Genomic DNA, 57671 nt, shown 5'->3' with positions numbered 1-57671 from the left:
GCTGGCGTGGTGGGCGCCCTCACCAAGTTTGTGCAGGTCTCTTTGCAGTCGCTGGTGCTGGGCTTTGGCGCGCTGTTGGTTCTGGATGGCAAAATCACTTCCGGCATGATGATTGCCGCCTCGATTCTGCTGGGCCGCGCGCTGGCGCCGGTGCAGCAAGTGATCGGCGTGTGGAAATCCTTCAGCAGCACGCGCAGCGCCTACGAACGCTTGCAGGCCCTGTTGGAAAAAAATCCGCCGCGTGGCTCCGGCATGCCGCTGCCCAAGCCTTCGGGCCACCTGGCAGTCGAGAACGTGATTGCCTCGCCGCCAGGCGTGAAGGCTGCGCTGCTGAAGAATGTCAACTTCGCCATCATGCCTGGCGACGTGCTGGGCGTGATAGGCCCCAGTGGTTCGGGCAAGTCGACCCTGGCGCGTTTGCTGGTCGGCGTGTGGCCGGCCGCCGGTGGCAAGGTGCGCCTGGATGGCGCCGATATCTATAGCTGGAACAAGGCTGAGCTGGGACCGAGCATTGGCTACCTGCCGCAGGACATCGAACTGTTCGGCGGCACGATCGTCGACAACATCGCCCGTTTCGGCGAAGTCGATGCGGAAAAAGTGGTGCTGGCCGCCAAGCGCGCAGGCGTGCATGACATGATTTTGCATCTGCCCGACGGGTACGACACGATGCTCGGCGACGGCGGCGCCGGTTTGTCCGGCGGCCAGCGCCAGCGCCTCGGCCTGGCGCGCGCAATGTACGGCGACCCGTCGCTGATCGTGCTCGATGAGCCCAATTCCAACCTGGATGACGTGGGTGAGCAGGCGCTGGTGCGCGCGGTCGCCGAGCTGCGCCAACAAGGCAAGACCATCGTCCTGATTACCCACCGCACCAGTGCGATTGGCGTGACCAACAAGCTGCTGTTGCTGCGCGATGGCATGGTTGAAATGTTCGGGCCGACCGACCAGGTGCTGACTGCGCTGCAGCAGCAAAATCAAAAGAACGCGCTGGCCCAGCAGCAAGCCCAACAGGCCCAACAGGCCCAGCAGCAGGCCCAACAGGCACAGCAGCAGGCGCAGCAGGCCCAGCAGCAGGCCCAGCAGACGCAGCAACAAGCCCAGCAGCAAGAACAGCAGCAGACGCAATTGGCTGCCCAAGCGGCAGGCAATGCCACCACGGAGTAAGCATGAATATGAAACTGATAGATACCAAGGCATTGGCTAGCGATGTCATTTCCCATGATGTCACGCCGCTGACGGTAAATACCGACGCCAGCGGTTACAGCCGGCTGGGCTGGATCATCGTCCTGGTCGGGGTGCTCGGCATGTTGGTCTGGGCATGCTTCGCGCCGCTGGACAAGGGCGTGCCCTTGTCCGGCACGGTGACCAACGAGGGCAACCGCAAGGCGGTCCAGTATCAGATCGGCGGCACCGTCGACGAGATCCTGGTCAAGGAAGGCGATCTTGTCAAAAAAGGCCAGTTGCTGGTCCGGATGAACAATGTCCAAGTGGTGGCGCAAGCGGACATCAGCAGGACCCAGCTGATCGCCAACCTGGCAGCCGAAGCGCGCCTGCTTGCCGAGCGCGATGGCAAGAGCAGCCTGACCTTCCCCGTGCAGTTGGAGAACAGCAAGACCGATCCGCGCGTGATCGAAAATATCGCGCTGCAGACTCAGTTGATGAGTTCACGGCAGTCCGCGCTCCATAGCGAGCTGGCGGCAGTGGCAGAAAGTATCGGTGGCCTGAAGTCGCAGTTGGCCGGGGTTCAGTCTTCGCGCGAGAGCAAGATGGCTCAGGCCCGCATCGTCAAGGAGCAGTTCGATAACCTGAAAGACCTGGAGCGCGAAGGCTATGTCGCGCGCAGCAAGGTGCTTGACTATGAGCGTACTTATGTCCAGCTCAACGGCTCCATCGCCGAGGATTTGGGCACCATCGGCCATATCCAGCGCCAGATGTCCGAGCTGAGCCTGAAAGTGGCCCAGCGCAATCAGGAGTATCAACGCGATGTGCGCATCCAGTTGGCCGACGTTCAAAAGGAAGTGCTGGCGCTGAGCAGCCGCCAGGTTGCGGAAAACTATTCGGTCAACAATGCCGAGGTACGCTCACCGGTGGACGGCGTGGTGATCGGTCTGGCCGTGTTCACGCGGGGCGCCGTGGTGCAGCCCGGCTTCCGGATGATGGACATCGTGCCGATGGAAGACACCCTGATCGTCGAGGGCCGATTGGCCGTCAATCTGGTCGACAAGGTGCACACCGGCCTGCCGGTCGAACTGATGTTCTCCGCGTTTAACAGCAACACCACTCCGCACGTGCCCGGGGTGGTGACCAAAGTGTCGGCGGACCGCTTGACCGACGAACACAATGGCTCGCCGTATTACAGCGTCCAGGCGCGTGTGACGCCCGAGGGCATGAAGATGATGCAACACAATAAACTGGAAGTGCGGGCCGGCATGCCGGTGGAGCTGTTCGTCAAGACCGGCGAGCGCACCATGATGAGCTACCTGCTGAAACCGGTTGTCGACCGCGCCAAGACCTCGATGACGGAGGAATGATGACGATGCGTACAAGAGCTCCAAAACCGGCGGCGCTGCTGGCGGCGCTGCTGGGCGCCGGCGCCATGCTGCACGCCACCAGCGCCGCCGCCCTGGGTCTGATGGAAGCCTATAACGCGGCCTTGAAAAACGATACGGTCTTCCGCGCGGCCTATTATGCCAACGAAGGCGGCAAGGAAAGCAAGGCGCTGGGTTTGTCGGGCTTGCTGCCGAATATTTCGGCCAGTGTCTCCGGCAGCAAGAATCGTACCGATATCACGCAAAACGATAGGACGATCAATCCGGTTTACTACAGCCGCTCCGCCACCATCCAGGTGCGCCAGCCGTTGTTCAGTCTGGATGCGCTGGCGCGCTACAAGGAAGGTCTGCTGCAGACCGATTACAGCGGCGCTGTCTACTTGAGCGAGCAGCAGCAAGTGGTGCTGCGCGTGGTCGGCGCCTATATCGAGGCGCTGTTCAAGGAGGATCAGCTGGCGCTGGCGCGGATCGAACGCGATACCTATGTCGAACGGATGAAGGTCAACGACCTGATGTTCGCCAAGGGCGAAGGCACGCGCACCGATATGCTGGAAACCCGCGCCCGCCTCGACGTCGCCGAGGCGGCCCTGCTGGAGGCCCAGGATAATCTGGCCGCCACCCGCACCAGCCTGGCCGCGATCATCGGCGGAGATGTCGGCGAGCTGGAAAAGCTCGCGCCCGACTTCCGCGGCAGCCCGGACGACACGCTCAGTTTTGACGCCTGGAAGCGGGTGGCGCTGGAGCGCAATCCTGAACTGAAAGCCAAGCAGCTTGCCGTCGACATCAACCAGCAGGAAATCAACAAGGCGCGCGCAGGGCATACACCGCGGCTCGATTTGGTGGGTACCTATGGCAAAAGCACTTCGGACTCGACCAGCACCATCAACCAGGACACCACCTCGCGCAGCATCGGTTTCCAACTGACCATACCGCTGTATTCGGGCGGCGCGGTCAATGCGACCACCCGGCAGGCCGTGGCCGGACGCGAAAAAGCCAAGGCCGACCTGCAAACAGAAACGGACAAGGCGCTACTGGAGTTGCGCAAGGATTACGATTCCGTGGTCAGCAGCGTCGCGCGCATCGCCGCTCTGATGAAGGCGGCCGATTCGGGACGCTTGCTGGTCAAGGCGACCGAGCAAAGCATCAAGGGTGGCGTGCGCATCAATCTGGATTTGCTGGACGCGCAGCGGCAACTGAGCGCCACCGAGCGCGACCTGGCCCAGGCCCGCTACACCTATGTGCTGTCGCAGCTGAAACTGCGCGCGGCGGCCGGTACGCTGTCGGCCGACGACGTGCGCGCGATGGCCGTGTATTTCCGTTGAGCGGAGTGCGTACAGGATGACAGGGAATGCGATGGAACCGGAACTCGAAGTAACCGTCAACGGCACCAGCTACCGCGTGGCCGATTTGAACGACGAAGCGCGCAGCCAGGTAGGCAATCTGCAGTTTGTCGAAGGGGAGATCGCCCGCTTGAATGCCAAGCTGGCGGTCTATCTGACGGCCAAGATGGCCTATGAGAACGCGTTGCGCGAAGCATTGCCGCGTTCGCTGCAGTGACTGCCCGAGGGGATCAGCCGAGGCTGGCCAGCGAGGCCTTCAACGCCTGGCCATAGGCGACCCGCGCCGTCTGCATGATGGCCAGGTCGCGCTGCAGTTCGGCGATGCGCTGCTCGGTCGCCTGGTACATTTGCAGCTGCGCCTTGGATTCCGCAGACAGCGCGCTTAACAGGTATTGCTTGCCATCCATGTTGATGGTTTGTTGATCGTTCATTGAACTGCTTTCCTTTCTGTGGGGGGAGCGGTCGGCCAGCGCAGGGTGGCCGGCCAGGTTTTTCATGGCATTGTTGAATCCTGCGGAAAATTGCCCGATGTCGGCGTAGGCCGACTGTGCCAGGCGCTGGCGCAAGGTGGCGCGCAACAGGGCGCGGCGCTCCCAGTCAGCCGCCAGCGCCACCGCCTTCTCGATGTATTGTTCCGTTGTGCGCGCGCGCAGGTCGTCGAGGCCGACCGCATGCAGGTGGCTGGCGCCGACCCGCAATTGCACCGCGTCGCCTTCCAGCGTCACCGCCGGCACGCCCATGTGCAGCGCTTCCAGCATGCCGATGCCGCCGGTCTTCGGGTAGCTGTCGAGCAGTACGTCGATCCTGTCGTAGGCTTTCATGTGCTCGCGCTGCGGGGATTTCTCGCACCAGAATTCGATGCGTTCGCGTCCGACGCCATGGCGGCCGAAGGCGTCCAGGATATTGCTTTGCAGCGCAGCGCTGGCATATTCCGGGCGCAGGAACGCCAGATGCGCATCCTTGCTGCCATGAAGAATGGCGGCCCACATCGCCATTGTTCCAGGCGTGTACTTGCCTGGATCGACACCCACGCCAAAGGTCGGATACTGGTTTTGCTGCGAGGGCAGGGTGCTCGCCAAAGGAAAATCCGGCATGGCGCCAAAGCAGGCAAATGCCCCGGGTAGGGCCAGGGTCGCATTCAGGCAACCGACACCATCAGCGGCCAGCACCTCGTCAACAATCATGTAGTCCAGCGCCGGCAGGCCGCAGGTGTTCGGTTGCCCGGTCCACGACAGTTGAAGCGGCGCCACGCGCCAGGCCATGGCTCCCAGCCGCGTTGAGGGCGCCTGCAGTCCGTTAAGATCAATCAGGATGTCGCAGCTCAATTGGGCCAGCTTGTCGGCTACGCTGCGGTTGTTGCCACGTGCAATGACGATCACCTGCTCGAACAGACCGGTAAACGAGTCGTCGGTGGCTACGCCTGCACCGTTCTCGATGAAGGCAAGGCATACTTCGAACAGACTGCGGTCAAGGCGCTCGACGATGGGCTTCAGCAGCCGCTGCGCTTCCGCGATATTCGACAGCACGTAGAAGCCGATGCGCAGGCGGCCATCGCGATTGCGCTGGCGTTCGGCAATTTGGCGGGTCGCGTCGGACAAGGGATGGGCCTGGGCCTCTTGCATCATGTGCGCGCCCCACTTGATTTGCAGCGCGAGGAATCTTGCCAGGCTGTCGGCGGAGCATACCCGGCTACGCACGCTCAGGCTGGCGATATAGCCCGGCAGCTGCTCAGCCGGTACCTGCGCCAGCGTGGCGAAGACGTCACCCAGGCGGTCGAACCGCGCAAAATCGGCCTGCCTGACGGTGGCCTGGCAGTAGGCGCCAAGCAGCTCCAGCGGAACCGGGCGCTCGCCGATTTGCACGGCCACGCGATACGCCTGACCGAAGTCCCCCAGATTGTCATAGATGCCCAGCAGCAGATATAACGGACGCACGTCGGTCGGCGCCATGGCGGAAGCGGATTGCGCCCAGCGCTCCGCCTCGCCTAAACGTCCCAGATTGTTGAAGACCATCGCCAGCGTTATGCAGGCCTGCAGCGCGTTGGGGCGGTCGGCCCCGGTGGCCAGCGGTTCGAGCACGGGCAGCGCTTCTGCCAGCCGGCCTTCGGAGATCAGTGTCATTGCCCGAGCCAACTGGCCGCGCGCATCGGTTTTCATCATCACGGTGCTGTGAACTTTCATTGCTATCGGCCGGCGCAGCGCGTGGCGCGTGCCGCTATTGTCTACCGCCTTACTTTACCATGCGCCGCCTGGCGATGGGGCGCGCGGCCGCGCCTACCGGCGGCGCTCATGCGGTCTTGGATATCGCCTGGGCCTGCGTCGCGAGCGCCGATTTCTGCTGGCGCATCCGGTGCCGCCAGCGCAGCGCCGGCCGCTCGACCAGCAGGTAGGACAGCAGCGCCAGCAGCATGGACGCCGCCAGCAACAAGGGCACGTTGGTCTGTTCGATAGCCTGGCCGGTGGCCTTCTGGATCACCCAGATCAGCAGGAAGTGGTTCAGGAACACGCCATAGCTCAGGTTGCCCAGGAACTCGTCGAGGCGCGAGAATGCGCGGCTGCGGATCGCCATCACGACCGGTATGCCGATCAGCAGTCCGGCCAGCACTTCCTTATTGAAATTCAATCCGTACAGGCGCGGGCTGAAGAACAGGCCCGCGTACAGCAGCGCCAGCACGGCGTAGACGGCGCCGCGGTAGCGCCGCGCGCCGGCCGTGTCGCGATTGAGCGAGGCCCCGAACAGGAACATGAACAGCGTGCCCGGCAGCAGGCGATAGCCGAAATGGTCGGAGTTGATCAGGCCGGAATACGCGCAGCAATACACCAGCAGCGAGGCGGCCGACAGCAGGTAGACGCCGCGCCGCGGCCACTGGATCAGGATCCACGGGATCGCCAGGTAGAACGTCAGCTCCAGTCCGAGCGACCAGGTTTGCGGCAGCACCAGCGCGCCGTCGGCCCAGTACATATAAAAGCCTTGCGGCAGGATCAGGAAGTTGAGCAGCCATTTGACGCCGTTGAGCTGGCTCAGGAAGGACGGCGACTCCAGATGCAGGAAGTGGATGCACAGCGCGGCCAGCAGCATATAGAACAGGAACTGCGGGAACAGCCTGGCGGCGCGGTCCAGGTAGAAGGCGGGCACGGCGCCCGGGCGGTCGTAGTATTTGCCGATCAACATGGTCATCACGTAGCCGCTCAGCAGGAAGAACGAGACCACCGCCACCACGCCCGGGTTGTAGCCCCAGAACGTGACGCCCACGTGCGAAATGGCGACCAGCATCGCCAGGATCAACCGATAGATACCCATATTGCCTCGATGTGAAAACAGACCTGCGCGGTCTGTTTTTTTTGGTTGCCGCGTTTGGGCGGCGATGGCGGATTATGCGGATTTATTATCGCCCAGGCAATGGGCATCCGGCGAAATGTCAGTTCGCTTGCGCGGCCTTGTCCTTGCCGTAGCAGTGCGGGCACGACACCTCGTACACGTATTCCGGCGCCAGTTGCTGGCGCGGCGTGACCACGGCGCGGCAGACGAAGCATTGCACGGTTTCGGTCGGCTCCAGTTTCGGATTGAGCGCGGTACGGTAGTCGAACACGAAGCAGTCGCCGGTGTAGTGGGCGCCGCCGACTTCCTCGAAGTACTTGAGGATGCCGCCTTCGAGCTGGTAGACGTTGTCGTAGCCGATGTTCTGCATGTGGATCGCCGCTTTTTCGCAGCGGATGCCGCCGGTGCAGAAGGTGACCACGGTCTTGCCGGCGAAGTCGTCCTTGTGGGCGGCGATCACTTCCGGGAACTCGGTGAATTTCTTGATGCGGTAGTCGACCGTGTGGTCGAAGGTGCCGACGTCGACTTCGAAATCGTTGCGGGTGTCGACCATGACCACCGGACGGCCGTGGTCGTCGACGCCGCTGTCGAGCCAGCGCTTGAGCGTGTGCGCCTCGACGAAGGGCGCGCGGCCTTCTTCCGGCTTGATCAGCGGCATGCGCATGGTGATGATTTCTTTTTTGATCTTGACCAGCATGCGCTTGTGCGACTGCTCGACCGAATAGCTTTCCTTCACTTCCAGGTCGGCGAAGCGGGCGTCGCTGCGGACCCAGGCCAGGAACTCGTCGATGTGCGAACGCGGACCGGACAGGAACATATTGATGCCTTCCGGCGTCAGCAGGATGGTGCCTTTCAGCGCCAACCGCTGGCAGATGTCCTGGTACAGCGGGCGCATCGTTTCGGTGTCGTCGAAGGTGACGAACTTGTAGGCGGCGATGTTGACGTGAGCGGCAGCGGCAGCGATGGCGGCGGCATGCGCTTCAGCTTGTAAAGCAGTATTAGCGTGCATGGTGGACATGATCAAAAATTGTGAAGAGCCGACATTATACGCGGGTTGCATAGGATTTCATCCAGAATGCCACAAAAATAGGCACCATTGGGCGCCTGATGCCAAGCCGGGAATTGGCCGCGCCAATTCTGCGGATATCTAATGGGGCTAGAATAAGTACGTGGCGATGCGCGGCGCATCATTTCGATGAGGTACGCAAATGAGAAAGAAACAAGATTTTTCAAAAGCCAATCTGGTCGACAAGGATGATGCGCCGGAATTGACGGAGGCGTGGTTTGCGGCAGCGAATATGTATCGTAAAGGGGCGTTGGTGAGGCATGGACGTCTTTTGCAAGCCACGACCAAAGTCGCGGTCAAACTGCGGCTGGATCGCGATGTCGTTGCCGCATTCAAGGTGGATGGCCCTGGTTGGCAGACGCGTATCAACCGAGCTTTGCGGGAATGGCTGGTATCGCATCCTGGTGAGCAAGGGGATGCAACTAACAGCTCGCGGCAGGCGAGGGACTATGAGCAGCTTTTGGATCGTATTGAAGACCTGGAAGATGAGCTGCGGGTGAAAGAGCGCGGAAACGGCCCGTTCATCGAGGTCAGCCCAGACGACCTCTAAGCTAAGTAGTTTTGGCGTTGTTGGAAACGCAAATCTCAAGAGGCTCTTCGCATTTCAGCGGGCGTTGAGGAGGCACGTTGAATCGCCTGGTACGCTGTTGCGAAAAGGGTATTATCGGAACCGTCCGGTTACGCATTTTGTTGACATCGATTCCGGGCTGAATGTGATCCGGTCGCTCAGCGGAGACTATCTTTCCGCTTGGAGATTAAGTTCACTGCAACTAGAGTATGTCATTAGAACTGGCAGGTTGGGAGGAGGGACATCGTGAATAATGCATTTGAAATGTATTGCGAGTTGCTGGAGCGCTTTCTGGCTCATAAGCTTTCCATCCAGGAGTTCAGTGTCGCTTTCATGGAACGCTTCCAGGCTGAGACAGAACAACTGGATGAGCCGCTTTTTTTGCTGCTTGACGAACTCTTTGGCGATGTCGATTCCACCACGGATGATCCGGAACTATTGGCCAAAAATCCGGATTTCTACTTGGACAAAGAGGGACTGGAGACCAAAGCGGGAGATATCCTGCGCCGGATGCAGGCCTGGCGCGCAGCGTCTGTCGAGGAAATGAGGCAGTTTAAGAAAATCCAGGGCGTCAGTATTGATGAAATAGAGGGCTGGATTGCTGAAGGCCGAAAATGAAGCTCGTACTTGATGCGTCGATGACGCTGGCGTGGGTCTTCGAGCGGACCAATGTCGATCAGGTTGATTGCGCCAATCGGGCGTCGCCAAGGTGCCTCTAAGATGTGCCAGATCTGCGAGCAGTTTGGGCGGCGTTCCTGATTTTTAGTGTTGTTAGGTCGATCATAATTATCGCCCAAACCCACCCGGAAAATTCAGGGTTCGCATGGTGTTCTGCGAAAGAACGTGGCGGCGGAACATCGCCTCCTTCCGCAATCACAGTTTCCAGCCAGAGTTCTGCAGCTTCGCCAGCATTGTCGATCGCCTCATCCAGCGTGTCGCCCGCAGAGAAACAACCGGGAAGATCAGGTATGACAACGCCAAAAGCATGGGTTGCGTCACCGAGTTCAATTGCAATCGGATATCTCATGATGATGTCCTATTTCAGTCCTGCCTGCTTGAATAGCTTTTGAACTAGCCCTTTCCCAAGATCCTTTTTAGGATGGGGCACGCTTATATGGCCGCCCCGGATCGGATGCGAGTAGATGTGGTGGGATCCCCTCACATGGCGGAGTATCCAGCCAGCTCGTTCAAGTTGCTTGATCAGGTCTGCGCTATTCATTCACCTATCGTACGTACAGCGTAACACTGCATGCCGAACTGGCGCAAACGGGGCTGTAAATCAGATTCATCGAACCCGGCCGCCGCACGGTAAAATAGCTGGTTATTGAACCAGCATTGAGCGGCATATGAACATGGTAGCAAACGAACAAGAAGTGGCGGCAACCCAGGCGATGGTCCCCACCGTCGCCAAGGCGGGACCGGACTTCGTCCATCTGCGGGTGCACTCGGAGTACTCCATCGTCGACGGCCTGGTGCGCATCGACGACCTGGTCGCCACCGCCGCCAAGGACAAGCAGGCCGCGCTGGCCGTCACCGACCTGTCCAATATGTTCGGCATGGTCAAGTTCTACAAGGCCGCGCGCGGCAAGGGCATCAAGCCGGTGGTCGGCGTCGACGTCTGGATCACCAACGACGACAACCGCGACAAGCCGCATCGCCTGATGTTGTTCGCCAAAAACCACATGGGCTACCTGCAGCTGTGCGAGCTGCTGTCGCAAGCCTGGCTGACCAACCAGTACAAGGGCCGCGCCGAGATCCGCACCGAGTGGCTGGTCGAACGCACCGCCAAGACCTATGCGCTGCTGCCCGACGTCAATCCGGCCGACGCCCTGATCGCGCTGTCCGGCGCGCACTTCGGCGACGTCGGCACGGCGATTGAAAACGGCAACCCGGCGCTGGCCGAGAAAAACGCCGAGAAGTGGGCGCAGATCTTCCCCGGCCACTTCTACATCGAGATCCAGCGCGCCGGCCAGGCCAACCAGGAAGCCCAGGTGCGCCACGCGGTGGCGCTGGCCGCCAAGCTGGGCCTGCCCGTGGTGGCGACCCATCCGATGCAGTTCATCCGCCAGGACGAGTTCATCGCGCACGAGGCGCGCACCTGTATCGCCGAAGGCGAAATGCTGGCCAATAACAAGCGGGTGCGCCGCTTCAACGAGCAGATGCGTTTCATGTCGCAGGCCGAGATGCGCGAGCTGTTCCACGACCTGCCGGCCGCGCTGCAAAACTCGGTGGAGATCGCCAAGCGCTGCAACCTGACGCTGACCCTGGGCAAGCCGCAACTGCCGAACTTCCCGACCCCGGGCATGACCATCGACGAGTTCCTGCGCGCGGAAACCAAGAAGGGCCTGGAGGAACGGCTGGAGCAGCTGTATCCGGATCCGGTCAAGCGCGAGGCGCAACGGGAGCGCTACGAGGCGCGGCTGGAGTTCGAGAACAACACCATCATCAACATGAAGTTCCCCGGCTACTTCCTGATCGTGGCCGAGTTCATCCAGTGGGGCAAGAACAACGACGTGCCGATCGGCCCGGGCCGGGGTTCGGGCGCGGGCTCGCTGGTGGCGTACGCGCTGAAGATCACCGACCTCGATCCGCTGAAGTACAACCTGCTGTTCGAACGTTTCCTCAATCCCGAACGCGTTTCGATGCCCGACTTCGACATCGACTTCTGCCAGGAAAAGCGCGACCTCGTGATCCAGCACGTCAAGGACCTGTACGGCCGCGACGCGGTGTCGCAGATCGCCACCTTCGGTACCATGGCGGCCAAGGGCGCGATCCGCGACGTCGGCCGCGTGATGGACTTCGGCTACAACTTCTGCGACGGCGTCTCCAAGCTGATTCCGTTCAAGCCGGGCAAGCCGGTGTCGATCGCCGAGGCGATCGAGGAGGAGCCGATGCTCAAGGAGCGCCAGCAGAACGAGGAAGAAGTGGCGCAGCTGCTGGACCTGGCGCAACAGGTCGAAGGCATCACCCGCAACATCGGCATGCACGCCGGTGGCGTGCTGATCGCGCCGGGCAAGCTGACCGACTTCTGCCCGCTGTACACCCAGGGCGGCGACGGCGGCGTGGTGTCGCAGTACGACAAGGACGACGTCGAAGCCGTCGGCCTGGTCAAGTTCGACTTCTTGGGCCTGACCACCTTGACCATCCTGGACCGCGCGGTCCGCTACATCAAGATGCTCGATCCGAAGGAGGCCGAGTTCGACCTGGCGCGCCTGCCGCTGAACGACCGTCCTTCGTACGAGCTGCTGACCAAGGCGAAAACCGTCGCCGTGTTCCAGCTGGAGTCGCGCGGCATGCAGGGCATGTTGAAAGACGCCCGTCCCGACCGCTTCGAGGACATTATCGCGCTGGTGGCGCTGTACCGTCCGGGCCCGATGGACCTGATTCCGGACTTCTGCAAGCGCAAGCACGGCGAAAAATTCGACTATCCCGATCCGCGCACCGAGTCGATTCTGTCCGAAACCTACGGCATCATGGTGTACCAGGAGCAGGTGATGCAGATGGCGCAGATCGTCGGCGGCTACTCGCTGGGCGGCGCCGACATGTTGCGCCGCGCGATGGGCAAGAAGAAGGCCGAGGAGATGGCGGAGCACCGCGAGATCTTCCGCGCCGGCGCCGCCAAGGACGGCCTGTCCGCGCAGAAGGCCGACGAGATTTTCGACTTGATGGAAAAGTTCGCGGGCTACGGCTTCAACAAGTCGCACGCCGCCGCCTACGCGCTGCTGTCCTACCACACGGCCTACCTGAAGGCCCACCATCCGGCCGCGTTCATGGCGGCCAATATGTCGCTGGCGATGGAGGACACCGAGAAGGTCAAGATCCTGGTCGAGGATTCGATCGACATCTGCGGCCTGACCATCCTGCCGCCGGACATCAACAAGTCCGACTTCCGCTTCATGCCGGACGGTCCGCCGCCTTCGGTGACCGGCAAGAAGGTCACGCAGATCCGCTACGGCCTGGGCGCCTGCAAGGGCGCCGGCCAGAATGCGATCGAGGCCATCATCGCCGCCCGCACCGCCGGCGGTCCGTTCACCAGCCTGTTCGATTTCTGCAAGCGGGTCGACAAGAAGCAGATCAACCGCCGCACCATCGAATCGCTGATACGCGCGGGCGCCTTCGATTGCCTGGCGATCGACCGCGCCATCCTGCTGGCCACGGTCAGCTTCGCGATGGAATGCGCCGACCAGGAGGCCAAGGCGGCCAACCAGGTCAGCCTGTTCGGCGGCGACGATTCCGACCTGGTGGCGCCGCCCGAATACGTGAAGGCGGCGCCGTTCACCGACCGCCAGAAGCTGGCCGAGGAAAAGATCGCGCTGGGCTTCTACCTGTCGGGCCACATGTTCGATTCGTTCGCGCCGGAAGCGCGCCGCTTCGCCCGCACCAAGCTGGCCGAGCTGGAGCCGTCACGCGAGCCGCGCATGCTGTGCGGCGTGATCACCGGCATCCGCCCGCAGATGACGCAGCGCGGCAAGATCCTGATCGTCACGCTGGACGACAAGACGGCGGTGGTCGAGGTCACCGTGTATGCGGAAGTGTTCGAAGAGAACAAGCGCATGTTCAAGGACGACGAGTTCCTGGCCGTGGTCGGCAAGGTGTCGGAAGACCGCTTCTCCGGCGGCCTGCGGATCTCGGCCGAGAAGGTGTTCGACATCGTGACGGCGCGCATCAACTACGGCAAGCAGCTGGGCATGGCGCTGCCGACCTCGGTGGACGTGCGCAAGATGGCCGAGGTGCTGGCGCCGCACCGCCACGCGGACGGCTTGCCGGTGTCGGCGCGCGTCACGCCGCAGGGCGTGGGTTGCGTGGTGCAACTGGGCGAGGCGTGGCGCGTGGCGCCGTCGGACGAGCTGCAACTGGCGCTCCAGCAGGTGCTGGGCGCCAAGGATGTCGCGATCGAGTACTAGTTACATCTGTTCGCTGATGCTGGTAATGGCATACCCCTTGGCGCCTATCTGCTCCAGGGGGTGAACGATGTGGTAGCGGGACAGATCGTCGAGGCCGTCGTCGACTTCGACCTGGCTGGCCTCGGGATGCCAGTCGGTGTTGGTGGCTTCCTCGGGGATGGGTTTGCCCTCCGGCACAGCCAGATAGCTGTGTTTGCCTTTTGCTTCATCTCGGTAATAAATATCCACACGCATGGTATTTCTCCTTGGACGAAAAACCCATGGTACCGGATTTTTCAGGCCAATGCGTATTCGTCGTCATCGTGCGCGACGGTGGCGCGGCTGCTGTAGTTCTGGCCCGGCGGCGTCGGCACCGCCTCGAAGCGCGGCGCGTTCAGGCCGGCGCGGATGGCGGCGCTGATGTCGACCAGCGTCTCATGGCGCTTGCGCGTTTCCGAGCGCTTCTTCGAGGCGATCGCCGCCAGGTCCGGCGGCGCGATGGCCTCGCACGGCAGGCGCCAGTCGCCGTCGGCGCGGCGGCTCGCTTCCAGCTCCTGCCACAGCGTGTCGTAATCGGCGAGCACCTTGCCCTGGCGGGAGGCGCCGCAGACCACGCGGTTGGCGTTGCTGACCAGGCGCAGTTCGACGCAGCCGTAGTCGTGGCCGATCTGGCTCAGCAGCTTGACCATCATATTCTTCGGCCGCAGGCCGTGCAGCTCGCGGGTGGCGTCCTTGATCACCTGCAGGCCCTGTTCGCTCTTCGAGCCCTGCATGCAGCCTATGCCCAGCACCATGCCGCGCACCCCCTGCAGGAAGGAAAACGCGCAGCTGTAGACCAGCAAGCCGTCCTGCTTGAGTTGCAGCACCAGCTCGCCTTCACGCTCCATCGGCTCGATGGCGCGCAGCTCCAGTTGGTAGCGCAGGCCGGTCTTGCCCTCGACGCTGCCCAGCTCCACGCCGCCGCGCGCGGCGCGCACCGTCAGCGGCCCCAGGCCCTGGCGGAAGATGAAGCGGTAGTGCTGTTGCAGCAGCTCGACGCGCTGGGCGCAGCTCATCGTGTTGCTCAGGTAGGGACGGTAAATCTTGTACAGCAGGCGCGGGCGGGCCTGGACCAGGTCCATGAACAGCGGATGGGAGTTGAGCAATTGCAGCCAGCCGCCGGTGGCCCGGCGCTGCAGCGAGGCGCGCAGCGACAGCTTGAACGATTCGCGTAGCTGTTTCAGGCCGCTGAACTCGGCCACGCCGGAGCGGAGGGTGATTAACTGCGACATCTGGTGTCTCTCATGTGAATCGGGCTGCTAGGGGTGGCTGTTTTGCTGTCTTCTCGCTCATGAGGCGTGTGTCTGTATCGTAAATCCAGTGTAACGTATTGTAAATTGGGGTAAAGGCTTACGCTTTTCCCTTAATAATTGCTACTTACCAAAAAGTAATCGCCATATAGGGGAAAAGCGCGGAAGTAAGGGGAACGCGTAGTTGCGAAAAGCAATGCGCGATGAATTCTGGCAATGCATAATGCTACATAACGATACAAAGCGTCCCGTATGTCTCCCTCCCGTCTGCGTCACCTGGAATTCCCCGCCTTCATCGCGTTGTACCTGCTGTTCGACTGGGCGACCTATATCGACCCCTTGTATGGCTTGAACATCACGCCGTGGAATCCCGATCCGGCGCTGGGCCTGGTGTTCTGGCTGCGGCACGGCTGGCGCGCGGCGCTGCCGTGGTTCGCGGCGCTGGTGGGCGGCGAGTTGCTGGTGCGCGGCATGCCGGCCGGCTGGACGGTTAGCCTGCTGAGTTCGCTTTGGCTGAGCGCCGGCTACGGCCTGCTGGGCGCGGCGTTGCGGCGCCGGTTCGGCGACGGCGGCGTGTTCGACAGCCGCGAGCGCCTGTTCCAGTGGGTGCTGATCGTGGTGGTCGGCACCATGGTCAACGATGTCGGCTACATCTCGCTGCTGTCGGCGGCCGGGCTGATCCCGGCCGGGCAGTGGGGCGAGGCGGTGCTGCGCTTCGGCATCGGCGACATGGTCGGGGTGCTGGTGTCGATGCCGCTGATCTGGATGCTGGCCAGTGCCGGCGACCGCCAGCGCCTGCGGGCGACGGTGTGGCGGGCCGAGACGCTGGCCTACCTGGCGCTGGCGATCGGCGTGCTGGACATGGTGTTCGGCAGCATCGCCACCTCGGAGTTCAAGCATTTTTATTTCCTGTTTTTGCCGGTGATCTGGGCGGCGTTCCGCCAGGGGCTGTTCGGCACGGCGCTGATGGTGTTTGTGCTGCAGGCGGGCATAGGCGCGCTGGTCAAATGGAACCACGCGGTGTATATCGCCGTGCACGAATTGCAGATGCTGGACGCGGTGCTGGCGCTGGTGGGCTTTTCGATCGGCATCGCGGTCGACGAGCTGCGCAAGGTCTCCAGCGAGCTCAAACAGACGATGCGGCTGGCGGCGGCCGGCGAGATGGCGGCCGCGCTGGCGCATGAATTGAACCAGCCGTTGACGGCGCTGGGCGCCTACGGCAAGGCGTGCGAATATTTGCTGGAGCGGGGCGAGAGCGGGGACGTGCTCAAGGGCGCGATCCAGCGCATGATCGCCGAATCGGGCCGGGCCGCCGACGTGGTGCGGCGGCTGCGCGATTTCTTCCGCACCGGCGCGATGAAGCTGGAGCCGGTCGACGCCGGGCAGCTGGTGTCGGGCATCAGCCAGCAGTTTTTTGCCCAGCTGCGCGAGCATGGCGTCGAGCTGGTGGTGGGCGAGATCCCGCCGCTGGCGATCCTGGCCGACCGCCTGCAGCTGGAGCTGGTGCTGCGCAACCTGATGGCCAACGCGCTGGAGGCGGTGCAGGAGCAGCCGCGCGGCGCGCGCCGCATCACCTTGTCGGGCCAGCGGCTGGACGGCAAGCGCAAGGCCAAGGGTAAGCAACAGCGGGGCGGCTGCCTGCAGCTGTCGGTGGAGGACAGCGGCAAGGGCGTGTCGGCGGCGCTGGCGGCGCGGCTGTTCGAACCGTTTGTGTCGTCCAAGGCCAGCGGCCTGGGACTGGGGCTGGTGCTGAGCCGCGCCATCATGGAGGCGCACGGCGGATCGCTGTGGGCCGAGGTGGGCGAGCATGGAATTTTCAGGATGGCGCTGCCGTTGGCGCGCCCGTTGGAGCAGGATGGAGAGCAGGTGAGCTATGCCGCGTGATTTAACCGTATTCATCGTCGACGACGACCCGTCCGTGCGCGACGCGCTGGGCCTGTTGCTGGGCGTGCGCGGCTACCGCACCGCGATGTTCGCCAGCGGCGAAGTGTTCCTGCAATCGTGGCAGCCGGCCTGGCGCGGCTGCATGCTGATCGACATCCGCATGTCCGGCATGGACGGGCTGAGCCTGCAAATGGAATTGCTGCGGCGCGGCTGGGGGCTGCCGGTGATCATCATGAGCGGCCACGGCGACGTCAGCATGGCGCGCGCGGCGTTCAAGGCGGATGCGGTGGACTTCCTGGAAAAACCGTTCGACGACGTCAAGCTGTTCGCCGCCATCGACGAGGCGCTGGCGCGCGCGCGCAGTGTGCACAGCGAAGAGCAGCGGCGCAGCCGCAGCGTCAGCCTGCTGAGCGAGCTGACGCCGCGCGAGCGCGAGGTGATGCAATTGGTGGTCATGGGCCGCCACAACCGCGAGATCGGGCCGGCGCTGGGCATCAGCGTGCGCACGGTGGAAGTGCACAAGGCGCGGCTGATGGCCAAGCTGGGGGTCGACAACGTCGCCGACCTGGTGCGGATTACGATGCAGGACTAGGGCGGCGTGCGCCCATAGCAATCTTGTTTTTCGTCAATTAAGCTACTCCGCTTTGATGGCAGCATGGTCTGTCATGAAACGCGGGAGCGGACGATGAAAGATCTATTGCCGCATTACGAAGCCGAACTGGCACTGTTGCGGCGTCTTAGCCGCAGTTTTGCTGAACGATATCCTGGCATCGCAGGCAACCTGCAGATGTCTGGCGATACCTGCAAGGATCCTCATGTCGAGCGCCTGATACAGGCATCGGCACTGCTGGCGGCCCGTGTCTCCAAGCGATTGGACGACGACTATCCAATGTTCACCGAATCGCTGTTGGAGATGCTGTATCCGCACTACCTGCGCAGCTTTCCAGCGTGTTCGATCATACAACTGGATTTCCGGCGCGAGACGCGCGAACTGCCCGAGATTGTTACCGTCATTCCCCGCGGAACGATACTGAAATCCGCGCCGGTGCGCGGAGTGAAATGCAGATTCGCCACGACGTCCGACATCGTGGTCGCGCCGATTCGATTGGCCGAAGCGCGATATATCCCGATCATCAATGCCCCAGCTTCGATTCGGTTGAACGCGGATGCGAGTTCGACGATTGCGCTCACATTCGACAGTGCGGGCCGAGCAACGTTGGACGCGCTTGGCTTCGAGCAGATGCGGCTATTCATTGACGCCGATCCTACGCTGTGTGCCGCGCTGCATGACACGCTGTTTATGCGCGTTTGTTCAACCTACATCTCGTTTGTTGACGATGGACCTTGGGTGGAAATCAGCAAGCCATGCATCTCCACCGTCGGCTATGCCGAAGATCAGGCGTTGATACCGTTTTCGGCACGATCACATCCGGCATATCGCCTGCTGACTGAGTACTTTGCCTTCCCGGAGAAGTTTAATTTTCTTGATTTGGCATGGTGCGAGATTGTCCGATCCATGCCAACCGCATGTCGTCGCTTTACGCTGCATCTGGTCGTCAAGAATGTGCAGAACGGCTGCTACCTGGCGCAGACGCTGAGCAAGCTCTCGGAACGAAATCTGCTCTTGAACTGCGCGCCTGTCGTCAACCTTTTCAAGCGCACCGCCGCGCCAGTGGACGTCCGCCATACGACAGTTAATTACGCGTTATTGGCGGACAGTGCCAACCCGGACGCGTATGAGATCTTCGGCATCCAATCCGCCAATTTGATCACGGACGTCTCGCGTCGCGACGGCATTCAAAGCGTTCGTCCCTTCTACAGCATGCGTCACGGCCAGCAAGCGAAACAACCGGCTTGTTACTGGATCATGCGGCGCGATAGCATCACGGCGGAAATCAGCCCAGGCCACGAGATGCGCGTCAGTCTGGTGGATGCCGACATGGCGCCGCTTGCGGAGAAGGCTCAGACGCTGTCGGTTGAACTGCTATGCAGCAATCGCCACCTGCCCGAATCCTTGATCTACGGCGGTCCCGATGGCGACCTGACGATGGACGGCATGCTGGCGCGTACGCCGGTGCGGTTGCTGCGTCGCCCCAGTGCCGTGCGTCGCTTCGAGTCCGGCAATGGCGCACATTGGCGGCTGATCTCTCATCTCACGCTCAATCATCGATCCCTCAGCAGCGTTGGGCTGAATGAGTTCCACGAAATGCTGACCCTCTATAACCTTGCCCGTAGCAGTCTTACGCTGCGTCAGATACAAGGCGTGACGGGCCTGCAATGTCGAACCGTCACAACCTGGGTACGGGGCGTGCCGACTGCTTCCCTGATGCCGGGTATCGAGATCCGTATGACGCTGGACGAAGAGGCTTTTGTTGGGAGCGGCATTTACGCTTTCGCGCGAACGCTGGATCATTTCTTCGGCCTGTATTGCCAGATAAACGTTTTTAGCCAATTGATCGTCATTTCCAATCGCAGCGGAGAGGAGCTTGTACGATGCCCACCACGAAGCGGCGCAGTCCTGTTGGATTAATCCGGCAGCTGCTTGAAGAGCCACATCAATTTGAGTTCTTCCAGGCGGTCAGGCTTCTTGAGCGGCTCCTGGTCTCGCAAGGTGTCCCGCCACACGTTGTCTTGACGGACTATCTGCAATTCAGAAATAGTAGCTCGCAAAACTTCCCAGCCAGTCAAATCGAGGCGTTGGATGTGGACGTGGCTGCCGACTGTTCTAGCGTCAGTGACGAGGGAGAGCTTTTAGCGGCACTCAATCAGGGACAGTTCAATCGCATCTGCATCACGCCTACTTTCTTTGGGTTACTGGGCAATCACGGCGCGCTGCCTGGCCATTATGGCGAGCGCCTCGCCGCCTACCGGAAGAACGAAAACAACGATGGTGCGCATGCCTTTCTCGATATTTTTTCCAACAGATTAGTCGCCTTGTTTTATCAGGCGTGGAAGAAACACAGGCTGGAGCTTCCATGCCGTGAACAGCCTGATGCCTTGATGCCGTTGCTGTTGTCGCTGTCCGGCAGCAAAGCTCAGTCGCTGCCCGATCCGGTCGCCGCTTATTATGCGGCGGCCTTTTCCCAACGCCCAGTCTCGGCGCTGATGATCGAGCGCGTGCTGGCGGACTACTTCAATATTCCGGTTTCAGTTCAGGCCAATACGGGGCGATGGCATAGCCTGGAAGAGCGCCATGAGAATCGCCTGGGGCAGGCGAATTGCCAACTGGATACCGGCATGGCATTGGGATCGCGTGTTTGGCGCCGTGACCTGACCGTTACCATCCGCCTCGGACCATTGGACAAAACGCAGTATGACGATTTCCTCGCTGGCTGCGCCGGCGCCGTTGCATTGCGTCAGGTGCTCTCGATGTTCGAGACGCCAACGCTGACTTACAAGATCCAGCTAATACTGCGGGCGGAGGACGTCCACGGCATCCAACTGTCTGGCTCATCCTTCACCCAACCGGCGCGGCTGGGCATCGATTCTTTTTTATTGTCCGGTGAGGCATGTGTCGCGCGCGACGACTTGTACTACCTGATCTGAAAGCGGGCTGCGCCATAACATGATCGGCCGCAAGGCAGTCCTGCTGGCGATCATTAAAGTGGATCACTCGTCTCAAGCTCCCGCACAAAGGACTGGTCAATATGAACCTGCTTCAGGGCGTCACAGCGATACTTGCGGCTTTCAGTAACGACCCACAGGGCCAGCGTCTGCTGCGTCTCGATTTTCCCCAAGGCGACGGCCCGGACAGCATCATGCTGGCCAATGCCATCGTCGCCGAAGAGGCGCTGTCCTGCGATTTTAACTACGAGGTAGAAGTCTTGTCCGACGATGCGCTGATTCCATTGAAATCGGTCATCGGCAAGATGGTCACGATCTCGCTGGTGCGCGATGACGGCACGCTGCGCTACTTCAACGGTTATGTTTTTGAGTTCCGTTTCATTAAGACCGACGGTGGCTTCGCCTTTTACCAGATGGTGTTGAAACCATGGCTCGCCTTTCTGCGCTTGCGCGGCGACTGCAAAGTATTCCAGAACCTTAGCCTGACCGAGTTGTTCGATCAGACCTTCGAGAACTATCTTCAGCGCGATTACGAATATCGCCTGATTGGGGCAACGCCCGATCTGACGATGGCGGTGCAGTACAACGAAAGCGATCATAACCACCTGCATCGCCGGCTGGAGGCGGCGGGAATGCATTACTGGTATGAGCACAGCGAAGATGGGCACACACTCTGCATCGGTGACGACAGCACGCAAGCGGAGGGCATACCCGGCAGCGGCGAAGTCGCATATCAAAGCCAGGCCGGATCAAGGGAGCACGACGGCATCAGCCGGTGGACGCCGGTACGGCTGGCGTCGTCGGGCAAAGTGGCTGTGAACAGTTACAACTTCAAGCAGTCGCGTAGCGATCGCATGGAGCGGCCATCGCTCAACGAACAAGGCGCCATCGAATCGTATGAAGTCTACCTGGATGCCGGTGCATATGGTTTCAAGGATGACGATGACGGCGAGGCGTTGGCGCATCGCAGGATGGACATCATCGACGCTCGTGGGCAGGACTTTATCGCCGAAAGTAACGAACGCGCCGCGCAGCCGGGCCGGTGCTTCACCATGACTGGCCATTTCAGCGGCGGCTACAACAACAGCGGTGATTGTGCCATGGCCGGCAGCGACAAGGCCGAACGTGAGTATCTGATTCTGTCCGTGCGGCACACCGCCAGTAATAATTATCACGATGGACAAGGCACTGCTTCGCACTACAGCAACCGCTTTACCTGCCTGCGCAGAACCATACGCTGGCGGCCGCAGTTAGGCATGCACAGCAACGACACCCGGATCTATGGCGTCCAAACAGCTATCGTGGTTGGGCCAAAAGGGGAAGAGATCTATACGGATGAGTACGGTCGTGTGAGGGTGCAATTCCACTGGGACCGGACGGGCGAATACAACGAGAAGAGCTCGCCATGGGTGCGGGTGATGAGCAGTGCCGCGGGTTCCGGTTTCGGGCAGATCAGCGTTCCGCGCATAGGCCAGGAGGTGGTGGTGCAGTTCTTGGACGGGAATTGCGACCGGCCATTGATCGTCGGCAGCGTCTATAACTCAGCCAATATGCCGCCGTGGGAGCTGCCGGCAAACAAGACGCAAAGCGGCTTGGTCACTCGGTCGAGTATTGGCGGAAAATCGGAGAACGCCAACGCGCTTCGCTTTGAAGATTTGAAGGGCTCCGAGGAGGTGTGGCTTCACGCGGAGAAAGACCAGCGCATTGAAGTTGAACACGATGAATCGCACTCGGTGGGTAATGATCGGACGAAGAGCGTTGGTCGTGACGAGGTGGTGGCGGTCAAGCATGACCGTACTGAGACGGTTGGTAACGATGAGAAGATCACCATCCACAATAATCGAGAAGAGCGGGTTGATCACGAAGAAAACGTTGATATTGGTGGCAACCGGATCGAGGCGGTGGGTGGGAATGAAGTCGTCACGATTGCCCAGACAAAAAGCGAGCGGGTGGGCTTGACCAAGGAGGAAACGATAGGGCTGGCGAAGGCGCTGACAGTGGGTGGTGCGTACGGAGTGACCGTCGGCGCTGCGATGAACACCTTGGTCGCGCTTTCACAGTTTGAGGAAATCGCCGCTGATAAAAGAACTCTGGTCGGCAAGGGATACTCCGTTGTAGCGGCGGATTCGTTTGAAGTCATCGTAGGCAGTGCCAGCCTGAAGTTAACGTCGAATGGCGTCATCAAGATTAGCGGAACCAGTATTGACATCAGTGCGTCCGGTCCGGTCCATATCAATGGTAAAGACGTGGATATCAACTAAGTCTCTACGATGAGCATAGTCAACCACACGCTGTTTCCGGCACAGGCTTTTGAGGCGATCGATCAGCATGAACAGAAATTTTATGTGTTCGTGTTGCGGCAAACTTTGGACTTCTCCACAGGTGTATTGAGGTATGCGGACACGCAGTCGCCTTTGTGCGACAGGGACTGCTACTTTGGCGATGACTACGTTGGAAGTCTTCGCCAGGAATCCGATTACTGTCCATACAAACCTAGGTGCGACGTCATTGTCAATGCGACTGCCTATGCGCCCAAGGGCAAGCCCGTCAAGTATTTTTTTGCTGGCCTGAAAATCGTACGAGGCGACCTTCGCTTGATTGAGAAGGTTTTGAGAATTTCGGGCGAACGTCTCTTCAGAAAAAAATCAAAATTTATCCGGCTCACAAACTGGCTGGCCAGAATGGGAACGCTTTTTCTGCTGCGTCCCAATCCATGGAAACTTACCGCTCCGAAGTTGTTCACCTCGTTGCCCGTGCGTTACGAACTGGCGTATGGCGGAGAGTGCCGGATTGACTGCGACGAACCGGCCGCTAAGAGGGTGCCCTCGAAGTATCGACTCACATCACAGCAGTTAGAAACTCATCCAGACGCGGGCGCAGCTAATTTGGCGGCGCCCGTGGCGCATGCTGTATTCGAATCGAATGCTGTTGGTAGTGGTTTTGCGCCACATTGGTATTTGCAGGCCAGCCGAAAAACCTGCATGCCAGCGCCCCGGATTGAATACCCGGACTCGTTGATATCTGCTGGACAATTTTGGCGTGCGCAAAGATCACCGGATGAGAGTTGGATGAAAACCGATCCTGCGGGGTTCGGCGTGCGTAGCAAGTTGCATCCGAAACGGCGGGCAATGCTCGGCGAGGTTGATGATGACTTCGTGAGATCTGACAGTCCGCTGCCAGAAGATTTTGACTTTAGCCTTTGGAACGCCGCGCCGTTGGATCAGCAGACTGAGTTTTTGACCGGAGGCGACGTCATTGAGCTATTCAATCTTTGCCCGCAAGGGATACCGGGGTTGCTTACCAATGTCCTAGGGAACTCGGTTCTACGGCTTACATTGCCCGAGCATGAGTGTTTTGTTCGTTTGCAGCTAGGCGGCGGCAGAATAGCAACGAGGCCTTTGGCGATTGATACAGCTCTAGTTGAACCGGAGGAGGGGGCGCTTACGTTGGTCTGGCGCGTTGCAATTCCATGTGAAGAGATCGGTGCAGTTCACTCCAGTGAGTTCCGCATGAGGACATTCGCAGCGCGGAATCGCGCCCGTTGTGACCTCAACGAATACTCGCGGCACAACGTTGAAGCAGCGGGGATCCAATGAGCGATCGCCTGAAGCTCTCGAACCAAGATGGAGATGCCGCGGCGGATCGGATCGCCTATATGTTGGAAATGAAGGAGCACACGGCGCGGATAAAACAGTTGGAGAAAAACATCGCGGCTCTTCAGGCGCGGGCGGATAAGGACAAACAGATTACTCAGAATGCGCCGACTGTGGGCAGCAATAAGATCGGTGCTCGCAAGGAGGGAACCTTTAAGGCTATCAGTACGGCGCCGTCAATCAACAAAACACCCATCGGGCCCTCGATGGTGCCGATCCCTTATCCCGTTGTGCAAGACCTGACTAACAGCGTCAACACCGCGCGTTCGGTCAACTTCAACGGGTGCCCTGCCTATGTGCTGGATGGGAGCAAGCAACCGCATTGCACGGGTGACGAGCCTGGTACGGGAAAGGGTGTTAAGTCCGGCACGGTCAGTGGTGAGGTCAAGCCGGTCGATGGAAGCGGCACCGTTCGCATAGAGGGAAAAAAAGTTGTTCGTGAGGGCGATCCCTGCACGATGAACGGAGGGAATAATCCAGGGATATATGTCACGACGCCCTCAGCAAGTAACGCCATCCCCAGGAATGCGATAGCTACCTCCGATCCGCCTGCGCCGAGTACGTCGCTACAGATAAAAAATCACATTAAAGCTTGGCTGGAAAGGGTGAGTTTTAATGTCAGAGAGGCAGTGAAACACCCCGTTGAGGGTATGGTAGGTGCTGCGAAAGGGATGGCCAACATGCCATCTGATCTTGCCGAGCTATTCTTGAAGGCGGTTGCTGAACAACGAGCATCAGAATTGGATGAGGCAGCGAATCTTCAGAATATTTTTGGCCAAACGGCCGCGGCTAGTGAGTTGACGAAGGTCGTCGCCGCGTCTCGTAGTCAATCAGAAAGAATCGACCTTCCAAAATTCGAATTGAAAAACGCGGCGCAGCAGGGCGGCGACGCAATCGCCACGGCGGCGCAGATATTTGTCGGCGGGATAGGAATTGTGAAAGCGGGAGGCAAGGGGGCTGCAACACTCATTTCGACGGCAAAAGAATTACGAGCAGCTGAAACAAGTACTAATATTGTAGAAAGCGTGGCTGGCGGGCGTTCAATGAGCCGAGCCGAAGCCACCGCCGCATCGTTGTCTGGTCCTGCTGGTGACGGCGTGCGGATAGGGCAAAGTGCGGTAGCGAGAAGTGCAAGTGCACGGAGCCTGCTTGAGCAAAAGTGGGGAACTGGCCCTGTGAACGTCGGATTAGCGACCAAACGAGCTGACCCAATTTTAGATGCGCTGTTGACGGATAGTGAATATCTTTCTATTCGAGGGTATACGTCAAACTTATATAGAGAGATGAATCCGGTGCTCCGCGCAGGAAATGATAATTTGTGGAAATCAGTTGTAGATGAAGCTACGGCTGGAATGATTAAAATGGAAAAGAACGGATATAAGGTTGTCGGGTTGGTGCGACGTGATGCAGAGTTTACTGTAGAGGAAATAGGAAAATTATTTCCCAGTAATGGAGTATTTCAAGATAAAACATTTTTATCTTCCACTAGTGACTTAAAGGGCGTATTCTCAGGAAATACAGAAATTTATATTGAGAGCACTAAAGGTGTTGATGTGAGCTCATTGTCGAGATATCAGGCTGAGTCTGAAGTGTTATTTAAGCCAAGAACAAAATTTCAAGTTATTGAGAAGGAAGTTGATATTTCCAATAAAAAACATGTGATAAAATTGAAAGAGGTTGAGTAATGAAAAACTCTGATGTGTTATTTCTATCTGATGTAGATGATGTTGTTGCAGAAAGAAGAAAATATCCTGTTGATATGGGGTTTTTTCCTATTCGAGGTAATAAGGATGGAGCACTGAAGACTCCGTGGCTGGAGGAGTATTGGGATTTTAGAAGTTTGAATTCCGATGTGGACCGAGGTGATTTGATCGATTATTTGTCGTCGGTCGGTGCAGATTCCTCTCAGATAGCTGACCGTTCGCGAGGTTCCTTGCTGGGGCTTATGTTAGGTGATGCTCTTGGTATGCCGTTAGAATTTTTGAAGAGAGATCAAAAAACAGTATCAGATCTGGAACCTGGGGGGGCATTTTGTTTAAAGAAAGGCCACTGGACGGATGATTCCAGTATGGCCTGTTGCACCGCATATAGTTTAATTAAATGCCGAGGCTTTAATCCGAAGCATCTCATGGATTGTTTTTCGTATTGGTATAGATTTGGCGCATACAGTTCCACTGGAGAGTGTTTTGACATCGGAAATACGACAAAACAGGCTATTGAACAATATCTAATCACGGGGAATCCATTTTCTGGCAGCTCTGATCCGCTCAGCGCAGGTAATGGATCGCTTATGCGGTTAGCACCTATCATCATATTTTATGCTGATGATTTCATGAAATCTATTGATTTCTCTGTTGAGAGTTCGAAATTAACTCATCAAGCGCGGGAGTCAATTGATGCTTGTCGCTATTTTTCCACTTTGCTATATGCTGCATTGAATGGGGAATGTAAAGAAACAATACTGAGTGGCCTATACGCTCCCTATTCAGGCTATTGGGAAAAATATCCTCTGATAGCGTCAGTCGCGGAAATAGCAAGAGGTTCATATAAAAACAAGGAACGCGACCAAATCATGTCAACTGGATATGTGATACATACCCTGGAGGCGGCGCTCTGGGCATTTTATAGAAATGATGATTTTCATAGCGGAGTATTGGAGGCAGTTAATTTGGCAGGTGATTCGGATACGGTTGGAGCGATTTTTGGCCAGTTGGCGGGCGCTTATTATGGCGAAACGTCCTTACCTATGAATTGGATTGCTAGTCTCTTTAGAGGGCAGGCCCCCTATCATTTTGTTGAAGATCTACTTCATGCCAGGGCTATTAGTAGGCATTGATTGTTGGGGCGGAGATCGTGGCTGATGAACCCAATGGCCAAATATCGGTAAGCGATATAGTGGGAAATATCAGATTGCTTGAATGCAGTAACCCGGCGTTGGCAAGGGAAATCAGAGTCTTGGGTGGGGCAATGCGATTCCGATGTGCTTAGTTCCGTGATAAAAGTCAGCGTTTGTTCGATGGTGATACACAAATCACTTGCAAAGCCGAAAAAGGATCATTGGCACGATTATGGAACTGAGCAATTTATCTTGCAATTGCATGACAGTTCGGACGTGGGTGAATTTTTCTGGATGGTCGGATTTTGATGCGTTTGAAGCCAGGCTAAACGATGACCTGAAATGGATGCAAATCCCCGTCAAAGTACCTTATTCCAACGTAGGAGTTTCGGAGAAATGGTACCAATGTTTGAAATGTCAGAAGATATGGCGGCTTGTTGAGCCTGATCCGCCATTTGCTGGCTTATGGGATGAAGTGTAGTGATTGTGACCTGATCTGACTGAAACTGGGTAATAGTCAGATCAGATCGCGACCACGACCACGATACTTCAGGCCGGCACCAGCGCCTCGGCGCGCCACGCTGCCACCACTTGCAACACCTGCTCCGGCGTGATCGCCAGCATGCAGGTGCAGCGCGCCGGGTCTTCGCAATGGCCGCAGGCCACCGGCGTGCACAGGCTGCGCGCGCGCGGGCCCAGCGCGCCCCAGCGCACGATGTCGATCGGCTTGAGCGGCGGGAACAGGCCCAGCGCCGGCCGGCCCAGCGCGGACGCCAGGTGCAGCGGCCCGGTGCCGCTGGCGATCAGGCCGTCGCAGCCGCCGATCAGGGCGGTGAAACCGTCCAGGTCCAGGCGGCCGCACAGATTCTCCACGTTCGGCAAGGCCAGCAACTCCGGCGCCTGTTTTGCCAGCAGCTCGCCCTCGGCCGCGCTGCCGGTGACCAGCACGCGCACGCCGTCGGCCGCGCCCAGCAGGCGGGCCAGCGCCGTGTAGTGCTGCAGCGGCCATTCGCGGCCGTTGCCGTTGGACTTGGGATGCAGGATCAGCTTGAAGCCGGGAGCGGCCAGCACGGCGTCGGCGGCCGGATGGCGCGGCGTGTCCAGGCCGTACATGGTCTTCAACTGTTCCAGCGGCGGCTCCACGTCCACGCCCAGCGGCAGCAGCAGCTTGAAGTTCAGCTGCGCCTCATGCAGCGGCGAATTGGCGCGGCTGAAGGTCGCCAGGCGGTTGCAGTGGTACCAGTGGTGGATGCGGTGGCTGCTGCCGATGCGGCGCTGGATGCCGGAGCGGCGCGCCGCCGCCGCCAGCTTGCGCTGCGGGAAGGTGAAGATCATGGTGTCGCAGCCGCTCTGCGCCAGGCCGTCCGCCCAGTCGTCGCCCAGCTCTTCCAGCGTCAGCACCCGGTCGACGTGGCGGCACTGCGCCACCACGGCGGCGGCGTAGCGGCGGCACAGGAACACCACTTCGACCTGCGGATACAACTGCTTCAGGTAGCCCGCCAGCGGCAAGGTCAGCACCACGTCGCCGATGTTGTCGGTGCGGGCGATCAGGATGCGGCGCGGCACCGGCGCCGGGTATTGCGCGGCCAGGCACATGCCGACCAGGCTGCACACCATCATCACGTAAAACACTTTCGGCATCATCAGCCAGAACATCACGTCGGTCAGGCCGAACGCGAAGAACGCCACCACCACCACCAGGCCGGCCAGCGCCAGCGGGTGCTGGCCCTGGTCCGGGCGGCGCAGCTGGCCGGCGAAGAAGCACAGCGGCGCGATATACATCGTCAGCAGCAGGCTGAAGTCGAGCAGGCCGCCGGTGGCCAGGCAGTTCAGCATGTCGTTGTGGCTGCTGCTGTAGAGCAGCGCCGCCGACTGCTGCAGACGGCCCTGGGCCGCCAGCGCGTGCAGCGCGACGTCGAACTGGTCGCGCCCCACGCCCAGCCACGGATGTTCGACAAACATCATCCACGAAGCCTTCCACAGCTCCAGGCGGATGCCGACCGAGGTGTTGGCGTCGCCCAGCAGCAGATAGTTGTTGATGTCCGCGAAAGCCTGGCCGATCCGCACCGCCACGCCGGTGGCCGGCACGGCGAACGCCAGCACCACCAGCGCCAGCAGGACCGCGCCCACGGCCAGCAGGCGGCGGCCGTACAGCCGCGCGCCGTAGCGGGCGACCGGTATCAGCACCAGCGGCAGCGCCAGCCAGCCGCCGCGCGAGGCCGACAGCATCGAGGCCACCAGGCCGCACAGCAGGCCGGCCACGGGCAGCCAGGAGAAGCGGGTGTTGCGCAGGTCGCTCAGGCCGCACAGCGACATCAGGCCGCAGGCCAGCGCCAGGTCGCCGAAGGTGATTTCGTGGTGGGTGAAGCCGATCGCCCGGTCCAGGCCGCCCAGCGTGACCTGGTACAGCGCGACCAGCGCCGACAGCACCGCGGCAAAGCCCAGGCCCAGCCAGAAATGGCGGGCGCGCGGGCGCAGGTAGTACATCACGCCGATGCAGCTGAGGCCGAACAGCAGGCGCGACGGCCCGTCCAGGGTGCGCAGGCTCTGGTGGTCCAGCAGCAGGCGCAGCAGCGATATCAGGAAGTAGCCGCCGAAGGCCATCACCACGCCGCCGATGTCGCTCCAGTGGCGCCGGTACAGCGCCAGCATCAGCGGGCCGCGGCGGAACAGCAGCACCAGGATCAGCAGCTGGACCAGGCCGAGGCCGACCTTGCTCGACAGCGCCAGCGCCGGCAGCAGGAAGATCATCGTGGAGGAAAGCGGTCCGCCATATTCGGTTTGCGGCGTCGAGGAGCTGGCTGGATTCATGGTCACGCGGGAAGGGCCGTACGGCCGTAGCGAAAAGGCCGATTATAGCAGCGTCGGCGGGGCGGTTCCGGCTTGTCGCTGTGGCTGCGATGGGCGATAATCGAGCCGGCATGGGCCACCGGCCTGACGATGAAAGACTCCGTGTTACAAGATAAAAACGTCACCGCCGGGAGCGTCCCGCGCACCCTGGTCATTTCCCCCAACTGGATCGGCGACGCCGTCATGGCCCAGCCCTTGCTGCAGCTGCTGCGCGCGGCCCATCCCGAGCGGCCGATCGACGTGCTGGCGCCGCCGGCGGTGTCGCCGGTGTGGCGGCAGATGGCCGAAGTCGACCAGGTGCTGGAAACCCCGTTCCGCCACGGCGCGCTGCAACTGAAGGAGCGCTGGAAGTATGCGCGCCTGCTGCGCCAGCGCGGCTATGCCGACGCCTACGTGCTGCCCAACACCATCAAGTACGCGCTGATCCCCTGGCTGGCCGGCATCGGCCGCCGGGTCGGCTACAAGGGCGAGAGCCGGCACGGCCTGATCAACGTGATGCACCATGATGAAACGCCGCCGCGGCCGATGGTGGCGTTCTACGCCGCGCTGGCGACGGCGCCGCTGGCGCTGCAGGACGCTGCCCGGCGCGCCGCCTTGCCCAAGCCGCGCATGGCGGTCGGCGCCGAGCAGATCGCCGCCGTGCTGCAACGCCACGGCCTCGACCCGGCGCGGCCGCTGGTGGCGTTCGCGCCGGGCGCCGAGTTCGGCGGCGCCAAGCGCTGGCCGGCGGCGCACTTCGCCGGCCTGGCGCAAGCCATCCTGGCGCGCGACGGCGCCACCCAGATCGTCTTGCTGGGCTCGCCCAAGGACCAGCCGGCCTGCGCCGACGTGGCGGCCGGCGTGGCGGCCGGCGCCGCGTTCAACCTGGCCGGTTCGACCAGCCTGGCCGAGGCCATCGCCCTGATCGCCGCCAGCGCCGCCGTGGTCGCCAACGATTCCGGCCTGCTGCACATCGCCTCGGCGCTGAACCGGCCGGTGGTGGCGCTGTACGGGCCCACCGATCCCGACCACGCGCCGCCGTTTTCCGAGCTGGCGGCGGCGTTGTCGCTGCGGCTGGCCTGCGCGCCGTGCAAGCAGCGCGAGTGCCCGCTGGGCCACCAGGATTGCATGGTCAAGCTGACGCCGGAGCTGGTGTGGCGCAGCCTGCAGCCCATGCTGCCGGCGGGCTGAGCCATGCGCCGCCATGTTTAAACGCTATACGATCACGTTCTGGGCGACGCTGTTTGTCGGCGTGGTCTGCCTGTCGCTGGTGGCGGTCGACGTCTGGCGCAGCCTGATCGCGCGCGACGCCCAGCTGCTGGAGATGGAGCGGCTGACCTCGAACGTGGCGCGCGCCATGGCGCAGCACGCCGACGACACCATCAAGGCCGCCGACACCGCGCTGGCCGATCTGGTCGAGCGCATCGAGACCGACGGCGTGGACGCGCCGCAGCTGGCGCGGGTGCGCCGGCAGATGCTGGTACACGTGAGCAACCTGCCGCAGCTGGCCGGCCTGTTCATCTACGACGCCGGCGGCCAGTGGCTGGTCAACTCGCCCGCCGTGCTGGGCGCCTCGCTCAACAACGCCGACCGCGAATACTTTATGTACCACCGCACCCACGCCGGGCGCGGACCGCATGTCGGCCATCCGGTGATCAGCCGCAGCAGCGGCAAGTGGATCATACCGGTATCGCGCCGCATCGACCGGGCCGACGGCAGCTTCGGCGGCGTGGCGCTGGCCACGCTGGACATCGACTACTTCCGCCGCTTCTACCAGAGCTTCGACATCGGCGCGCGCGGCGCGGTGGCGCTGATCTCCAGCCAGGGCGTACTGATGCTGCGCCAGCCGTTCGACGACCAGCGGATCGGCATCGACCTGCGCGACAGCCCGCTGGTCCAGGCCTACCGCGCCCGGCCCAACGGCCACGGCCTGTTCGTCTCGCCCAACGACGCCGAAGTGCGCTACAACAGCTACCGCGCGCTGGAGCACTATCCGCTGTTCGTGACGGCCGCGCTGTCGCAGGAGGAGATGCTGGAGCACTGGCGCCACGACAGCTTCATGCGCTCGATCGGCGTGATCGTGCTGGCCGCGCTGCTGGGCTTTTTCGGCAAGCGCCTGGTGGCCCAGATCAATCTCCGGGTGCAGGCCCAGGCCGAGCTGTTGCAGGCGCGCGACGCGCTGGAAGGCGCCAACCGCACGCTGGAGCGGCTGGCGATGCAGGACGGCCTGACCGGGCTGGCCAACCGCCGCCAGCTCGACGTCACGCTCGGCAATGAGTTCAGCCGCGCCATGCGCCATGCCGACACGCTGGCCTTCGTGATGATCGACGTCGACTACTTCAAGCAGTACAACGACTTGTACGGCCACGGCGCCGGCGACGATTGCCTGCGCGCCGTGAGCAAGCTGATCCGCGTGTTGACGCCCAAGCGCGCCGGCGACGTGGTGGCGCGCTACGGCGGCGAAGAAATCGCCATCCTGCTGCCGAACACCGAGCTCGATGGCGCCCGGGCGGTGGCCGAGCGCATCCGGCTGGCGATCGAGGCGCTGCAGACCGCGCACCGCGGCAGCCCGTTCGGCAGGGTGACCATCAGCGCCGGCGTGGCGGCGATGGCGCCGCGCCGCGGCGACAGCTCCGGCCAGCTGGTGGCGGCGGCCGACAAGGCGCTGTACGCGGCCAAGTCGGCCGGCCGCAACCAGGTCGGCGTGGCCGCCACGCCAGCCGCAGCGCCGGAGACCACGCCGCAGACGACGCCGGACGGCGCCGCCTAGCGCGCCGTCAGCTGGCGCAGCGCGGCGTGCGCCACCGGCGCCGACACCACGTGGGCGCCGTCGAATTCCGCATAGCGCACGGCGTAGCCTTCGCCGGCCAGGCGCACGGCGATGGCCTTGCCCCGTTCCACCGACAGCACCTGGTCGCCCTTGCCATGGGCGATGAACACGCGCGGCATTCCGCTGCGCCGCAGCGGCGCCATGAAGCCGGGCGAGAACGCCAGGATGTCGGAAAACAGTTCGCCGTTCATCAGGCCGACCGACAGCGCATACGAGGCGCCGTCGGAAAAGCCGCCGAGGGTGACGGCGTCGGCGTCGACCAGGTAGCGCTGCATGGTCCACACCAGCAGGCGGTCGATGAAGGCCAGGTCGGGGCCGTAGCCGCCGCGCAGCACATCCCAGCTGGTCGACAGCGCCTCCGGCATCAGCAGCAGCGAGCCGTGCAGGGCGGCGTGCGCCAGCGCGATGGCGTCGCCGCCGCCGTGCTGGCCGCCGGCGCCGTGCAGCAGCACCAGCAAGGGCAGCGGCGTGACGCCGTCGTGCGGCGGCACATGCAGGCGGGCGTGGCGATGGTTGGGGAAGCCCAGCCGGTGGCTGCCGGGCGGCAGCGGCAAGGGCAGGGCGGTGGCTTGCCGGCGCAGCAGCGCGGGACGGGCGTGCAGCCGCCCGTCACTGTAGGGCGCGGGCTGGTTGTCGGCGTCGTCCATGCGGTCTCACAAGTGCCAGTCGGCGCACATAGGTGGTCAGCTCCCGGATGTCGCGGTGGTGGTCTTTTCCTAGTGTAGCACCTTGCCCTGGCTTTGGTGATTGGCATTATAATTATGTCATCACACTCGGCATGCCGACATGAAAACTCACTCCAAGGTGCAGAAATGACCGTCGTCCAGATGTTCGCCGCCATCGCCCTGCTGGGCGCCGCCACCGTCGCCCGGGGCGACGAGGCCGCAGCCAGGCTGCATGCCCTGAACGATGCCGAATTGCGCGGCGTGTCGACGCCGATCCCGGCGCCGGCGCCGCGCCTGCCGGCGCGCTCGCTGAACCGGAGCCTGTTTCCCCTGCATGGTTTGTCCGGCGGCGCGGCCGACGGCAAGGCTGCCCGGATGGGATCGGTCCTGTTTCCGTTGCTGGGCGTGCTGAACGCCGATGTCACGGCCAGGGATGTGGTCTACGGCCCCAACGGCAACGTGCCGCGCATGAACGCGGACGGTTCGATCAACCTGGCGTTGCCGGCGACCATAGGCGAACTCGATCTGCACAACATCCGCGCCGGCGTCAACGACACCAGCAATTTCGGTTCGGTGCAGATCAAGGGCATCGACCTGAGCCGCAGCGTGATCAGCGTGATGCCGACCAGGTAAAACGTGGTCTACATCAAGCTGCCTATTTGGCCGGCATGGACGGGCCGATATTCCGTCCCAGGAAGGCTTCGATGTGCCTCCACAGATCGATGCGGTTAGCCTGGGTTTTCCAGTCACTCACGCTGGGCGCATAGGTCAGCCATTCCACGCGGGGATTGGTGGCGCTGAGCTTTTCGTAAAACTTGAGGCCGTCGGAGAACTGCACCCGCTTGTCCTCCTTGCCGTAGGCGAGCAGCACCGGCTGCTGTATGCGCGCTGCGTTCTGTAGCGGCGAAACGTCGTTGAACTGTGCTGCGTCCAGCTTGGAATCGCCCACCATGGCGCGCAGCTCCGTCGTGGCGCGTGTGGCGGCAAGACCATCCCAATCGTTCTTGAACATGATGCCGATATCGGTGATGCCGGACCAACTGATGCCACATTTGAATACCTGCGGATCGCGGATCAGTCCCATCATCGCCGCATAGCCGCCGTAGCCCGAGCCCGCGATGCAGACGCGCGCCGGATCGGTATAGCCCTGCTGCACCGACCATTTGACTGCGTCGGCGATGTCGTCCTGGATGGCGCGTCCCCATTGCCTGGCGCCAGCCTCCCTATGGGCGCGGCCAAAGCCGCCGACGCCGCGTGGATCGGGGCGCAGCACAAGATAGCCGCGCGACGCCAGGAACTGTACCTCGTCGTCCCAGCCCCAGGAGCCGTTGCGCGTCCACTGCGTTTCGCCCATCAGCACCACGGTCGGCAGCATCTTCTTCGGTCCCTCGTTGGGCAGGGTGACGTAGGCCGGTATCTGCATGCCGTCGCGTGCTGGATAACGGAGCATCTTCGTGGCCGCCATGCGCATGATGTCGAGGTCGGGATAGGCCGCGCCCAGCTTCAGCAGCTTCCTGGTCTGCCGGTTGTAGAGCAGATAGGTGTGGCTTTGCACATCCGAGTAGCTGTCGATGAGCACGAAAGGCGTTGCATTGCGATCGCCGCACGAGATGTTGTTAACCGTGCCGGGCGACAGCGCATCGATGTCGGCCTGCAGTGCCTTCATGTCCTTGTCGAACCATACCGTGGTGTCGGTTTCGAGCTTGAGCTGGTAACCCAGCATCCGTTTTTCGTCCACCAGGAAGTGTCCCTCGGCGTCGAAACCCGGCGCCGTGATGACCGGCTCGGGAATGATGGCGTTTTTTTTCAGGTCGTAGCGGTAGATGGACGATTCGTTGGCGCCGTTGTAGGCGCGTATGAACAGCGTGCCATCAACGAACAGCAGCGGTTCGAAAGCGTCCGGGCTCAGCGGGCTAAAGGCGGCGATCTGGCGCCAGCTGCCGTCGTCCTTGTAAAACACAACGTTTTCTTCCTTGCGCCGCGATACGGCGATGCGCGGATCGCCGTCGGCGTCGATCAGCCAGTTGAAGGTTCTGGTGGGGGTACGCATGGCGGTACGGGCGGCAGTGCGGGTGTTGAGGCGGACCAGTTCTTCCCGGTCCTCCCAGCGCGCCATCGCGAACATGGCCTCCTGCTTGCGCGCGGCGAAACCGTGCAGCGCCGTGCCGGCCAGCGTGCTGTTGTTGGAGAAATCGGTATCGGCGAAGGAGCGTGGTTTCCTGATGGTGAGCGTCAGTGCGGAAAAATCGCCGCCGTCGCGGTCAACCGCATACAGGCCCGGTTCGCCGATGCCGCCACCATGATCGACGTTGATGACCGAAAAGGCCAGGCGCTTGTCGCTCAGCCAATAGAAGATATCGATATCGGCGTTGCCGTAGTTGGCCAGGACTTTCTGCTCGTGCGTGTCGGTGTTGACGACGACCAGGATGTTGCGGCCATTTGCCGACTGCGTGCGCATTGCCACGAAGTGACCATCGGGGGAGATGCTGGCGCCCGTCATCACGGGCCGCTTGAAGAAACCCTCGATCGGAAGAGGGGCGGGTTCCGCTGCCAGCGCCTCGCTGGCAGCGAGCGTACAGGCGATAAGCGCGAGCGCGCGCCAGAGGGGTGAAGTCATCACTAAAAATGTGTTTGCTAAAATGCCAATAATAGCAGGGTACTACATCAAAATCACGTCATACTGCTCCTGGTGGTAGGCGGTCTCCACCTGCAGCGAGATCTTCTTGCCGATGAAATCGCCCAGCATCGCCAGGTGCTGCGACTCCTCTTCCAGGAACATGTCCACCACTTCCTGCGAGGCGAGGATGCGGAATTCGCGTGGATTGAACTGCTTGGCTTCGCGCAGCAGTTCGCGCAGGATTTCGTAGCAGATGGTGCGCGAGGTCTTGACCTGGCCCTTGCCGCTGCACGCCGGGCACGGTTCGCACAGGATGTGCGCCAGCGATTCGCGGGTGCGCTTGCGCGTCATCTCCACCAGCCCCAGCGCCGAGAAGCCCGACACCGACACCTTGGTGCGGTCGCGCGACAGCGTCTTCTTCAACTCCTGCAGCACGGCGTTGCGGTGCTCGGTGTTTTCCATGTCGATGAAGTCGAGGATGATGATGCCGCCCAGGTTGCGCAGCCGCAGCTGGCGCGCGATCGCGTGCGCCGCCTCCAGGTTGGTCTTGAAGATGGTGTCGGCAAAGTTGCGGCCGCCGACGAAGCCGCCGGTGTTGACGTCGATGGTGGTCATCGCCTCGGTCTGGTCGACGATCAGGTAGCCGCCGGACTTCAGGTCCACGCGCCGGCCCAGCGCGCGCAGGATCTCTTCCTCCACGCCGTACAGGTCGAACAGCGGACGCTCGCCGGTGTAGTGCTGCAAACGCGGCAGCACGCCCGGCGTGTAGGCCTTGCCGAATTCCTGCAAGGCCAGGTGGTTCTCGCGCGAGTCGACCTGGATGGTGGCGGTGTCGTCGTGGACGAAGTCGCGCAGCACGCGCTGGGCCAGGCTCAAGTCCTGGTGCAGCAGGGTGGTGGCGGGCTTGGTCTTGGCGCCGAGCATGATCGCGCCCCAGGTCTTGCGCAGGTATTCGACGTCGGCCGCGATGTCGGAGTCGGACGCGTCCTCAGCCTGGGTGCGCACGATGTAGCCGCCTTTTTCGTCGGCCGGCAGCAGGCTTTGCAGCCGCACGCGCAGCGCTTCGCGCTCCGATTCCTTTTCGATTTTCTGCGAGATGCCGATGTGGGCGTCCTGCGGCAGGTAGACCAGCATGCGGCCGGCGATCGAGATCTGGGTCGACAGGCGCGCGCCCTTGGTGCCGATCGGGTCCTTGATCACCTGCACCGTCAGCACCTGGCCGTCGAACAGGATCTTCTCGATCGGGGTCGGCACCGCGTTCTGGCCGCCGTCGTGCGGACGGGCTTCCCAGATGTCGGCCACGTGCAGGAAGGCCGCGCGTTCCAGGCCGATGTCGATGAAGGCCGACTGCATGCCGGGCAGCACCCGCACGACCTTGCCGGAGTAGACATTCCCGGCCAGGCCGCGCGTGAGCGTGCGTTCGATGTGCAGCTCTTGCACGGCGCCCTGCAAGATGAGGGCGACCCGGGTTTCCTGCGGGGTGATGTTGATCAGGATGTCTTCGTTCATTTGTCTCAAAGGCCGCTGGTTGGTTAAAACTGCGGCTTCTGTAATCGCTGTGGCTGAACGACGATCATACACGCCGCTCAGGGTAGCGGCAAACCCGCCTGCCGCAGCAGCTGTGCGGTCTCGTACAGCGGCAGGCCCATGATGCCGGAATGGCTGCCGGTGATGTGTTCGATGAATTGCGCGGCCGGACCCTGGATGCCGTAGCCGCCGGCCTTGTCGTAGGGTTCCGCGGTGGCGCAATAGGCGGTGATGGCGGCCGGCGACAGCACGCCGAAGGTGACGTCCGACACCTGGGTGATCTGGCCGGCGAAGTCGGCCGAGTGCACCGCGATCGCGGTCAGCACCTGGTGGGTGCGGCCGGACAGCTGCTGCAGCATGGCGATGGCTTCGTTGGGCGTGGCCGGCTTGCCGAGGATGGCGCCGTCGATGGTGACGGTGGTGTCGGCCGCCAGCACCACGCGCGGCGCCATGCGGCGCTTGACCACCAGGTCGGCCGCGAACGCGGCTTTTTCGCGCGCCACGCGCGACACGTAGTCGAGCGGCGCTTCGCCGGGCAGCACCTCTTCGGTGACGTCGGGACCGCGCGGGCCGTCGCTGCGCAGCAGCAGCAATTCAAAATCGATGCCCACCTGGCGCAGCAGTTCGCGGCGTCGCGGGCTCTTTGAAGCGAGGTAGATCTTTTTGTCGACCGGTTTCATATAATTTTATTTTAAACGCGGTGATACGGGTGGTTCTGGGTAATCGACCATGCACGGTACAGCTGTTCCGCCAGCAGTACCCGTACCATACCATGCGGCAGCGTCATGCTGGAAATGCGTATCAAGCCTTCGGCGCGGGCCTTCAGCTCGGGATCGAGGCCGTCGGCGCCGCCGATCAGGAAGGCCGTGTCGCGGCCATCCTGCTGCCAGGCTTCCAGCTGCTGCGACAGGCCGACCGAAGTCAGGTCCTTGCCGCGCTCGTCGAGCGCAATGATGCGGACGGATTTGGGCAGCGCCGCCTCGATGCGCTCGCGTTCGAGCGCCATCGCGGTGGCGGCGGTCTTGCTGCCCGAACGGTCGACCGGCTTGATTTCCTTCAGCACGATCTTCAGTTCGGGCGGCATGCGCTTCGCGTATTCGGCGAAGCCCGTTTCTATCCAGGCCGGCATCTTGTGACCGACCGCAGCGATGATCAGCTGCATGCGCAGTTACCCATACAGCTTTACTCTTCGACTTTTTTGATACGCTTGATGACGGTCTTGACCGGCGCTTCGTCGGCCTTGGGCTTGGCGACCTTGCGCTTAGGCGGCAGGGACTTCAGCACTTCGGCGGCGGCGACGGCGGACTTGGTCTTGCCGACCTTGATGGTCTTGCCGGCCGGGACAGCGGCGGCTTTCTTGGCGGCCGGCTTCTTCGCGGCGGTGGCCGGTTTGGCGGCGGCGGCTTTGCGGGCCGGGGTTTTCTTCTCGATCACCGGCTTGACGTCGACCTTGGCTTTACCGGCGGCCATGTGGCTGCTGATCTTCTTCGGCTCGTCGGCGGCTTCGCCTTCGGCGGTGGACTTGCGCTTGGCGGCGCCGACCTTGACCGGCTTGTCGCCCCACAGCTCTTCCAGGCGGTAGTAGGCGCGGATCGGCGCCTGCATGATGTGGACGATCATGTCGCCCAGGTCGACCAGCACCCATTCACCGGTGTCCTCGCCTTCCATGCCGTAGACGTCGCCGCCGGCGGCCTTGACCTTGTCGCGCACCGAGGCGGCCAGCGCCTTGGTTTGGCGGTTGGAGGTGCCGGAGGCGATGGCGATCCGGTCGAACAGGCTGGTCAGGTGGGTGGTATCGAACAGGGCGATATCTTGGGCCTTGACGTCTTCGAGGGCGTCAACGACGAGGGATTGCAGTTTTTTGATGTCCATTTAGCTTTTGTATAGATTATGTTGTTCAATATAGTCTAGCACTAGCGGCGGGATAAGCGAGTTTGCGCTTTCCCCCCGTTGTAATGCCGCACGTATTTCGGTGGCGGAGATATCCACCGCGAAGTCTTGTGCCAGATAAGTCAGACCGTGCGGCGTGTTGCGGATTTGTTCAGGCGTTCCCAGACGGCGGGAAATCGCCTCGGCCACTGCCGGCGGAAGGCCGGCGGTGGCCAGGTTGAAGCCGGGGCGGGCGGCTACGCAGATATGGGCGTAGTCGAACAGCGCCTGCCATTCATGCCAGGTATCGAGCCGTTGCAGCTGGTCGGCGCCCATCAAAAAAGAGATGGAGGCCGACGGGCCCAGCTCTGCGCGCACCTGGCGCAGCGTGTCTATCGTGTAGGTGGCCAGTCCCTGTTCGCCGCGTTCGATCTCCTGCAGGTCGACCACGACGTCGTATTCCGAACCGGCGAAGGCCAGCGCCACCATCTCGGCGCGCTGGCGCGGCGTCGCCTTCAGGGTGGACTTCTGCCAGGGCAGGCCGGCGGGGATCACGCGCAACTGGTCTACTTGCAGCAGCTGCGCAAAGAGCGCGCCGAGTGCGACGTGACCATGATGCACCGGATCGTAGCTGCCTCCCAGCAGTGCGGTTCGGTATACCATCAGCATGCCATCGTCACGCGGCGAGCCAGTCGCGATGCGGCAGGAAATCGCTGTACAGCGCCGCTTCCGGCGTGCCGGCCTCGGGTTCCCAGCGATAGCGCCATTTGACGATGGGCGGCATCGACATCAGGATCGCCTCGGTGCGGCCGCCCGATTGCAGGCCGAACAGCGTGCCGCGGTCGAACACCAGGTTGAACTCGACGTAACGTCCGCGGCGATAGGCCTGGAAGTCGCGTTCGCGTTCGCCGTACGGCGTGTCCTTGCGGCGTTCCAGGATGGGCTGGTAGGCCTTGAGGAAAGCGTCGCCGACGCTCTGCATCATGGCGAAGCTTTGCTCGAAGCCCGCTTCGTTGTAGTCATCGAAGAAGATGCCGCCGACGCCGCGCGCTTCCTGGCGGTGTTTCAGGTAAAAATACTCGTCGCACCATTGCTTGAAGCGCGGGTGCAGCCCGGCGCCAAACGGTTGCAGCGCATCGGCGCAGGCCTGGTGGAAGTGCTTCACGTCCTGCTTGTCGCCGTAGTAGGGCGTCAGGTCCATGCCGCCGCCGAACCACCACGCCGGTTCGCCGTCGGCGGTGGTCGTGGTGAAGAAGCGCACGTTCATGTGCACCGTCGGCGCGTAGGGATTGCGCGGATGGATCACCAGCGACACGCCCATCGCTTCCCACGGCTGGCCGCCGAGGTCGGGGCGGTGCGCCGACGCCGATGGCGGCAGCTTGGCGCCCATCACGTGCGAGAAGTTGACGCCGCCGCGTTCGATGACGTTGCCTTCCTCGATCAGGCGCGAAATGCCGCCACCACCCTCGGGCCGGTCCCACGCGTCGCGCAGGAAAGGCTTGCCGTCGACGGCCTCCAGCGCCTGCACGATACGATCTTGCAGGCCGAGCAGGTAGGCCTTGACGGCGGAAGGGTTCGGAAAGGACGACATCTTATCCTAATGCTTGAGGCCGCGCCAGCCGATATCGCGGCGGCACTGCATGCCGTCGAACGAAATCTGGTCGACCACTTCGTAAGCCTGCTTCTGGGCGATCTTGATGCTGTCGCCCAGGCCGACCACGCACAGCACGCGGCCGCCGGTCACCTGCAGCTGGCCGCCCACTTCGGCGGTGCCGGCGTGGAAGGTCACCGATTCCGGCGTTTCGGCCGGGATGCCGTCGATGACGGCGCCTTTCAGCGGCGCGTCCGGATAGCCGGCCGCTGCCAGCACCACGCCGACGGCGGTGCGGCGGTCCCATTCCAGTTCGACCTGGTCCAGCGTGCCGTTGACGGCGTGTTCCATCACCGCCACCAGGTCGGTCTTCAGGCGCGACATGATCGGTTGCGTCTCGGGATCGCCCATGCGGCAGTTGAATTCCAAGGTGCGCGGATTGCCCTGGGCGTCGATCATCAGGCCGGCGTACAGGAAGCCGGTGAAGACGATGCCGTCCTTCGCCATGCCGGCGATGGTGGGGTTGATGATCTCGCGCATCACGCGGGCGTGCATGGCCGGCGTGACGATAGGCGCAGGGGAATACGCACCCATGCCGCCGGTGTTCGGGCCTTCGTCGTTGTCCTTGAGGCGCTTGTGGTCCTGGCTGGTGGCCAGCGGCAGGATGTTCTTGCCGTCGCACATGACGATGAAGCTGGCTTCTTCGCCGGCCAGGAATTCCTCGATGACGATGCGGGCGCCGGCGTCGCCGAAGCGGTTATCGGCCAGCATGTCGTCCACCGCCTGGTGCGCTTCTTCCAGCGACATCGCCACCACCACGCCCTTGCCGGCGGCCAGGCCGTCGGCCTTGATGACGATCGGCGCGCCGTTGGCGGCTATGTAGGCGTGCGCCTGCGCGACGTCCGAGAAGGTCTGGTACTTGGCGGTCGGGATGCCGTGGCGCTGCATGAAGGCCTTGGCGAAGTCTTTCGACGACTCCAGCTGGGCCGCTTCCCTGGTCGGGCCGAACACCTTCAGGCCGCGCGCGCGGAACAGGTTGACGATGCCGCCGGCCAGCGGCGTCTCGGGACCGACCACGGTCAGGCCGATGTGCTCCTGCTCGACGAAGGTCGCCAGTTCATGCAGGTCCGTGATGTTGACGTTGACCAGGCGCGAATCGCGCGCGGTGCCGCCGTTGCCAGGAGCGACATACACCATCTGGATGCGTTCCGATTGCGCCAATTTCCAAGCCAGCGCATGTTCACGGCCGCCGGAGCCGACTACCAATATTTTCATAAATCCTCAGTCTTCGATCAGCGTGTTGGAATAGACTTCCTGGACATCGTCCAGCGCTTCCAACGCGTCCAGCAGTTTTTGCATCTTGACGGCGTTATCGCCGGTGAACACGGTTTCGGTGGCCGGCTTCATGATGATCTCGGCCACTTCGGCCTTGAAGCCCGCCGCTTCCAGCGCATCCTTGACCGCCGCGAAGTCGTGCGGGCCGCACAGCACTTCGAAGCCGCCTTCGTCGTCGGCCACCACGTCTTCGGCGCCGGCTTCCAGCGCCACTTCCATCAGCGCGTCTTCATTGGTGCCCGGTGCGAACAGGAACTGGCCGCAGTGCTTGAACATGAAGGCCACCGAGCCTTCGTTGCCCATGTTGCCGCCGTTTTTGTTGAAGGCGTTGCGCACTTCAGCCACGGTGCGCACGCGGTTGTCGGTCATGCAGTCGACGATGACGGCCGCGCCGCCGATGCCGTAGCCTTCGTAGCGGACCTCTTCGTAGGCCGCGCCGTCCTCGCCGCCGGTGCCGCGGGTGATCGCGCGTTGCACGTTATCCTTGGGCATATTGGCGTCGGCCGCCTTGTCCACGGCCAGGCGCAGGCGCGGGTTGGAGGTCAGGTCGCCGCCGCCCATGCGCGCAGCCACGGTGATTTCCTTGATGAGGCGGGTCCAGATCTTGCCACGTTTAGCATCGGTTGCTGCTTTTTTGTGCTTGATATTGGCCCATTTGCTGTGTCCAGCCATGTTCGGTCTTCCTTCGGCGGTATGTCATTGGTGTGCGGTGAGGGCGGTATTCTAGCATAGGGGCCAACTCAAAACCTTTTCCATCACCTCTGGCAACTCGATTTTCGTCACCCACGCGTCCATCTCCTTGACCAGGATGACGGCGCTGTTTTCCGCGTCGATCGGCACCCATTCCGGATTGTTTTGACGCATCAGGGCGATCACCGGCACGTGCACGGCGTTGGCCAGGTGCATCACGGCGGTTTCCACCGTGACGATCAGGCTGCACAGGGCGAGGATGGCGGGCAGCTGGAAGAAGTTATCCACCGCGGAGAAAAGATGCGTATCAGGCAAGGCTGCATTGTTGTAAATCTCGCGCGCGGCCGGCAGGTCTTCCGGCACCACGTTGACCACGAAGCCGGCGTCGCGCCATTGCGGATGGCTGCGCATTTCCCTGATCAGCTCGAAGGCGCGCTCCAGCGGCCAGCAGCGTTCCGGGCCCTTGGAGTAGGTGTTGATGAACACTATCTTCGAGCCCAGGCCCCAGGTGGAAAATTGATCCCGCGCATAAGCCGTCCACTGGTCCGGGATGTGGATCACCGGGTAGCGGTCCAGCTTGGGGATGTCGAGGCCGAAGGCCTTGTGGAACCATTGCGCGTAGATGTCGCTGACGTGCGGCACGTCGCGTTCCTGCGATTCGTAGAGCGGAATGGTGGCGTTGAATTTCAGGATGCTGAGCTTTTTGGACAGCTCGAAGAAGCGGTATTTCTGCTTGGCCAGTCCGAGGATGAAGCCGCGCGGGCAGATTTCGCGCGTCAGCCTGGCGTAGCGGTGGCAGGCCATGTGGGTCAGCGAGGCCACGATCGGATAGTCCTCGCGGCGCGCCTCGGCGATCGATTGCGCGTGCAGGGCGGGGCTGTAGTTCTGGTCGTAGGTCTTGTCGATGTAGGGGCTGGCGGCCAGCCAGTCGTACAGCGAGTAGTTCTTCAGGTGCGGCCAGTCCTCGGGATTGGCCGAACGCCGGCGCTCGTCGACCCACAGGTGGATCTCCAGGTGCGGATGGGCGCGCTTGAGGGCGCGGAAGCACATTTGCATGTAGGTGAAGTCGCCGATCGCCATGTGGGTGACGATCAGGATCTTTTTTGCCTGGGCAAGCAGTGTCGGGGGGATCAGTTGTTTCATTTGTGGAGCTTGCCAGTAATTATCGGCGCTGTACAGGTGTAAGAAATTGACATCCCCCCCCTCCATGAATGGAGGGGATTCCTGCGGCGCTAACCATGAGCAAGCTCCCGGAAAGTCGCTTCGGTGGGTTCCTGCTTCATCGAGCGGCCTGATTGCGCCGATTCTCCACAGGCTAAAACGCGATGTCCTCGCGCTAAAATGTTGATCGCTCCGACCACATCGGCATGATTTTCGTAGCCACAATCGACGCACAGGAATTGAGCCTGAGTCTGCCGATTGTCTTTCGAGACGTGGCCGCAAGCCGGGCACGTCTGGCTGGTGTGGTGCGGTGGTACGGCCAGCAACATGCCGCCGTTCCATGCAACCTTATAGCCAAGCTGACGGCGAAACTCCCCCCATCCCTGATCGAGAATGGCGCGGTTCAGCCCCGACTTCCGGCCGACCTTCTTGCCCGGCTGTTCGATGGTGCCTTTGGAAGACCTGGACATATTCCGTACCTGTAAATCCTCAATACATACGAGCGCGTGGCTTTTGCTGATCGTCGTTGTGGTTTTGTGCAGGAAGTCTTTGCGGGCATTGGCGATGCTGGTGTGAATCTTCTGAACGCGAGCTTTCGCTTTCCTCCAATTGCTACTGAACTTGACCTTGCGGCTCATGCGGCGCTGGTAGCGTGCAAGACGCTGCTGGTGTTTCTTGAAGCTGTTTAGCGGCGCGATGAAGTCGCCGTCGCTCAAGGTGGCGAACCGAGCGATGCCGACATCGATGCCGATGGCTGTCGTCGCCGTGGGCAGTGGCTGTTCGACCTCACGTTGCGTTTGAATCGACGCGAACCACTTGCCGCCCGATTGGCTCACGGTGACATTGCGCACCTCGCCCAGCACGTCACGGCTGTTTCGGTAACGCAGCCAGCCGAGCTTGGGCAGAAAGATGCGGTCGTTGCGCTGGTCGAGTTTGATTTGCTTCGCGTCTGGGTAGCGAAAGCTGTCGCCGCTGCCCTTGCGCTTGAAGCTGGGGAAGTCTGCCCGTTTCTCGAAGAAATTCTTGTACGCCCGCTCCAAGTCCTTCAACGCCTGTTGCAACGGGTGACAGGGCGCATCTTTCAGCCACGGCGTCGCCTCGCCATTGCGCCAGCCGGTGAGCGCCTTGCACATCCCGGTGTAGCCGATGAACTTGTTGTCAGCCTCATGGTTGTCCTTCTGCATCGCCAGCGCTTTGTTGTAGACGAACCGGCACGCCCCGGAGAAGCGGCGCATATCATGCGCTTGCTCGCCGTTTGGCGTCAGTTCAAACTTGAAGGCTTGCAAACGAATCATACTGTGATTATATACAGCCCTACTCCACGAGCCAACACGTTTCGACTGACCAAGGACGGCTGCGCCGTCCGCGCTCTTGACCCCGCCCTGAAGGACGGGGCTTGCCGCGCCCCCGGTCAAATTTTGCTAAGCCAGCATAACAATGTCGCGCCTAGAGGCGATCCTCCATTTTTTGTAGAGATACTGTCATATCTTGCTGCTACTATTTATTTTTTCACATTATAAAAACAGCGGAGCAGATATGGATAGAAGGCAGTTTCTCAAATACGGCAGCTTTATTACGGTTTCGGTCGCCTCGGGCGCCGGCCTGGTTGCCTGCGGCGGCAGCAGTTCCGCGCCCGCCGATGGCGCCACCGATCTGCCGTTGGCCAGCGGCGCCTGGAAGTTCCCGCAAAGCGTGGCCTCCGGCGACCCGCACAGCGACAGCATCATGCTGTGGACCCGCGCCGTGCCGGCATCGGCCGACGGCGTGGCGCCCGCGCCGAGCGCCTCGGACAGCGCGATCCGCCTGGTGATGACCGCCGTCGACAACGGCGCGGCCCTGGGCGGCAGCACCGCGCTCAGCGGCGCCACCGTGGTCGACATCAAGCTGCCGTTGCAGTCGCAGTACGACAACACCGTGCGCCACAAGGTGACCGGCTTGAATCCCAACACCGTGTACTACTACCAGTTCGTCGCCGGCGACACGCGCTCCAACGTCGGCCGCTGCAAGACCGCGCCGGCCGCCGACGCCGACGTCTCGCAGCTGCAGTTCGCCTACATGACCTGCCAGGACTGGAGCGTCAACCACTGGGGCGCGATGACCAGCATCGCCGGCGAAAACCTGGACTTCATCGTCCACCTGGGCGATTACATCTACGAAACCGTGGGCGAGGACTTCCAGCTGGGCGCGGTGGAGTCGCGCCACGACGCATTGAAGCTGCCGGACGGCGCCTTCAAGAGCGGCACCTCGGGCGCCAAGTACGCCACCACGCTGGCCGACTACCGCTACCTGTACAAGAAGTACCGCACCGACGCCCGCCTGCAGGCGCTGCACGAGCGCTTCGCCTTCATCGCCATCTGGGACGACCACGAGTTCTCGGACGACGCCTGGGGCGACGCCCAGACCTACGACGGCACCTTCAACGCCGACGGCTCGGACCTGCACCAGACCGGCCGCCGCCGCAACGCCAACCAGGCCTGGTTCGAATACATGCCGGCCGACGTCAACCTCGACACCGCCACCACCAGCTTCCAGAACATCAAGATCTACCGCGACTTCCAGTTCGGCAAGCTGATGCAGCTGGTGATGACCGACGAGCGCCTGTACCGGGCCGACCACGTGATACCGGAATCGTCGATCAATCCGGCCACCGGCCTGCCGCTGGGCCGTATCGGTTCGCGCTACCTGGTGCCGCAGGACGTGCTCAGCACGGTCGAGGCGCAGAAGATGGCCGGCGCCACCACCATCGGCCTGGAGCCGCTGGCCACCGTCACGATTCTGGGCACCACCCAGCGCCAGTGGTGGATGGACAAGATGAAGGCCGCCACCTCGACCTGGAAACTGTGGGGCAATGAAGTATCGCTGCTGCGCATGGGCCTGAACGGCGTGGACGCCGTCGCCACCTTGCTGGCGCTGAACGCGGTGCCGACCATCGCCGCATCGATCGGCAGCACCGCCGCCGCCACCGGCGGCAACTTCCCGCTGGCCGCGGCGATCGTGGCGGCGGCCACCGCGGGCGCCGCGGCGGCCGTGGCGCAACAGGGCGGCGGCGCGATCGCCCAGACCGGCCCCGCCGGCGGCGGCACGCTGGAGACGCAGGTCGCGGCGGGCGTCAAGGCCGGCCTGACGGTGGCGCAGGCGACCATCGCGGCGGCCGCGTACAGCCGCGTCTACCTGGCCGGCAGCGGCGCGGGGGCGGCGACGTTGGCCGGCCTCGGCGCGCAGACCATCGCCTTCGGCTACATCAAGCCGGACATCCAGGCCAAGAAGATCGACTCGCCGTTCGTGGCGGCGTCCGGCAAGAAGGCGGCGCTGGCGCCGTTCTTCGCGCGCTTCCTGCTCAACTGCGACCAGTGGGATGGTTATAACAGCGAGCGCAAGGCGCTGATGGGCCACCTGAAGAGCAACAGCATCAGCAACGTGGTGGCGATCACCGGCGACATCCACGCCTTCTTCGCCGGCACCGTCAACGACGATTTAGACGCCACCGGCGGCGGCACGCCGGTGATGGTGGATCTGGTGTCGGCCGGCATCAGCTCGGACTCGTTCTTCAGCTACCTGCGCGACGCGGCGACGGCGCTGGGCGACATCGCCGCGCTGGTGTCGTACCCGCTGGCGATCCCGGTCACCGGCCTGGGCACCGTGAGCATCGCGATCAACATGCTGGACTACACCATGGGCAAGGCGGCGCCGACCGTGGCCAGCCTGCTGGAGCAGATCCGCGTGCAGGTGCGCGGCGCGCTGGGCGCCAAGGGCTTGCCGGAAGCGCAGCTGGACGCGACCACCGGCGCGGTGCTGGCGGGCCTGCAGGCGAGCAGCGACTTCAGCGTATCGTTGCTGGCGCTGGCGCAGCAGTTGGCCGGCCTGGGCAACAACCCGTGGATCAAGCATCTGAACACCGATGCGCAGGGTTACACGCTGGTCACGCTCACGCCGGGCAAGCTGGTGGCGCAGTTCAAGCAGGTCAACAAGCTAGTGGGCGGCAACGCGCCGACCAGCGTGGTGGCCCGCGTGACCACCGCCACCGTGACGGCCGGCTCGGCCGCCGTCGCCATCAGCTAGCGGCAACCCCAAGCTCCCGCTTGAGCGCGCTCACGATGGCGCTCAAGCTGGGACAGGCTGTTGAGGCCTCCGTTGTAAGTATCCGATGCAGTGTCTCGCTCGTCGTATCAAGCGGGCGGGACAGCGCATCAAATCCGGTGGTTCCCGCAATCAGGACGCGGAGCATGCCGCGCGCCGTCGCGTCGTCGCCAGCCTGAAGCAATTCGTCGATCTCATCCAATACCGCGTTGGCAAAGGTCGGATCGGCGGCAATGCGTTCCGTTATCCCATTTTCAAAATCACGAGTCAGTTCCATAGAGTTGCTCCTGCCGTTTTCTTTCTTAGCTTGAATTCCTCATGCAGTGCCTTTGCGCGCGCGATGTCCGCCTGCTGCTGTTTCTTTGTCCCGCCGCCGAACAATATGATCAGTTCTTCGCCGTCGCGAGCCAGGTAAATACGGTAGCCCGGTCCCCAATCGATGACATATTCGCCTATCCCGCTGAACCATTTAATGCGGGAGAGATTCCCACTCTGCATACGAAATAGTGCGCTTGCGACTTTTGCTGCAGCGCGTGCATCCAAACGATCAAACCATTTCTGGAATGGAATCGACTGGTCTGCTCTTACATATTTTTTAACGCTGATCGCCATCCGTCGATACTTGCACAGCCTATCACGGCTGGATTGATCCGGCTCACCGGAGGCGCGGGCAGGGCGGAAAATGGCGGCGTCAAGCGCCAGAGGGCGTTTGGCCTTACAATTTGCCCATGACTAAAAGCATCACGGACAGCGCGCCGGCGCGTGCCGCCTATCTGGGCGGCCTGGGTATCGCCATCGGCGGGGCGGTTCTTTTCTCGACCAAGGCGGTGGTGGCCAAGCTGCTGTACCGCTATCAGATCGACGCCGTCACGCTGATCGCCTTCCGCATGATCTTCTCGCTGCCGGTGTTCGCCGCCGTGGCGCAGTGGAAGATGCGCACCGAAGCGCCGCTGTCGACCGCCGACCGCTGGCGCATCGTCGGCCTCGGCCTGGTCGGCTACTACCTCTCCAGTTTCCTCGACTTCCTCGGCCTGCAATACATCTCGGTCGGCCTCGAACGGCTGATCCTGTTCCTGACGCCGACCTTCGTGCTGCTGATCTCCTCCACCGTGCTCAAGCAGCACATCAGCCGCCGGCAGTGGCTGGCGCTGCTGGCCTCGTATTGCGGCATTGTCTTCGTTTTCCTGCACGACCTCAACAGCGGCAACCAGAACGTCATCCTCGGCGCCACGCTGGTCACCGGCTCGGCCGCCGCATATTCGGTCTACCTGCTGCTGTCGGGCGAGATGGTGCGGCGGCTGGGCGCGTTGCGGCTGGTGTCGTATGCGATGTGCGTCTCCAGCGCGGCCTGCATCGGCCAGTTCTTCCTGCTGCGGCCGGCGTCCGGGCTGATCCAGCCGCTGCCGGTGTATGGGCTGTCGCTGATCAACGGCATCGTCTGCACGGTGATGCCGGTGTTCATGACCATGACCGCGGTCCAGCGCATCGGCGCCGGCACCGCCTCGCAGGCTGGTATGATCGGCCCCGTTTCAACGCTGTTCCTGGGCGCGCTGCTGCTGGGCGAGCCTGTCACGTCCTGGCAGTTGGGAGGCACCACCTTGGTGCTGGCCGGGATTTATCTGCTGTCAAAAAAATAGGATCGAGTCATGAAAACCCGCATTGCCCTGATTGCCCACGACAAGAAAAAAGACGACATGATCGCGCTGGCTGGCGAATACAAGAACTTCCTCTCCACCTGCACGCTGACCGCCACCGGCACCACCGGCGGCCGCCTGATCAACGAGCTGGGGCTGACGGTGGACCGCAAGCATTCGGGCCCGTTCGGCGGCGACTTGCAGATCGGCTCGATGCTGGTCGAGGGCGAGATCGACTGCGTGATCTTCCTGCGCGACCCGATGACGCCGCAGCCGCACGAACCGGACATCAACGCCCTGGTGCGCGCCTGCGACGTGCACAACACGCCGTGCGCCACCAACCTGTCGTCGGCGCACCTGGTGCTGTCGCAGTTGCAGCTGCGCGCCGCGACTGCCTGACCGGGACTACACTCTTCGCATTCCCTCACCACGGAGTCAGACATGACCAAGGCAATCCGCATCAACCGCGTCGGCGGTCCGGAAGTAATGGAGCTGGTGGACGTGGAGCTGGGGCCGCCCGGTCCCGGCGAAGCGCAGGTGCGCCATGCGGCCATCGGCCTGAACTTCATCGACGTCTACTTCCGCACCGGCCTGTATCCGCAGTCGCTGCCGGGCGGCCTGGGCATGGAGGGCGCCGGCGTGGTGGAGGCGGTGGGCGAGGGCGTGACCGAAGTGCAGGTGGGCGACCGCGTGGCCTATGCCGGTCGTCCGATCGGCGCCTATGCCGAGGCGCGCAATATGCCGGCCTCGCAGCTGCTGGTGCTGCCGGATAAGATCGGCTTCGACACGGCGGCCGCGATGATGTTGCAAGGGCTGACTGTGCAGTACCTGTTCCACCGCACGGTGCCGCTGAAGGCCGGCGACACCGTCCTGTTCCACGCGGCGGCCGGCGGCGTCGGGCTGATCGCCTGCCAGTGGGCCAAGGTGTTGGGCGTGACGCTGATCGGCACGGTGGGTTCGGAAGAGAAGGCGGCGCTGGCCACCGAGAATGGCGCGCACCACGTCATCAACTACAACAAGGAAAACTTCACCGAGCGGGTCAAGGAGATCACCGGCGGCAAGGGCGTGGCGGCGGTGTACGACTCGATCGGCAAGGATACCTTCATCGGCTCGCTGGACTGCTTGCAGCCGCTGGGCACGATGGTCAGTTTCGGCAACGCTTCCGGGCCGGTGCCGCCGTTCAGCCTGAACGAGCTGGCCAGCCGCGGCTCCTTGTTCATCACGCGGCCGTCGTTGATGGCCTACATGGCCAGGCGCGAGGATCTGGAAGCGGCGGCCAAGTCGCTGTTTGGCGTGGTCGCCAGCGGCGAGGTCAAGATCGATATCCGCCAGCGCTACGCCCTGGCCGACGTGGGCCGGGCCCACACCGAACTGGAAGCGCGCAAGACCACCGGCTCATCGATCCTGCTGCCGTAACGGTTTTGTGTACGCAAACGTACTGAGTGATGGCGCGCGGGGCGCTATGCTGGTTTCCATGCCCAAGCTATTCCAGCTTGCGCCCCAACCGGAGCATCACATGAACAAAGACCAAGTCGAAGGCAAACTGAAAGACATCGGCGGCAAAATCCAGGAAGAAGTTGGCGATCTGATCGACAGCCCTGAACAGGAAGCCAAAGGCCTGCAAAAGCAGGCTGAAGGCAAGCTGCAAGAGAAAGTCGGCGACCTGAAGCAAGCCGTGCACATCGCCACCAAGTAATTGGCGGGCTGAAATGAAAAATGCGCCGGTTTTGCCGGCGCATTTTTTTTTGCTCCGGGGTCAAGTCTGACATTCGGACACGAGCTCTGCCGTAGCAGCTGCTACGGCAGAGCTCGTGTCCGAATGTCAGACTTGACCCCGGGGTTTAGCCGGCCTTGGCTGGCGTGGCTTGCACGGTTTCGGTCTTCGGCTCGATCGTCAGGTCGACCCTGCGCGGCACGCCGCTCACGCCGGGGAAGCCGGTGAAGGCGCTTTGCACCAGGGCCGGCATTACATGTGGCGTGGCCTGCACGCGGCTGGTGTTCTGCACCGTGACGTCGTACAGCTTGCGGCCGTCGACGCTGTTGATGGTCACGCGCAGCTGGCGCTGGTATTCATGTTTGACGCGCTCTTCCACATACATCGGCCCGAAACGGTACGGGTCATGGAAAAACGGACGATAGCCCCAGCGCGAATAACCCCAGCCGTAACGGCCGTAGCCCGGACCCCAATACGGCCCCATGAACGGATCTTCCGCCTCCAACACCCGCACCGGATGGTCGATGGTGCTGAATTTCATGCCGATGAGCAACTTCGGCTGCGTGCTGTCGGCGACCTGGTGGAAGCCCAGCTTGCCCAATTCGTTGCCCACCAGCACTTGATAGCTGCGGTATTCCAGCGTGTCGTCTGCGCCCTGCGGGGCCTCGAACGCATAGGATTTGTCCTGGATGTCGGCCGGCCAGGCGTTGAAGGCCGTGACGTCGCTGCGGATGGTGGTGGCGCAGCCGCTCAGCAGTACTACGGCGGCCGTCGCCAGCATGGCGAGATATTTCATGATGGTGCCCTCTCTGTTCAGACGGTATTTTCCAGTACTAAGTCTACGACGGTCGCCCGCACCCTGCACGATTATTACAGAATGTTACGGCAAGGTGGAAACCAGCAACTTATATGCGCTAATCTGCAGCCCCCGCAGGTAATTCGCCCGTCCTCCTGCTGCTGGTATTGGTAAAATAGGCTTTTGCTTACGTCACCAGAGTCCTCCAATGCGCACAGACAGCAGTCCCAAGACGATATTCCGCAAAGATTACACCGCTCCCGCCTACCTGGTTGATACCGTAGAACTCGGCTTCGACCTCGATCCCGACCGCACCGTGGTGGCCAACCGCATCACCATGCGACAGAACCCGGCCAGCCGGGGCCGCGACATCGTGCTGCACGGCGAAGAGATCGAACTGGTGGCGCTGCGCCTGAACGGCAAGCCGCTGGCGCCGACGGAATACCATCAGGACGGCAGCACGCTGATCATCCGCAAGGCCCCGGCCAAGGTGGTGCTGGAAATCGAAACCCTGTGCGCGCCGGTGCAGAACACCAGCTTGTCCGGCCTGTACGTCTCGAACGGCAACTTCTTCACGCAGTGCGAGGCCGAAGGCTTCCGCCGCATCACCTACTTCCCGGACCGTCCGGACGTGATGGCCAAGTACACCGTGATGCTGCGCGCCGACAAGGCCGCCTATCCGGTGCTGCTGTCGAACGGCAACCTGATCGAGCAGGGCGACCTCGGCGACGGCCGCCACTACGCCAAGTGGGAAGACCCGTTCAAGAAGCCGTCCTACCTGTTCGCGCTGGTGGCCGCTCGCCTGGTCTGCCAGGAAGAGCGCTACACGCTGCAGTCCGGCCGCGAAGTGCTGCTGCAAGTGTGGGTGGAAGAGGGCAACCTCGACAAGACCGACTACGCCATGCAGTCGCTGAAGAACTCGATCCGCTGGGACGAGGAGCGTTTCGGCCTGGAGCTGGACCTGGACCGCTTCATGATCGTCGCCGTGGGCGACTTCAACATGGGCGCGATGGAGAACAAGGGCCTGAACATCTTCAACACCAAGTTCGTGCTGGCCAACCCGCGCGTGGCGACCGACGTCGACTACGCCGGCATCGAGGCGGTGGTCGGCCACGAGTACTTCCACAACTGGACCGGCAACCGCGTGACTTGCCGCGACTGGTTCCAGCTGTCGCTGAAGGAAGGCCTGACCGTGTTCCGCGACCAGGAATTCAGTGCCGACATGATCGGCACCGACAGCGGCCGCGCCGTCACCCGCATCGACCAGGTGCGCACCTTGCGCCAGGCCCAGTTCCCGGAGGACGCCGGCCCGATGTCGCACCCGGTGCGGCCCGACTCCTTCGTCGAGATCAACAACTTCTACACCGTCACCGTGTATGAAAAAGGCGCCGAAGTGGTGCGCATGTACCAGACCCTGGTGGGCCGCGACGGCTTCCGCAAGGGCATGGACCTGTACTTCAAGCGCCACGACGGCCAGGCCGTTGAATGCGACGACTTCCGCGCCGCCATGGCCGACGCCAACGGCCGCGACCTGCACCAGTTCGAGCGCTGGTATTCGCAGGCCGGCACGCCCATCGTCACCGCGCGCACCCGCTACGACGCCGTCAAGCGCAACTTCGACATCATCCTCAGCCAGCGCTGCCTGGCCTCCGCCGGCCAGGCCGACAAGCAGCCGTTCCACATTCCGGTGGCGGTGGGCCTGTTGAGCGCCAGCGGCAAGGACTTGCCGTTGACGCTGGAAGGCGGCAAGCACGCCAAGGGCACCACCACGGTGGTGCTGGAGCTGACCGAGCAGGAACAGATCTTCCGCTTCCGCCACGTCGACGAACGCCCGACGCCATCGATCCTGCGCGACTTCTCGGCGCCGGTGATACTCGAATACGACTACACCGACGACGAACTGCTGCACCTGTTCAGCCATGACAGCGACCCGGTCAACCGCTGGGAAGCGGGCCAGCGGCTGGCGATGGAGCGCCTGCTGAAGCTGACCGCGCAAGTGGCGCTGGCCGGCGGCAGCGACACCGGCCTGAAACTGGACGCCACCTTCATCAACGCCCAGCGCGCCGTGCTGACCGACGAGACGCTCGATCCGGCCTTCCGCGAACTGGCGCTGATACTGCCGTCGGAAATCATCATCGCCGAGCAGATGGACGTGGTCGATCCGCAGGCGATCCACGTGGCGCGCCAGTTCATGCGCCGCACCATCGGCGCGACCCTGAAGACCGAACTGCTGGAGCAGTACCATGCCAACCAGACGCCCGGCCCCTACAGTCCGGACGCGCTGTCGGCCGGCAAGCGCGCGCTGAGGAATCTGTGCCTGTCCTACCTGATGGTGGCGCCGGACATGGCGGAATTGAAGCTCGCGCAGCAGCAGTTCGAAAAGGCCGGCAACATGACCGACCGTTCCGCCGCGCTGGTCTCGATGATCCACAGCGGCGCCGAAGCGGGCCCGTACCTGAAGGCGTTCTACCAGGACTTCGAGAACGAGGCGCTGGTGATCGACAAGTGGTTCGCCATGCAGGCCGCCGCGCCGACCACCAACGTCGCCGCCGTGCGCAAGCTGATGCAGCATCCGGCCTTCACGCTGAAGAATCCGAACCGCGCGCGCAGCTTGATCTTCAGTTTCATCAGCGCCAATCCGTCGCAGTTCCACGCGGCCGACGGCAGCGCGTATGAATTCTGGGCCGAGTTCGTGATCAAGCTGGACGCGATCAACCCGCAGGTAGCGGCACGCCTGGCGCGCGGCATGGACCGCTGGCGCCGTTACGCGCCGGCGCTGCAAGCAAAGATGAAGCGCGCGCTGGAGAAAGTCGCCGGCCGCGCCAAACTGTCGAACGACGTGCTGGAAGTGGTCACCAAAGCGCTCGCCGATTAAGCATAATAATTTATACGATTTATCTTCACCTCAAGGGAAACCATGAAACGCATCAGCCTCACACAATACTTGGTGGAAGAACAGCGCCAGAACAACACGATCCCGGCCGAACTGCGCCTGTTGATCGAAGTGGTAGCACGCGCCTGCAAAACCATCAGCCACTCGGTAGGCAAAGGCGCGCTGGGTGAAGTGCTCGGCACCGCCGACACGGAAAACATCCAGGGCGAAGTGCAGAAGAAGCTGGACATCATCTCCAACGAAATCCTGCTGGAAGCGAACGAATGGGGCGGCCACCTGGCGGCGATGGCGTCGGAAGAGATGGAATCGATCCACCCGATCCCGAACCGCTATCCAAAAGGCGAATACATGCTGCTGTTCGACCCATTGGACGGCTCGTCGAACATCGACGTCAACGTCTCGATCGGCACCATCTTCTCGGTGCTGAAGGCGCCTGAAGGCATGGGCCAGCCGACCGAAGCGGACTTCATGCAAGCCGGCACCAAGCAAGTGGCCGCAGGCTACGCCGTGTACGGCCCGCAGACCATGCTGGTGCTCACCACCGGCAATGGCGTCAACTGCTTCACCCTGGACCGCGAGATGGGTTCGTGGGTGCTCACGCAGCGCAACATGCAGATCCCGGCTACGACCAAGGAATTCGCGATCAATATGTCGAACCAGCGCCACTGGCATGCGCCGGTGCAGCGTTACGTGAACGAACTGCTGGCCGGCGACACCGGCCCGCGCGGCACCAACTTCAACATGCGCTGGATCGCCTCGATGGTGGCCGACGTGCACCGCATCCTGAACCGCGGCGGCATCTTCATGTACCCGGCCGACACGCGCGACACGTCGATGCCAGGCAAGCTGCGTTTGATGTATGAGGCGAATCCGATGGCCTTCATCGTCGAACAGGCCGGCGGCGCGGCCACCGACGGCCAGAACCGTATCATGGAGATTCAGCCGCACAAGCTGCACCAGCGCGTGCCGGTGTTCCTGGGGTCGCGCGACGAAGTGGCGGTGGTGACGGGTTACCACGCAGGCTGAGAAGCTTCAAAATCGCACAAAGCAATGACATTTTTGCAGCATGGCTAAAATTTATCGTGTAGGGACTAGCGTGTAGCAGGAAATATTTGTTAGAATGTGCGACTTCGCCGCTTTAGCTCAGTTGGTAGAGCAGTTCATTCGTAATGAAAAGGTCGCCAGTTCGATTCCGGCAAGCGGCACCAGAACTCAGCATTAGTTTGTACCGAGAAGTATCAAAACCCGCTCTCCTCATAGGAGAAGCGGGTTTTTTATTGTCCCGAGATGTTCAGTGGTGTACAGTGAAATCCACGATCTGTGCGGGACAAAATGGCGTCAGGTCCCTCACTCGAAAAATTTGTCCCTCAATCGGCGCCAGGTCCGTCCCAGGGAGGCAGTCATGCCACTTACCGACCTTTTTATCCGGAAAGTCAAAGCTTCCGGCAAACCCAGCGGTGACAAATACGGCGACGGCCGTTCGCTCTACCTCCTGGTCAAGGAATCCAACAAATACTGGCGGATGAATTACCGCTACGAAGGCAAGTTTAAGACGCTGGCCTTCGGCACCTATCCCGAAGTCTCGCTGGCGGAGGCGCGCGAGTTGTGCGCCGACGCGCGCAAGCTGCTGCGCGCCGGCGTGGACCCCAAGTCGAAAAAGAAGGATAGGCACGCGCAGGAGCAGGAGGCCGACCCGAATACCTTCGAGGCGCTGGCGCTCCAGTGGCTGACGAAGATGGACGCCAGCCGCAGCGCCTCGACCCAGGAGAAGGTGCTCGCCTGGCTGGAGCATGATTTATTCCCCTACATCGGCAGCATGCCGGCAGCGGCCATCAAGCCGCGCGACATCCTCGGCGTGATCCAGCGTGTCGAAGCGCGCGGTGCCATCGACTCGGCGCACCGCATGAGGCAGATGTGCGGCCAGATCCTGCGCTATGGCGTGGCGATCGGCTGGGTGGAGCGCGATGTCACGCCGGACCTGAAGGGCGCGCTGATCGCCGTACCAAGAAAAAACTTCGCGGCGATCACCGAACCAAAGGAGCTGGCGGTGCTGCTACGGTCCATATACGGCTACGAGGGCCATATCGTGGCTGTGACGGCGTTAAAGCTCACGCCCTTGCTGTTTGTACGTCCTGGCGAGTTGCGCGCGGCAGAATGGGCGGAATTCGATCTCGATGCCGCCGAATGGCGCATCCCTGCGGCGAAGATGAAAATGAAGATTGAGCATATGGTGCCGTTGTCCACGCAATCGGTGGAGTTGCTGCGTGAACTGCATCGCGCGACCGGTCACGGGAGGTACGTCTTTCCGAGCCTGCGCACCGAGCATGAGTGCATGAGCGAGAACACCATCAACGCCGCCTTGCGCGCTATGGGTTTCTCGAAAGAGGTGATGACCGCGCATGGCTTCCGCGCGACCGCGTGTCAGTGGGAACCCAATAATCCCCACCTGTGGGAATTGAATTTTCCCCACCCATTTTTGAAGGAGCTCAAAAATGG

49 protein-coding genes, 1 tRNA gene and 1 pseudogene (1 of these 51 running past the window's edge) are annotated in these 57671 nt (G+C 62.0%); 28 read left to right on the top strand and 23 right to left on the bottom strand.

Features of this window, described 5'->3' with window-relative positions; all coding sequences use genetic code 11:
• The 4 genes in view from AC1RMD_RS25615 to AC1RMD_RS25600 are tightly spaced (at most 31 nt apart) and all read left to right on the top strand, a layout consistent with a single transcriptional unit that may run on beyond the window.
• Positions 1-1161, top strand: the 3' portion of a protein-coding gene (locus AC1RMD_RS25615; protein WP_492930699.1) for a type I secretion system permease/ATPase. 711 nt of this gene lie to the left of the window's left edge; only the last 1161 of its 1872 coding nucleotides appear in the window; the start codon falls outside the window, past its left edge; it ends in the stop codon at positions 1159-1161.
• A 2-nt stretch (positions 1162-1163) separates the two neighbouring features.
• Positions 1164-2528, top strand: coding sequence for an HlyD family type I secretion periplasmic adaptor subunit (locus tag AC1RMD_RS25610; RefSeq protein WP_492930697.1), 1365 nt, complete (start codon positions 1164-1166; stop codon positions 2526-2528).
• Positions 2529-2533: 5 nt separating this feature from the next.
• Complete coding sequence (locus AC1RMD_RS25605) at positions 2534-3868, top strand: TolC family outer membrane protein (protein ID WP_492930695.1); 1335 nt, start codon at positions 2534-2536, stop codon at positions 3866-3868.
• A gap of 31 nt (positions 3869-3899) precedes the next feature.
• On the top strand, positions 3900-4103 hold the full coding sequence (locus AC1RMD_RS25600; RefSeq protein WP_492930693.1) for a DUF6447 family protein: 204 nt from the start codon (positions 3900-3902) through the stop codon (positions 4101-4103).
• 13 nt (positions 4104-4116) lie between these two features.
• Here the strand turns inward: AC1RMD_RS25600 and AC1RMD_RS25595 are convergent, their stop codons facing one another.
• From AC1RMD_RS25595 to AC1RMD_RS25585, 3 genes are all read right to left on the bottom strand, one after another.
• Positions 4117-6042, bottom strand: coding sequence for an O-linked N-acetylglucosamine transferase family protein (locus AC1RMD_RS25595; RefSeq protein WP_492930691.1), 1926 nt, complete (start codon positions 6040-6042; stop codon positions 4117-4119).
• 130 nt (positions 6043-6172) lie between these two features.
• Positions 6173-7186 (bottom strand): acyltransferase family protein, encoded by a 1014-nt coding sequence (locus tag AC1RMD_RS25590; RefSeq protein WP_492930689.1) that lies wholly within the window; start codon positions 7184-7186, stop codon positions 6173-6175.
• 118 nt (positions 7187-7304) lie between these two features.
• A complete protein-coding gene (locus AC1RMD_RS25585) occupies positions 7305-8213 on the bottom strand; it encodes a sulfurtransferase (RefSeq protein WP_492930687.1) in 909 nt (302 codons plus the stop codon).
• A 199-nt stretch (positions 8214-8412) separates the two neighbouring features.
• Here AC1RMD_RS25585 and AC1RMD_RS25580 point away from each other — a divergent pair, with 199 nt between their 5' ends.
• The 3 genes and pseudogenes from AC1RMD_RS25580 (at position 8413) to AC1RMD_RS25570 (ending at position 9456) form a co-directional block, all read left to right on the top strand.
• Complete coding sequence (locus AC1RMD_RS25580) at positions 8413-8820, top strand: BrnA antitoxin family protein (RefSeq protein WP_492930685.1); 408 nt, start codon at positions 8413-8415, stop codon at positions 8818-8820.
• Between the two features lie 16 nt (positions 8821-8836).
• Positions 8837-9088: pseudogene (locus AC1RMD_RS25575) on the top strand (colicin D domain-containing protein); the annotation flags it as partial.
• Complete coding sequence (locus tag AC1RMD_RS25570) at positions 9085-9456, top strand: colicin immunity domain-containing protein (protein WP_492930683.1); 372 nt, start codon at positions 9085-9087, stop codon at positions 9454-9456. The pseudogene AC1RMD_RS25575 and the gene AC1RMD_RS25570, both read left to right, overlap by 4 nt.
• 97 nt (positions 9457-9553) lie before the next feature.
• On the opposite strand, the gene AC1RMD_RS25565 is transcribed toward AC1RMD_RS25570, so the two are convergent.
• Together AC1RMD_RS25565 and AC1RMD_RS25560 are read right to left on the bottom strand one after the other, a co-directional pair.
• Positions 9554-9865: a type II toxin-antitoxin system HicB family antitoxin gene (locus AC1RMD_RS25565; RefSeq protein WP_492930681.1), complete on the bottom strand. Its 312-nt coding sequence runs from the start codon at positions 9863-9865 to the stop codon at positions 9554-9556.
• Positions 9866-9874: 9 nt separating this feature from the next.
• Entirely contained in the window at positions 9875-10057 is a 183-nt protein-coding gene (locus AC1RMD_RS25560) for a type II toxin-antitoxin system HicA family toxin (protein WP_492930679.1), read from the bottom strand.
• Between the two features lie 127 nt (positions 10058-10184).
• Here AC1RMD_RS25560 and dnaE point away from each other — a divergent pair, with 127 nt between their 5' ends.
• Positions 10185-13742 carry a DNA polymerase III subunit alpha gene (dnaE, locus tag AC1RMD_RS25555; protein ID WP_492930677.1) on the top strand — a complete coding sequence of 1186 codons (3558 nt, stop codon included), beginning with the start codon at positions 10185-10187 and terminating at the stop codon, positions 13740-13742.
• Here the strand turns inward: dnaE and AC1RMD_RS25550 are convergent, their stop codons facing one another.
• A complete protein-coding gene (locus AC1RMD_RS25550; RefSeq protein ID WP_492930675.1) occupies positions 13743-13976 on the bottom strand; it encodes a DUF6139 family protein in 234 nt (77 codons plus the stop codon).
• Positions 13977-14017: 41 nt separating this feature from the next.
• Positions 14018-14992, bottom strand: coding sequence for a VirK/YbjX family protein (locus AC1RMD_RS25545; protein ID WP_492930673.1), 975 nt, complete (start codon positions 14990-14992; stop codon positions 14018-14020).
• Positions 14993-15262: 270 nt separating this feature from the next.
• Between AC1RMD_RS25545 and AC1RMD_RS25540 the strand changes: the two genes are divergently transcribed.
• The 8 genes from AC1RMD_RS25540 (at position 15263) to AC1RMD_RS25505 (ending at position 26947) form a co-directional block, all read left to right on the top strand.
• A complete protein-coding gene (locus tag AC1RMD_RS25540; protein WP_492930671.1) occupies positions 15263-16894 on the top strand; it encodes a sensor histidine kinase in 1632 nt (543 codons plus the stop codon).
• A complete protein-coding gene (locus AC1RMD_RS25535) occupies positions 16884-17486 on the top strand; it encodes a response regulator transcription factor (protein ID WP_492930669.1) in 603 nt (200 codons plus the stop codon). Before AC1RMD_RS25540 ends, AC1RMD_RS25535 begins: the two co-directional genes overlap by 11 nt.
• 93 nt (positions 17487-17579) lie before the next feature.
• Entirely contained in the window at positions 17580-19424 is a 1845-nt protein-coding gene (tssF, locus tag AC1RMD_RS25530; RefSeq protein ID WP_492930667.1) for a type VI secretion system baseplate subunit TssF, read from the top strand.
• Positions 19388-20440 (top strand): type VI secretion system baseplate subunit TssG, encoded by a 1053-nt coding sequence (gene tssG, locus AC1RMD_RS25525; protein ID WP_492930665.1) that lies wholly within the window; start codon positions 19388-19390, stop codon positions 20438-20440. Before tssF ends, tssG begins: the two co-directional genes overlap by 37 nt.
• A gap of 101 nt (positions 20441-20541) precedes the next feature.
• Positions 20542-22719 (top strand): type VI secretion system Vgr family protein, encoded by a 2178-nt coding sequence (locus AC1RMD_RS25520; RefSeq protein WP_492930663.1) that lies wholly within the window; start codon positions 20542-20544, stop codon positions 22717-22719.
• A gap of 9 nt (positions 22720-22728) precedes the next feature.
• Complete coding sequence (locus tag AC1RMD_RS25515) at positions 22729-24054, top strand: DUF2169 family type VI secretion system accessory protein (protein WP_492930661.1); 1326 nt, start codon at positions 22729-22731, stop codon at positions 24052-24054.
• Positions 24051-25796 (top strand): PAAR-like domain-containing protein, encoded by a 1746-nt coding sequence (locus AC1RMD_RS25510; protein ID WP_492930659.1) that lies wholly within the window; start codon positions 24051-24053, stop codon positions 25794-25796. The genes AC1RMD_RS25515 and AC1RMD_RS25510 overlap by 4 nt, the downstream gene beginning before the upstream one ends.
• On the top strand, positions 25796-26947 hold the full coding sequence (locus AC1RMD_RS25505; protein ID WP_492930657.1) for an ADP-ribosylglycohydrolase family protein: 1152 nt from the start codon (positions 25796-25798) through the stop codon (positions 26945-26947). The genes AC1RMD_RS25510 and AC1RMD_RS25505 overlap by 1 nt, the downstream gene beginning before the upstream one ends.
• A 549-nt stretch (positions 26948-27496) precedes the next feature.
• Here the strand turns inward: AC1RMD_RS25505 and AC1RMD_RS25500 are convergent.
• Positions 27497-29758 (bottom strand): glycosyltransferase family 9 protein, encoded by a 2262-nt coding sequence (locus AC1RMD_RS25500; protein WP_492930655.1) that lies wholly within the window; start codon positions 29756-29758, stop codon positions 27497-27499.
• 129 nt (positions 29759-29887) lie between these two features.
• Here AC1RMD_RS25500 and waaF point away from each other — a divergent pair, with 129 nt between their 5' ends.
• Together waaF and AC1RMD_RS25490 are read left to right on the top strand one after the other, a co-directional pair.
• Entirely contained in the window at positions 29888-30967 is a 1080-nt protein-coding gene (gene waaF, locus AC1RMD_RS25495; RefSeq protein WP_492930653.1) for a lipopolysaccharide heptosyltransferase II, read from the top strand.
• A gap of 13 nt (positions 30968-30980) precedes the next feature.
• On the top strand, positions 30981-32546 hold the full coding sequence (locus AC1RMD_RS25490) for a GGDEF domain-containing protein (protein WP_492930651.1): 1566 nt from the start codon (positions 30981-30983) through the stop codon (positions 32544-32546).
• On the opposite strand, the gene AC1RMD_RS25485 is transcribed toward AC1RMD_RS25490, so the two are convergent.
• Positions 32543-33253, bottom strand: coding sequence for an alpha/beta hydrolase (locus AC1RMD_RS25485; RefSeq protein ID WP_492930649.1), 711 nt, complete (start codon positions 33251-33253; stop codon positions 32543-32545). The two genes, AC1RMD_RS25490 and AC1RMD_RS25485, sit on opposite strands and share 4 nt — an antisense overlap.
• Before the next feature lie 165 nt (positions 33254-33418).
• Between AC1RMD_RS25485 and AC1RMD_RS25480 the strand changes: the two genes are divergently transcribed.
• Positions 33419-33904, top strand: coding sequence for a hypothetical protein (locus AC1RMD_RS25480; protein WP_492930647.1), 486 nt, complete (start codon positions 33419-33421; stop codon positions 33902-33904).
• 22 nt (positions 33905-33926) lie between these two features.
• Here AC1RMD_RS25480 and AC1RMD_RS25475 read toward each other — a convergent pair whose 3' ends face one another.
• The 11 genes from AC1RMD_RS25475 to AC1RMD_RS25425 all read right to left on the bottom strand — a co-directional run bounded on the left by AC1RMD_RS25475 (position 33927) and on the right by AC1RMD_RS25425 (position 45356).
• Entirely contained in the window at positions 33927-35888 is a 1962-nt protein-coding gene (locus tag AC1RMD_RS25475; RefSeq protein WP_492930645.1) for a S9 family peptidase, read from the bottom strand.
• 42 nt (positions 35889-35930) lie between these two features.
• Positions 35931-37397, bottom strand: a complete 1467-nt coding sequence (rng, locus tag AC1RMD_RS25470; RefSeq protein ID WP_492930643.1) for a ribonuclease G — start codon at positions 37395-37397, stop codon at positions 35931-35933.
• Between the two features lie 77 nt (positions 37398-37474).
• Positions 37475-38095, bottom strand: coding sequence for a Maf family protein (locus AC1RMD_RS25465; RefSeq protein WP_492930641.1), 621 nt, complete (start codon positions 38093-38095; stop codon positions 37475-37477).
• An 11-nt stretch (positions 38096-38106) separates the two neighbouring features.
• A complete protein-coding gene (rlmH, locus tag AC1RMD_RS25460; RefSeq protein ID WP_020701344.1) occupies positions 38107-38577 on the bottom strand; it encodes a 23S rRNA (pseudouridine(1915)-N(3))-methyltransferase RlmH in 471 nt (156 codons plus the stop codon).
• A gap of 20 nt (positions 38578-38597) precedes the next feature.
• Positions 38598-39287 carry a ribosome silencing factor gene (gene rsfS / locus AC1RMD_RS25455; RefSeq protein WP_492930639.1) on the bottom strand — a complete coding sequence of 230 codons (690 nt, stop codon included), beginning with the start codon at positions 39285-39287 and terminating at the stop codon, positions 38598-38600.
• Positions 39288-39947 (bottom strand): nicotinate-nucleotide adenylyltransferase, encoded by a 660-nt coding sequence (locus AC1RMD_RS25450; RefSeq protein ID WP_492930818.1) that lies wholly within the window; start codon positions 39945-39947, stop codon positions 39288-39290.
• Between the two features lie 13 nt (positions 39948-39960).
• The gene (gene hemF, locus AC1RMD_RS25445) at positions 39961-40875 is read right to left on the bottom strand and encodes an oxygen-dependent coproporphyrinogen oxidase (protein ID WP_492930637.1); all 915 of its coding nucleotides are present in this window, start codon (positions 40873-40875) and stop codon (positions 39961-39963) included.
• Between the two features lie 6 nt (positions 40876-40881).
• Entirely contained in the window at positions 40882-42150 is a 1269-nt protein-coding gene (gene purD, locus AC1RMD_RS25440) for a phosphoribosylamine--glycine ligase (protein ID WP_492930635.1), read from the bottom strand.
• Positions 42151-42156: 6 nt separating this feature from the next.
• A complete protein-coding gene (locus AC1RMD_RS25435; RefSeq protein WP_332855233.1) occupies positions 42157-42882 on the bottom strand; it encodes a YebC/PmpR family DNA-binding transcriptional regulator in 726 nt (241 codons plus the stop codon).
• A 51-nt stretch (positions 42883-42933) separates the two neighbouring features.
• Complete coding sequence (locus AC1RMD_RS25430; RefSeq protein ID WP_492930633.1) at positions 42934-44043, bottom strand: glycosyltransferase family 9 protein; 1110 nt, start codon at positions 44041-44043, stop codon at positions 42934-42936.
• Between the two features lie 89 nt (positions 44044-44132).
• Positions 44133-45356 carry an RNA-guided endonuclease InsQ/TnpB family protein gene (locus AC1RMD_RS25425; protein WP_492930631.1) on the bottom strand — a complete coding sequence of 408 codons (1224 nt, stop codon included), beginning with the start codon at positions 45354-45356 and terminating at the stop codon, positions 44133-44135.
• Between the two features lie 241 nt (positions 45357-45597).
• On the opposite strand from AC1RMD_RS25425, the gene AC1RMD_RS25420 reads away from it, so the two are divergent.
• Positions 45598-48120 (top strand): alkaline phosphatase D family protein, encoded by a 2523-nt coding sequence (locus AC1RMD_RS25420; protein ID WP_492930629.1) that lies wholly within the window; start codon positions 45598-45600, stop codon positions 48118-48120.
• On the opposite strand, the gene AC1RMD_RS25415 is transcribed toward AC1RMD_RS25420, so the two are convergent.
• Positions 48113-48415 carry a transcriptional regulator gene (locus AC1RMD_RS25415; RefSeq protein ID WP_492930627.1) on the bottom strand — a complete coding sequence of 101 codons (303 nt, stop codon included), beginning with the start codon at positions 48413-48415 and terminating at the stop codon, positions 48113-48115. The two genes, AC1RMD_RS25420 and AC1RMD_RS25415, sit on opposite strands and share 8 nt — an antisense overlap.
• Positions 48406-48750 carry a type II toxin-antitoxin system RelE/ParE family toxin gene (locus tag AC1RMD_RS25410; RefSeq protein WP_492930625.1) on the bottom strand — a complete coding sequence of 115 codons (345 nt, stop codon included), beginning with the start codon at positions 48748-48750 and terminating at the stop codon, positions 48406-48408. The genes AC1RMD_RS25415 and AC1RMD_RS25410 overlap by 10 nt, the downstream gene beginning before the upstream one ends.
• A gap of 116 nt (positions 48751-48866) precedes the next feature.
• Here AC1RMD_RS25410 and AC1RMD_RS25405 point away from each other — a divergent pair, with 116 nt between their 5' ends.
• From AC1RMD_RS25405 to AC1RMD_RS25390, 4 genes are all read left to right on the top strand, one after another.
• The gene (locus tag AC1RMD_RS25405; protein WP_492930623.1) at positions 48867-49775 is read left to right on the top strand and encodes a DMT family transporter; all 909 of its coding nucleotides are present in this window, start codon (positions 48867-48869) and stop codon (positions 49773-49775) included.
• Positions 49776-49784: 9 nt separating this feature from the next.
• Positions 49785-50171, top strand: a complete 387-nt coding sequence (locus AC1RMD_RS25400; RefSeq protein WP_492930621.1) for a methylglyoxal synthase — start codon at positions 49785-49787, stop codon at positions 50169-50171.
• Between the two features lie 42 nt (positions 50172-50213).
• Entirely contained in the window at positions 50214-51188 is a 975-nt protein-coding gene (locus tag AC1RMD_RS25395; RefSeq protein WP_492930619.1) for a quinone oxidoreductase family protein, read from the top strand.
• 100 nt (positions 51189-51288) lie between these two features.
• Positions 51289-51468, top strand: a complete 180-nt coding sequence (locus AC1RMD_RS25390) for a CsbD family protein (RefSeq protein WP_492930617.1) — start codon at positions 51289-51291, stop codon at positions 51466-51468.
• A 145-nt stretch (positions 51469-51613) separates the two neighbouring features.
• On the opposite strand, the gene AC1RMD_RS25385 is transcribed toward AC1RMD_RS25390, so the two are convergent.
• Positions 51614-52282, bottom strand: a complete 669-nt coding sequence (locus AC1RMD_RS25385; protein WP_492930615.1) for a DUF4136 domain-containing protein — start codon at positions 52280-52282, stop codon at positions 51614-51616.
• A 208-nt stretch (positions 52283-52490) separates the two neighbouring features.
• Here AC1RMD_RS25385 and pepN point away from each other — a divergent pair, with 208 nt between their 5' ends.
• The 4 genes from pepN to AC1RMD_RS25365 all read left to right on the top strand — a co-directional run.
• On the top strand, positions 52491-55157 hold the full coding sequence (pepN, locus tag AC1RMD_RS25380; protein ID WP_492930613.1) for an aminopeptidase N: 2667 nt from the start codon (positions 52491-52493) through the stop codon (positions 55155-55157).
• Between the two features lie 42 nt (positions 55158-55199).
• On the top strand, positions 55200-56201 hold the full coding sequence (locus AC1RMD_RS25375; protein WP_492930611.1) for a class 1 fructose-bisphosphatase: 1002 nt from the start codon (positions 55200-55202) through the stop codon (positions 56199-56201).
• A 106-nt stretch (positions 56202-56307) separates the two neighbouring features.
• Positions 56308-56383, top strand: a tRNA-Thr gene (locus tag AC1RMD_RS25370).
• Between the two features lie 194 nt (positions 56384-56577).
• The coding region (locus AC1RMD_RS25365; protein ID WP_492930609.1) for a tyrosine-type recombinase/integrase at positions 56578-57671 on the top strand (1094 nt) is incomplete at its 3' end.

It is taken from the genome of Duganella sp. GW822-FHT06D06 (genome assembly GCF_058799615.1).
This window is presented reverse-complemented; position numbering and strand designations above follow the sequence as displayed.

Excerpts from the sequence above, each read along its gene's own strand:
- AC1RMD_RS25610 (WP_492930697.1), top strand. The coding sequence starts at position 1,164 with ATGAATATGAAACTGATAGATACCAAGGCATTGGCTAGCGATGTCATT.
- AC1RMD_RS25605 (WP_492930695.1), top strand. The coding sequence starts at position 2,534 with ATGCGTACAAGAGCTCCAAAACCGGCGGCGCTGCTGGCGGCGCTGCTG.
- AC1RMD_RS25600 (WP_492930693.1), top strand. The coding sequence starts at position 3,900 with ATGGAACCGGAACTCGAAGTAACCGTCAACGGCACCAGCTACCGCGTG.
- AC1RMD_RS25595 (WP_492930691.1), bottom strand. The coding sequence starts at position 6,042 with ATGAAAACCGATGCGCGCGGCCAGTTGGCTCGGGCAATGACACTGATC.
- AC1RMD_RS25590 (WP_492930689.1), bottom strand. The coding sequence starts at position 7,186 with ATGGGTATCTATCGGTTGATCCTGGCGATGCTGGTCGCCATTTCGCAC.
- AC1RMD_RS25585 (WP_492930687.1), bottom strand. The coding sequence starts at position 8,213 with ATGCACGCTAATACTGCTTTACAAGCTGAAGCGCATGCCGCCGCCATC.
- AC1RMD_RS25580 (WP_492930685.1), top strand. The coding sequence starts at position 8,413 with ATGAGAAAGAAACAAGATTTTTCAAAAGCCAATCTGGTCGACAAGGAT.
- AC1RMD_RS25565 (WP_492930681.1), bottom strand. The coding sequence starts at position 9,865 with ATGAGATATCCGATTGCAATTGAACTCGGTGACGCAACCCATGCTTTT.
- AC1RMD_RS25560 (WP_492930679.1), bottom strand. The coding sequence starts at position 10,057 with ATGAATAGCGCAGACCTGATCAAGCAACTTGAACGAGCTGGCTGGATA.
- dnaE (WP_492930677.1), top strand. The coding sequence starts at position 10,185 with ATGAACATGGTAGCAAACGAACAAGAAGTGGCGGCAACCCAGGCGATG.
- AC1RMD_RS25550 (WP_492930675.1), bottom strand. The coding sequence starts at position 13,976 with ATGCGTGTGGATATTTATTACCGAGATGAAGCAAAAGGCAAACACAGC.
- AC1RMD_RS25545 (WP_492930673.1), bottom strand. The coding sequence starts at position 14,992 with ATGTCGCAGTTAATCACCCTCCGCTCCGGCGTGGCCGAGTTCAGCGGC.
- AC1RMD_RS25540 (WP_492930671.1), top strand. The coding sequence starts at position 15,263 with ATGTCTCCCTCCCGTCTGCGTCACCTGGAATTCCCCGCCTTCATCGCG.
- AC1RMD_RS25535 (WP_492930669.1), top strand. The coding sequence starts at position 16,884 with ATGCCGCGTGATTTAACCGTATTCATCGTCGACGACGACCCGTCCGTG.
- tssF (WP_492930667.1), top strand. The coding sequence starts at position 17,580 with ATGAAAGATCTATTGCCGCATTACGAAGCCGAACTGGCACTGTTGCGG.
- tssG (WP_492930665.1), top strand. The coding sequence starts at position 19,388 with ATGCCCACCACGAAGCGGCGCAGTCCTGTTGGATTAATCCGGCAGCTG.
- AC1RMD_RS25520 (WP_492930663.1), top strand. The coding sequence starts at position 20,542 with ATGAACCTGCTTCAGGGCGTCACAGCGATACTTGCGGCTTTCAGTAAC.
- AC1RMD_RS25515 (WP_492930661.1), top strand. The coding sequence starts at position 22,729 with ATGAGCATAGTCAACCACACGCTGTTTCCGGCACAGGCTTTTGAGGCG.
- AC1RMD_RS25510 (WP_492930659.1), top strand. The coding sequence starts at position 24,051 with ATGAGCGATCGCCTGAAGCTCTCGAACCAAGATGGAGATGCCGCGGCG.
- AC1RMD_RS25505 (WP_492930657.1), top strand. The coding sequence starts at position 25,796 with ATGAAAAACTCTGATGTGTTATTTCTATCTGATGTAGATGATGTTGTT.
- AC1RMD_RS25500 (WP_492930655.1), bottom strand. The coding sequence starts at position 29,758 with ATGAATCCAGCCAGCTCCTCGACGCCGCAAACCGAATATGGCGGACCG.
- waaF (WP_492930653.1), top strand. The coding sequence starts at position 29,888 with ATGAAAGACTCCGTGTTACAAGATAAAAACGTCACCGCCGGGAGCGTC.
- AC1RMD_RS25490 (WP_492930651.1), top strand. The coding sequence starts at position 30,981 with ATGTTTAAACGCTATACGATCACGTTCTGGGCGACGCTGTTTGTCGGC.
- AC1RMD_RS25485 (WP_492930649.1), bottom strand. The coding sequence starts at position 33,253 with ATGGACGACGCCGACAACCAGCCCGCGCCCTACAGTGACGGGCGGCTG.
- AC1RMD_RS25480 (WP_492930647.1), top strand. The coding sequence starts at position 33,419 with ATGACCGTCGTCCAGATGTTCGCCGCCATCGCCCTGCTGGGCGCCGCC.
- AC1RMD_RS25475 (WP_492930645.1), bottom strand. The coding sequence starts at position 35,888 with ATGACTTCACCCCTCTGGCGCGCGCTCGCGCTTATCGCCTGTACGCTC.
- rng (WP_492930643.1), bottom strand. The coding sequence starts at position 37,397 with ATGAACGAAGACATCCTGATCAACATCACCCCGCAGGAAACCCGGGTC.
- AC1RMD_RS25465 (WP_492930641.1), bottom strand. The coding sequence starts at position 38,095 with ATGAAACCGGTCGACAAAAAGATCTACCTCGCTTCAAAGAGCCCGCGA.
- rlmH (WP_020701344.1), bottom strand. The coding sequence starts at position 38,577 with ATGCAGCTGATCATCGCTGCGGTCGGTCACAAGATGCCGGCCTGGATA.
- rsfS (WP_492930639.1), bottom strand. The coding sequence starts at position 39,287 with ATGGACATCAAAAAACTGCAATCCCTCGTCGTTGACGCCCTCGAAGAC.
- AC1RMD_RS25450 (WP_492930818.1), bottom strand. The coding sequence starts at position 39,947 with ATGGTATACCGAACCGCACTGCTGGGAGGCAGCTACGATCCGGTGCAT.
- hemF (WP_492930637.1), bottom strand. The coding sequence starts at position 40,875 with ATGTCGTCCTTTCCGAACCCTTCCGCCGTCAAGGCCTACCTGCTCGGC.
- purD (WP_492930635.1), bottom strand. The coding sequence starts at position 42,150 with ATGAAAATATTGGTAGTCGGCTCCGGCGGCCGTGAACATGCGCTGGCT.
- AC1RMD_RS25435 (WP_332855233.1), bottom strand. The coding sequence starts at position 42,882 with ATGGCTGGACACAGCAAATGGGCCAATATCAAGCACAAAAAAGCAGCA.
- AC1RMD_RS25430 (WP_492930633.1), bottom strand. The coding sequence starts at position 44,043 with ATGAAACAACTGATCCCCCCGACACTGCTTGCCCAGGCAAAAAAGATC.
- AC1RMD_RS25425 (WP_492930631.1), bottom strand. The coding sequence starts at position 45,356 with ATGATTCGTTTGCAAGCCTTCAAGTTTGAACTGACGCCAAACGGCGAG.
- AC1RMD_RS25420 (WP_492930629.1), top strand. The coding sequence starts at position 45,598 with ATGGATAGAAGGCAGTTTCTCAAATACGGCAGCTTTATTACGGTTTCG.
- AC1RMD_RS25415 (WP_492930627.1), bottom strand. The coding sequence starts at position 48,415 with ATGGAACTGACTCGTGATTTTGAAAATGGGATAACGGAACGCATTGCC.
- AC1RMD_RS25410 (WP_492930625.1), bottom strand. The coding sequence starts at position 48,750 with ATGGCGATCAGCGTTAAAAAATATGTAAGAGCAGACCAGTCGATTCCA.
- AC1RMD_RS25405 (WP_492930623.1), top strand. The coding sequence starts at position 48,867 with ATGACTAAAAGCATCACGGACAGCGCGCCGGCGCGTGCCGCCTATCTG.
- AC1RMD_RS25400 (WP_492930621.1), top strand. The coding sequence starts at position 49,785 with ATGAAAACCCGCATTGCCCTGATTGCCCACGACAAGAAAAAAGACGAC.
- AC1RMD_RS25395 (WP_492930619.1), top strand. The coding sequence starts at position 50,214 with ATGACCAAGGCAATCCGCATCAACCGCGTCGGCGGTCCGGAAGTAATG.
- AC1RMD_RS25390 (WP_492930617.1), top strand. The coding sequence starts at position 51,289 with ATGAACAAAGACCAAGTCGAAGGCAAACTGAAAGACATCGGCGGCAAA.
- AC1RMD_RS25385 (WP_492930615.1), bottom strand. The coding sequence starts at position 52,282 with ATGAAATATCTCGCCATGCTGGCGACGGCCGCCGTAGTACTGCTGAGC.
- pepN (WP_492930613.1), top strand. The coding sequence starts at position 52,491 with ATGCGCACAGACAGCAGTCCCAAGACGATATTCCGCAAAGATTACACC.
- AC1RMD_RS25375 (WP_492930611.1), top strand. The coding sequence starts at position 55,200 with ATGAAACGCATCAGCCTCACACAATACTTGGTGGAAGAACAGCGCCAG.